The sequence below is a fragment of the Ochrobactrum teleogrylli genome, from assembly GCF_006376685.1.
Lineage (GTDB): Bacteria > Pseudomonadota > Alphaproteobacteria > Rhizobiales > Rhizobiaceae > Brucella > Brucella teleogrylli.
In genome coordinates this window covers 858890-909449 of record NZ_VEWL01000001.1, presented here as the reverse complement: position 1 = coordinate 909449, position 50560 = coordinate 858890, and the positions used below count along the sequence as shown (strand labels likewise).

The following is a 50560-nucleotide window of genomic DNA, read 5'->3' as shown; positions in this document are numbered from 1 at the left end:
CCAGAACGCCGAGCAGTTCGCCCGCACGCGCCGGGTCGAACAGGTCCGGCTGGTAGGAGCCAAAAACCGGCGGCAGCAAGATTGAGCGCAGCAGTCGTTTTTTTTGGGCCGTTGGCGATTTCGAGGGCCTCCTTGAGAATTTCCCCTTCCATCGTCTTCTTGCCCAGCAGGCGCTGTAATTCCTTCACCTGAGCCTGAAGCGCCCGGTATTCCGAGGCAGGGACAACCTCCTCTTCGGCTGCGGTGGCAACCAAGGCACTCTGCGATGCAAGTTTGCGCCACGCGAACAGCTGGTTAGGCGCAATGCCATGACGACGGGCGACCAGACTGACCGTCGCGTCCACCTCGTAGGTTTCGTGGACAATCGCAAGCTTCTCCGCTGTACTCCAACGTCGACGCCGCTCAGGGCCGGAAAGAATTTCCATCTTAATGCTATTACCAGTCATAATGTGAACAGTAGTCCTATCACTTATTTAAGTGGCAGAAACTGTCCGGGCAATTAGGGGGCTATTCCACTGAACGAGCGAGCGAACAAACTGGCCGTAACCCGCAAGCGTGGCGTTTCCGTCGCCGGCGTCACCCTTCAGTGCCGTTGTCATGGCATCCAGGACCGACTGGAACATTGCCGGGTTCACAACGATCGGGCCGCCCGGGTTACGCAGGCCGGCCTTACCGCTCTTCTTCCGCCTCAGTGAAATTGGCGTAGCTGCTTCCAACTCGAGCGCCAGGCGCGCCCGCTCCTTCTCCAAATCGTCGAGCATCTGGTCAAATGCGGCAGTCATCTGCTCGGCGATCAGCTTCTGTTTGGACGAAATTGCATTCAGTTTGGCCTCGATCGCCTCTGAGGCCTTGGAACTCGCAGCCGCGGCCTTTTGGACCTGGCGATTGATCTCCTCCTGGAAGGAGGTCGTGCGCTCCGGCGTCAAAAGGTTGGTCGGAATGGCGTCCAGCACCCGCGCTTCCAGTTCCTGGCGGCTGATGGTCTTGGCATTGGTGCAGACGCCCCCCCAAGATCATCGATTGGCAGTTTCCTTTGCCGGTTCGTGCAGCCGTAGCGGTCCTTGGCCATGATGGCATAGGGACCGCAGCAATGGTCGCATTCGAGCAGGCCGCTCAGCAGGTATTGCGGCCGGTGCGCGCGGTTGAGCCGGTTGGTGGTCGTGTGGCCGAAGCTTGCCTCAACTGCAAGCTGGCGGTTCTTGACCTTCGCCCAAAGCTCGTCGGAAACGATCCTCAGGTCCGGCACCTCGCTGACCACCCATTCGCTCTTGTCATTCATCCGCGGTTCGCGGTTCACCGCGCACATCAAGCGCGCCGCCGACGACGTGAAACGAGCTCTGGAGAACGAACCACAGACAATGGCGGTCGTGGAGCAGGTCCGCATTGCGAATTTCGGCAATTTGTTTGACGAACTTGGAGATTCGGATGCCGAGTCTTTCCTCTACGCGCTGAGCACGGTTGAGGCATTTTCCGAAGTTTTTAACGTAACTTTTTACGCAATGGCGTGACCGATGTCCCAGTTCGCCCGTCATATCGGCATCGACTATTCCGGCGCAGAAACCCCGACGTCCAGCCTCAAAGGGCTGCGTGTCTACATTGCATCCGGTTCAGAGCCACCGGTTGAGGTGTTCCCGCGTCCTTCGAACAAGAAATACTGGACGAGACGCGGACTTGCCGAGTGGCTGGTTGCGACACTCTCGGAAGACATTCCCACCATCGTCGGGATCGATCACGCCTTCTCATTCCCGCTGTGCTACTTCGAAACGCATGGCCTTCTGCCGGATTGGCCGAGATTTATTGAGGACTTCCAGCGCCATTGGCCAACCTCGGCAAGGCCATCAGCAGAAACACATCCGAGTATGGTGACCATCTGTCGATCACCGTCGTCGGCACTCTTCAACCGCTTGCGGACTTTCTCCATCGCAGCGGGCAAAACCCATTCGCGGAACGGAGCGCCATTGCGCAAAGCACCCGATTTGCGCGTGAGGACAGGAACATAGTGCCAAGGATCATAGACGGTCTCGCCCCGGCCAAAGCAGCGCCGGTGTTCAGCGACCGTCACTCCATCCTGTTTGATGACGACCCGATCAGCATAGGCATGAACTTCGACGGGGCGGCCAACGGCAGTCGATAGGACCGAGTATTTGTTATTGTCGAAGCGGACAGTGCAGGTCTTCGACTGAAGCCGGGACACTGTGGAAACCGTCGAATGGTCCAACGTAATGCACGAGGCTGTCGCGTTCGGCTTCGAACATCTGCCAGATCGTCTGTTCAGGATGGTGATGCGCCTTGGCATAGGCAACGCATTTGTCGAGCAGCCAGACATTCAACTCTTCTAGGCTTTTTACCCGCAGGCGCGGCGTGAAGAAGCGCTCGCGCACGAGGCCAACCTGATTTTCGACCTGCCCCTTCTCCCAGCCGGATGCTGGCGTACAGGCTACGGGCTGGACAAGATAGTGGCTGCACATTTGCAAGAACCGCCGGTTATAAACACGCTCCTTGCCGACAAATACGGCCTCGACCGCCGTCTTCGTTCGACGGGCAATCGATTCACTGGATCGATTGCTCATCCGTCTCACTGTCGTAGATGCCGCGCGTGCAGGTGCCACGGAAGAATTCGAAGGCCTTGTCATGTGCATCGAAGACCATCTCTTGGCTCTCACGCATATAGGCTCGCGCGAACATCATCCGGCTGTGGCAGAGCCGGACATGGGCAACCTTCACCGTCGTCGTGACGCCCTGGATCAATACGATCTCGTGGCTCCAGTCGAACTGATAGGCCTCGCCAGGTGCATAATAGAGGGGCACGTAGGCTTCGGCTGTCACGGCCCCTCGAGCCTTCGACCATCCCTTTGAATAGCGCCGGATCGCATCGTAGCTGCCGTCATAACCTAACGTCCGAAGCTCTTCGTAAATCCGGATCAGCGTCAGCCGCTCACGAGAGGACTTGCCTTCATTTAAAGCCAAGAAGCGCTCGATCTCACCCTTCCAAGCTCCGGTCTTCGGCAGTGGTTGGCGTTCTCGTTCGTAGGAAAAATCCGTCTCATCGGATCGCAGTATCTTGCGGACCGTGTTGCGGGACACATGCAGCTCCCGGACGATCCTCTTCACCGACCAGTCCTGCACATGGAAGGCTCGACGAACACGCGCAATCGTATCCACTCGCTTCAACTCCCTCTCCATCCGTCACCAAAAGACGGATGGTCAGACGAAACTGCTCGGGGGTCAAAGTTGGACGCCGATTACCCCGGCAGAGGGGTCAATATTCCACGCCGAAACACAAAAGGAATTAATCCTGTGAATCAATTCCCCGACGAACAGGGCTAAGCCGGACAACAAAACCAAATCACACCAATAGCCCCGCAAAAACAATGCGGGGCTTTCCGCGTTCTAAGGGCGAGTGGAAAGGAAGGGGAGGGCAGATTGCGACCAGGGAAGCGCGTTCTAAAAGTCGTGCAGCCTAACAGATCGTCGATACCTCAGCCATCAGCCAGTCGCGGAAGAGCTGTAATGCATGGTTTGAGGCAATGGTCTCATGGCTACAAATGAACTTGTAAGATTCCTTGGGCTGGAAGTATTTCTCCGATACGACGCCGAGACTGCCGCGCTGCACGTCGCTTTCGAGAAGCGGTCGATGAGAAAAGCCAATGCCTTGTCCTGAGCGTGCTGCCGCTAGGAGTGTGTGCTGATCATCGAAAAACAGGTTTGAATTCGCGGCGATATCGCCGATGCCGTGGTGCGATATCCATCGCTTCCAATCGCTCATGTCGCGGTAGTGCAGGCGCGGAATGTCGGGGTTTGTGAGAAGGTCTTCCGGGTTTGCCACGCCTTCGAGAAGAGAAGGGCTACAGACGGGAACGAGCTTTTCGGTCAACAGGTCAATGCTGTAGGCTCCGGCAGGGGCGTTCAGACAATACTTGATCTGCGCGTCTTCTCTGTCATGCGCAATGGAATCGATATCGAGATTGTTCAGATGCAGCTGTATGCCCGGGTTCTGTTTGAGGAATCCCGCAATGCGGCTGGCAATGACTTCCATCGAAAAGAAAGGCCCGGCGCGGACGCGGAGAATTTGCGCCCTGTTGTCCTGACCGATAAGGGCTGTCACAGCACCGATTTCGTCAAGGGCACGCCCACAAACTTCGGCCAGCAATGCGCCCTCTGCGGTAACGGTCACGCCACGAGGCCCGCGAATAAGCAATTGGCAGCCCAAGGCCTGTTCGAGAAGCTTGATCTGATGGCTGACCGCGCCCTGGCTAACCGCAAGCTCTTCCGCCGCAGCGGTAAAGCTCTGGCAGTGCGCCACGGCTTCAAAAGCCCGCAACGCTTTCAAGCTTGGAAGTCTTCTTCGCCCGGTTCGTGAATTCATAGATCCATTAAATTTTCTAATAGCGATGAATAGTTCTTTTGCATTGATCGGCTGCGGGCACAAGCATAATCGTCAATCAATAAAAGCTGCCCAAGGGAGCATTCCCACCGGCTGATGATCTCAGGTGACGCTGATTTTCTGGGATCAGACATTGCCGGGCAAGGGCGAATAACAGGAGATCGGAACATGCATAAGCACGCCAAAATGGGAATTATTGCAGCGGTTGTCGCCGTGTTCGGTGCTTTCCCATCCTATGCCGAGGAAATCCGCATGGGAGCCGAGGGCGCTTATGCGCCGTTCAATTACCTCGATCCCAATGGGAAGCTGCAGGGCTTCGATATCGACGTCGGCGATGCGATCTGCGAGAAACTGAAAGCGGATTGCGTGTGGAGCGCCAATGAATGGAGCGGGATCATTCCTGCTCTTCAGGCGAAGAAATTTGATGTGATGGCGTCGTCGATGGCTATCACGGAATCGCGCATGCAGCAGGTCAATTTTTCCAATCCCTACTACTACAATACCATGCGGTTTGTTGCGTTGAAGGAACTTGGCCTGAAGGACGTGACGCCGGAAAGCGCCAAGGGGAAGGTCATAGGCACCCAGACCGGCTCTATCGCGGTCGATGTTTTGCAGCGCTTTTTCCCTGATAATGAGGTGAAGCTCTATCCGACGCTGGAAGAAGCTTTCCTCGACATTGAAAACGGTCGCGTGGACCTCGTGCTTGAATCCAAGTTCGCGCTCAGCAACTGGATTTCTAAGGGAGCGAGCTGCTGCGAGTTTGTCGGTAACGAGTTCCTGCTCGATGGCACATTGGGCGCTGGCATGGCCTTCCGCAAGGATGATGAGGAGCTGCGCGCGCGCGTCAACAAGGCGCTGGAGGAGATCATCCAGGACGGCACCTACGACAAGATCCGCGCCAAGTATTTCGACTTCGACATTCGGGAAAAGCCGAAATTCGCCAGCGAAATCTTCGCAAAATAGTTCGTTCCGAAAGGGCCCTGATCTGAAGCACCACATCAGATCGGGTGCCCGCCTTGTGCCATGCGCAAGGTTGCCGCGGTTGGATCGCGCATCAGCCGTTACATTCTCGACCAATCCAGACTGGTCTTCGCCGACATAGAGCATTTCCAGCAAAAGTGCGTAGCGGTTTTGCGTAGGATAATGCGTAAAAACAAATAGATAGAGCGGTTCCACGATTCCGTTTTCACCGGAACCGCTCTAAGAAAGGTCGATCCCGTGTCCTATCGCGTTGCGATCATCGAACTCATCAATGAAAGTAATACCTTCACGAAAAATCGCACGAGTATTGGCGATTTCCGTGCGTCCCACTATTTCAAGGGTGATGAGATTCCGGCCAATTTCCGCGGCACCGGCTCGGAGGTCGGCGGCGCGATAAAGGTCGCGGATGAAAAGGGATGGACACCTGTTTATATTACTGCCGCCCATGCGGAGCCGAATGGCGCGGTGCTGGAAAGCGCACGTCTGGAAATCACAGGCGAATGCCTGCGGCGGTTGAAGGAATGCGGACCGTTCAACGGTATCTTCGTCGCTCTGCATGGTGCCATGGTGACGGAAACGGATCAGGATGGCGACAGCCAGTTCCTGCGCGAAATCCGCTCGGTGGTTGGGTATGATGTACCGATTGCCATCACGCTCGATCTTCATGCGAATATTTTCGACGAACTGGCCGATCTGGCGCAGATCGCGGTTTCATTCCGAACCTATCCGCATGTCGATATGAATGAGGTTGGGGTTGAGGCTTGTTCGCTGCTGGATCGGGCGATGAAGGGCGAGATCGAACCTGCTCTCGCCATCGCCCGCCCGCCAATGCTGCTCGGTTGCGATGACGGTCGCACGACGGATAATGGCCCGATGTGCCGTCTGCTCGAAAGCGCGGACCGCGAAATGCAGCAACCGGGCATCCTCAATGTAGCGATCAATGCCGGTTTCACCGATGCCGATGTTTGGGCGGCGGGACCAAGTGTTATTGTCACCTTCGATGCGAAAAGTGTTGAACGGCAGGCCGCTTTCGATGTTGCAGGCAAGATGTGTGATGAAATCTGGTCCTATAAGGATCAGTGGACGCAGCCGATGCCTCTTGATGCGTGCATCGCGCGATTGAAAGAGGCGCGCGGCGCCAAGGGCACGATTGTTGTTGCGGACTTCTCGGATAATCCCGGCTCGGGCGCTTATAGTGATTGCACCGCGCTGATTGCGGCGATGCTGGACGCCGGTGTGACCGATGCCGCCGCTGGCGCGCTGCTGGACCCCGAAGCGGTGGCCGAGATTGCAGCCAAGGCAGTGGGCGAGACCCTCACGGTGACGATTGGCGGCAAGTCTGATCCAACGGTCGGCGGTGGCCCGCTGACGGTGACGGGCCGTGTCATGGCGATCAGCGATGGCAGCTTCGTTTTCGAAGGGCCGATGTTTACGGGTCTGCCCGGAACGACCGGAAAATCCGTGTGCCTGCGCGTGGAGGGGATCGACATCATGATCGTTTCCGAACGGATGCAGATGCTCGATCAGAACATCTTCCGGGTTGTCGGTATCGAGCCGAAGGAAAAGGCAATTGTTGCGGTCAAGTCGATGCAGCATTTCAAGGGGGCTTTCGGCCCGATTGCGGCGCAGATCATCGTGACCGATGCTGGTGGGTTGAGTTCGCCGGATCTTTCGAGACGCACTTATTCGCGCCTGCGGCGTCCGGTTTTCCCACTGGATACACTCTCCTGAGTACATCAGTGAAAGTCCCAACTGAATCTGTTGGACTTTTGCCAGCGAACAGGGAATTTAGAGCATGTCCAGCAAAAGTGCGTAGCGCCTACGCTGGGAAATCAGTCCACTGGACTGATTTCTAATCCCGCTTCGATGCGTAGGATAATGCGTAAAACAAATAGATAGAGCGGATCCACGATTCCGTTTTAATCGGAACCGCTCTAGAACCGTTTCGATCTGACGTAATCAATCATATCCACGGATGGAGTATCCGATGCAGACAGCGCCAATTTTCGCCGGATTAAAAATCGAGGCGGCTGAAATACGGGTTATCCGGTTGCCGCTGCTCGTGCCTTTCGTGATCTCCACCGGCACGATGACTGAAAAGGTGATACCGATCCTCACCCTGAAGGCGGAAGGTCTTGAAGGCTATGCCGAAGGCGTGATGGACCCCTTGCCGGATTATCTCGAAGAAACCATCTCCGGCTCGCTCTCATTCCTGCGCGATGTGCTGCTGCCGCAGATTGTTGGAAAGCGTTTCAACGGTCCGGCTGATCTTGCCGCCATTCTCGATCCGTGGCGCGGGCACAGGATGAGCAAGGCCATGGTCGAAATGGCCGTGTGGGACTTGTGGGCGAAAGCGCTGAACCTGCCATTGAGCGTTGCGCTTGGTGGCGTTCGCGATGCCATCGATGTTGGTGTCAGCCTTGGCATCGCCGATATTCCAACGACGATTGACCGCGTCGCGGCTTCGCTCGACGCCGGTTACAAGCGCGTGAAGCTCAAGATCAAGCGCGGCCATGATCTGGCGATGCTGCAAGCCGTGCGCGACCGCTTCCCGGACGCCAAGCTGACCGTTGACGCCAATACGGATTATCGCCTGTCGGACCTGCCGCTTTTGAAAGCCATGGACGCATTCGCGCTCGATTACATCGAGCAGCCGCTGGCGTTTGACGACATTACCGACCATGTGCATGTGCAGGAAAAACTGCTGACGGCCATTTGTCTCGATGAAAGCATTCGCTCTTCGGTCGATGCGCGCAAGGCGCTCGTCGCCCGTGCCTGCCGCGTCATCAATATCAAGGTCGGGCGCGTCGGTGGCCACAGCGCATCGCGGGCCATTCATGATGTCTGCGCGGCTTTCGATGTGCCTGTATGGTGCGGCGGCATGCTGGAGGCAGGCATTGGACGTGCGCACAATATCCATCTTTCGACGCTGGCGAATTTCACCAAGCCGGGGGATACCTCGTCCGCCAGTCGCTATTTCCCGCGCGACATTGTCAATGAGCCGCTGGAAGCCGAAAACGGCCGCATGGCTGTGCCGAAAAACGGCCCGGGTATTGGTGTGACGCTCGACCGCGCCTTCCTCGATACGGTGACGAACCATCGCGAGGAATTCGCAGCATGAGCGAAATCGTCATCCGCGAACTCGCATCGCTGGCCGAGATGAAGGATTCGGAAACTGTGCAGCGGCTTGTCTGGGGCGACGACGATCCTGTCGATGCCTCCGATCTGTTGCTTGCTATCCAGCATGAAGGGGGGCTTGTCGCCGGTGCCTTCGATGGTGAGAAGATGCTGGGTTTCATCTTTGGTTTCCCGACTGCGACACCGGGCATCCAGCATTCGCATCGTCTGGCGGTTTTGCCGGAAGCGCGGGGCCTGAAGCTTGGTGCGCGCATGAAGTGGTTCCAGCGTGACTGGTGCCTTGCGCGCGGCGTGACCCATGTGCGCTGGACCTATGATCCCATCCGCGCGGTCAATGCCGGGTTGAATATTGCAAGCCTTGGCGCCACGTCCTCCACCTATCATATCGACTATTATGGTCCCATGGTCGGCATCAATGCGGGCCTTCCGTCGGATCGCATCGTAGCCGACTGGCACTTGGACGATCCGCGTGTCGAAGCACGCTCCAAAGGGCAGGCACCTGAATTTCCGGCCGATATTCGTCGCGTCGAATTTCCCGGCGATATCGACCAGCTGCTTGCGACAGATCCAGCGGCGGCCATGCAGGCGCGCCTGTCGCTTCGCGAGACGCTGCGCGCAGCCTTTGCCGAAGGGCAGCGCATTGTCGGCTTCGATCCCAAAATACCTGCCTATCTGCTGCGCTGAAGCCAACCCGCGCGCCCTTTTAAAAGCCCGCATCCGAGCATCGGTTGCGGGCTGACTTTTTTCCGCGCGGCGCTACTTATTACATGGAGCGGACATACCCCACGCTTGCAACGGTTTTTGAAAGGCAGAGCAAGCGCTCGCGTGTATGGTGAGTCCTCGACAGGATGCAGGCGGCGAAAGGAAAAGCGAATTGGCTCAGCATCGCGTAGTGATTGTCGGCGGCGGTTTTGCGGGTTTGCAGCTGGCGAAAGATCTGCAAAGTCCGGATACATCGATCACGATCATCGATCGCAGAAACCATCATCTTTTCCAGCCCTTGCTCTATCAGGTCGCGACGACTGTTCTTGCAACATCGGAAATCGCCTGGCCGATCCGCTCCGTCTTTCGCAATCGCGAAGAGGTTTCCACCCTGCTGGCTGAAGTGACGGGCGTGGACACGCAGGCGCGCAAGGTGCATCTCCGCGATGGGCACGCCGTCGATTATGACACGCTTGTGCTTGCGACCGGTGCGCGGCACGCTTATTTCGGACGCGACGAATGGGAGCCTTATGCACCGGGCCTGAAGGCGCTGGAAGATGCGACGACCATTCGCCGCCGTCTCCTGCTGGCTTTCGAACAGGCCGAGCTGGAGGCCGATCCCGAAGTTCGCAAAGCGCTGTTGACATTCAGCATCATCGGCGCGGGGCCGACCGGCGTGGAACTTGCGGGGATCATTGCGGAACTGGCCCACCGCACCTTGGTCAAGGAATTCCGCAATATCGATACATCCACAGCCCGCATCATACTCATTGAAGCCGGGCCGCGCATTCTGCCGGTTTTCCCGCCGTCGCTTTCGGAATATGCGGAGAAGTCGCTGACGAAAATGGGCGTGGAGGTCAGAACCGGAACGCCCGTCACCGCCTGCGATGCCAGGGGCATTTCCATCGGTGACGAACAGGTCGCGAGCCGCACCGTCATCTGGGCGGCGGGCGTGCAGGCTTCGAAAGCGGCTGAATGGGTGGGCGCCGAACAGGATCGCGCCGGGCGCGCCGTGGTCGAGCCGGACCTGACAGTGAAGGGCCATCCCGAAATTTTCATCGTCGGGGATACGGCTCTGGTCAAAACCGCTGATGGAAAGCCAGTGCCGGGCATTGCGCCGGCCGCCAAGCAGCAGGGCAAATATGTGGCGAAGGTGATCAAGGCGCGGTTTGCCAATCATGCCGCGCCCGGTCCCTTCCGTTACAAGCATCTTGGCAACCTTGCCACCATCGGTCCAAGTGCAGCCGTCATCGATTTCGGGTCGCTGCGGCTCAAAGGCTGGATTGCATGGTGGATATGGGGCCTCGCACATATCTATTTTCTCATTGGCACGCGCAGCCGTCTGGCGGTGGCGCTCAGCTGGCTTTGGGTGTTCATTTCCGGGCAGCATTCGGCGCGTCTGATTACGCAGAAAGAAACGCTGAAAAATGAAGTGTAGGCGTGTCGCCCACGGCTTGTTTACGCCAACGCGATAGTGAATTTCGTTTCGCTGGACACATGGTAGTGTGCGCCATTCTTAGAGCGCGGTTCGATCTGATTGAATCAGATCGAACCGCGCTCTAATTTTTCTGTTATAACGCGCATCTTCTCCGAAAACCGTTTCACACTTTTCGGGATGCGCTCTTAACGAGGAGATATGAGAATGCGCTTGATGATGGGAATGCTGCTGGCGGGTGTCAGTATTTTGGGTGGGGCGAACCTGGCGCAAGCCGAGGAAAGCGTGGAAGTTCTCCATTACTGGACCTCGGGCGGTGAGGCGGCAGCGCTTAATCTCTTGAAGGAAAATCTTCAGAAACAGGGTATCGGCTGGGTCGATATGCCGGTCGCCGGCGGTGCGGGCGAGGCTGCCATGACGACCTTGCGCGCCCGTGTGACGGCGGGCAATGCGCCTGCCGCCGTGCAGATGCAGGGTTTCGACATTCTGGATTGGGCGGAGCAGGGCGTGCTCGGCAATCTGGATGAAGTCGCCGACAAGGAAGGCTGGGACAAGGTCATCCCGCCTGCAATCCAGCGCTTCTCGAAATATGACGGCCACTGGATCGCCGCGCCGGTCAATGTGCATTCCACCAACTGGGCGTGGTACAACAAGGCCGCGCTCGACAAGGCAGGCGGAAAAGTGCCGCAGAACTGGGACGAGCTTGTCGCGCTGCTCGACAAGTTCAAGGAGCAGGGGATCACGCCGATTGCCCATGGCGGCCAGCCCTGGCAGGAAGCGCTCATTTTTACGAGCGTCGTGATGTCGTTCGGGCCGGATTTCTACAAGAAGGCGCTGATCGATCTCGATCCGGAAGCGCTGAAGAGCGATACCATGAAGCAGGTCTTCGAGCGGATGTCGAAGCTGCGCACCTATGTGGACGACAACTTCTCCGGACGTGACTGGAATCTTGCCTCATCAATGGTCATCGACGACAAGGCGGGCGTGCAGTTCATGGGCGACTGGGCCAAGGGCGAGTTCACCAAGGCCGGAAAAAAGCCGGGCGCGGATTTCGTTTGCGGTCGTTTTCCGGGAACGGAAGGTTCCGTGGCTTTCAATGCCGATCAGTTCGCTGTCTTCGAAGTGGGTGAGGACAAGCGCAAGGCGCAACTTGCACTCGCAGCCGCTGTGGAAGACGTCAATTTCCAGTCGGCCTTCAATGTGGTGAAGGGCTCGGCACCGGCGCGCACGGATGTGCCGACCACGGCATTTGACGAATGCGGACAAAAGGCGATCAAGGATCTGGCCGCCGCCGACAAGAGCGGATCGCTGCTTGGTTCCTTCTCGCAGTCGCACGCACAGCCAACCGCGATCAAGAATGCGATGTTCGATGTCATCACCCGCCAGTTCAATGGCCAGCTGACGGCTGATCAGGCGGTTGAAGAGCTCAGCTCCGCCATCGACATGGCGAAATAAATAAAAAAGCCTCCCCCGAAACCTTCGGGGGAGGCTTTTTCGTTAGAGCGGTTCCAGTTAAATTGGAATCGCTGGAGCCGCTCTATCCATTTGTTTTCACGCATTGTCCTACGCAAAACCGCTTCGCACTTTTGCTGGAAATGCTCTAGATCGGCTTTTATGCCAGATCGAAACGGTCGGCGTTCATCACCTTTGTCCAGGCGGCAACGAAGTCCTTCACGAACTTCTCCTTGCTGTCGTCCTGAGCATAGACTTCGGCATAGGCGCGAAGGATCGAATTCGAACCGAAAACGAGATCGACACGCGTTGCGGTGAACTTCGGCGTGCCGGTCTTGCGGTCGCGGATTTCATACAGGCCTTCGCCGGTCGGAACCCACGTGTAGCGCATGTCGGTGAGCGTGGCGAAGAAATCCGTCGTCAACGCGCCGACCTTGTCGGTGAAGACGCCATGCGCCGTGCCGCCATGGTTGGTGCCGATGGCGCGCATGCCGCCGACAAGGACCGTCATTTCAGGGGCGGTGAGGCCCATGAGCTGGGCACGGTCGAGGAGCAGTTCCTCGGCGCTGACCACATAGTCCTGCTTCTGCCAGTTGCGGAAACCGTCTGCCAGCGGCTCGAGCGGAGCGAAGCTTTCGGCATCGGTCTGCTCGGCGGTTGCATCGCCACGTCCCGGTGCGAAAGGCACTTCAATGTCGAAACCGGCGGCCTTGGCTGCCTGTTCCACACCGTAATTGCCAGCCAGCACGATGACATCGGCCAGACTTGCGCCAGACGCCGCTGCAATCGGTTCCAGAACCGAGAGAACACGGGCCAGACGTTCCGGCTCGTTGCCTGCCCAATCCTTCTGCGGAGCCAGACGGATACGCGCGCCGTTTGCGCCGCCACGGAAATCCGAACCGCGATAGGTGCGGGCGCTGTCCCAGGCGGTGGAAACCAGATCGGACACGGAAAGGCCGGAAACGGCGATCTTGGCCTTGAGGTCCTTCACGTCGTAATCCGTGCGACCAGCCGGAACCGGGTCCTGCCAGATCAGGTCTTCCGTCGGCGCGTCAGGCCCGATGTAACGGGTCTTCGGGCCCATGTCGCGATGGGTCAGCTTGAACCATGCGCGGGCAAAGGCATCCGAGAACGCGTCGAAGTCGTTCATGAAACGCTCGGAAATCGCGCGATAGATCGGGTCTACTTTGAGCGCCATATCCGCATCGGTCATCATCGGGTTCAGGCGGATTGACGGGTCTTCCACGTCAACCGGCTTGTCCTGCTCGGCAATCGAAATGGGCTCCCATTGCGATGCGCCAGCCGGGCTCTTGACCAGATGCCATTCATGCTTGAACAGCATTTCGAAGAAACCGTTGTCCCACTTGGTCGGTTCCGTGGTCCATGCGCCTTCGAGGCCCGAAACCACGGTATCACGACCGATGCCGCGACCCTTGGTATTCATCCAGCCCAGCCCCTGATATTCAGGGCCGGCATCTTCCGGATCGGGACTGAGGTTAGCCGGATCGCCATTGCCATGGGTCTTGCCGATCGTATGGCCGCCAGCTGTCAGCGCCACGGTTTCCTCGTCGTCCATACCCATGCGGGCAAAGGTTTCGCGCATCTGCGCTGCCGTTGCCAACGGATCGGACTTACCGTTCACGCCTTCCGGGTTGACATAAATCAGGCCCATCTGGACCGCCGCCAGCGGGTTGTCCAGCGTGCTCGGCTTGGTCACGTCACCGTAACGGCCATCGCTTGGCGCCAGCCATTCCTTTTCATTGCCCCAATAGGTGTCTTTTTCGGGCGCCCAGATATCTTCACGGCCAAAGGCGAAACCAAAGGTCTTAAGACCGGCGACATCATAGGCAATCGTACCGGCAAGCGCGATCAGGTCGGCCCAGGAGAGCCGGTTGCCGTACTTCTTCTTGATCGGCCACAGCAGGCGGCGACCCTTATCGGTGTTGACGTTATCCGGCCAGGAATTGAGCGGCGCAAAACGCTGGTTACCGGTGCTGGCGCCACCGCGACCATCGGAGGTGCGGTAGGAACCGGCGGCGTGCCAGGTCACGCGAGCCATCATGCCGACATAGCTGCCCCAGTCGGCAGGCCACCACTCCTGACTATCGGTCATGAGCGCGCGCAGATCGGCCTTGAGGGCTTCCACGTCGAGCTTTTTCAGCTCTTCTTTATAGTTGAAGTCCTTGCCCAGCGGATTGGTCTTGCTGTCGTGCTGGTGCAGAATGTCGAGGTTCAGCGCATTGGGCCACCATTCCATGACAGAACTGCCAAGCGCGGTATTGCCGCCATGCATGACCGGACATTTTCCGGCCGATTTCGTCTTAACGTCCATGATTGCTCTCCGATGGCTTTCCCAAAGATGGCTTTCGCTAAATTGAACGAGCGGCTGACAGTGGCATGCCAAAGCGTCCGCTTTATGAAGGCGGACACTCCGGGCCACAGTCAGTTTTGGTACGGTAATCAATGCTTCCGATAAATTCCAATTGTATATTCTAAAGGCTGCGATATGCTCAGCTTATGATTGGCCTCTCCATGAAACACCTTCGCTATTTCGACTCGCTGGCGCGATTGAGCCATTTCGGGCGCGCGGCAGCGGCCTGCTCCATCTCTCAACCCGCCTTATCCTTGCAGATCAAGGAACTGGAAGACCTTATCGGCGCGCCTCTGGTGGAGCGTGGTGGCAGACAAATCCGCCTGACCGGGCTCGGTGAGGAATTCGCGGAGAGGGTGCGCGGCATTCTGCGTTCGGTCGACGAACTGGAAGAGCTGGCGCGGGCAGCGCATGGCCCGTTCACGGGGCGCCTGCGTCTCGGCGTGATCCCGACAGTTGCGCCCTATCTTCTGCCGGAAGTGATCAAGACGCTCACCCAGCGTTATCCGGGGCTGGAACCACGTCCGCGTGAGGCTATCACCCAGAAACTGATCGAAGACCTTTTGGAAGCCAGGCTGGACGCGGCGATTGTCGCCTTGCCGATTTCCGAGCCTGCCTTGCAGGAAGTGCCTCTCTTCGAAGAGGAATTCGTGCTGATGCGCCCGCTGGAAGATGCGGGCAAGCCGGTTCCAAGCGCCGAAAAACTGCATGAAATGCGGCTTCTCCTGCTGGAAGAAGGGCATTGTTTTCGCGATCAGGCGCTATCCTTCTGCAATATTGCGAATGCGCCACCGCGTGAATTGATGGAAGGCAGTTCACTGTCCACGCTTGTGCAGATGGTGGGCGCTGGCATCGGCATTACGCTTGTGCCGGAGATGGCGGTCTATACGGAAACACTCGCCGCGAATGTCTGCATGTTCCGCCTTGCAGAACCGCGCCCGTCGCGAACCATCGGTCTGGTCTGGCGCAAAAGTAACCCGCTGTCGTCGCAACTCTCGCAGATCGCCGAGATCGTTCGGGAAGTGGGGTTGCGCAATCAGGACCGGATGCAGGCTTTGTTGAGCCAATGAACCACCCGTCTGCGTCGGATCGGGCCTATTCTCCCACAATTTCGCCGACAACTTTGCCCGCTACAGACGTGCAGCGAAGATAGACCCGGTTCACGGCAACGCCGGGCAGGGGCTTTTCAAGAGCGTCGCGGGCGTGAAAGCCGTTTGCGTTATTCATTATAAGCAACCTGCGGCTTTCCTGCGGGATGGAATAGCGAAATTTGTTTTCTGATATGGCATTCACCATGTCAGTGACGACGTCATGGGATTGGGTATGCTCCTCGCCCACCTTCCCGTCGAACTGGCCGCTCATATAAGTTGTAATCGAGCCGTTCTGGTCATGGCTGAAAATGGTTGCCTGGACGCGATGTTCTATGACCATCACGTCATTTTGCCCGTCTTCATAGACAGTCGGATTGAGCTTGAAGTAATACGCATCCGACAGGCCTATTCTGTCCACAAGCGCTGCCAGACCATCGAGTTTGCAGGTCGGGACCCAATGAAAATAGCCGCGTTCCTCGAAATTAATGGCAATGTTATAGACTGATATGTAGTCGGGAACGGCCACCTCTGTGCCGGTAAGTGCACTGTCGGAATGAAACTCCAATCGGTTCGTTGGCGTTAGATCCTGTAATCCGGCGCGTTCAAGTCTTTCGAGACTGTCTGCAGAAGTGGTGAAGACGGAAAACGGCGTCTGGTTTCTCCCGTCGGTTAGCGTCGGCATAAGTGCCTGGGTCAGCGAAACGGCCAGCAGTGCGCCCGCAATGGCATCCAATGTCGCATCGTCAAGGATCGACGGTATATCGACCGCGACGATCCCGATTTCCGGGCAATCCAACTGATACTGCAAATCTTTGAGCAAGTTTGCGAAGACATGAGCGGCCTGATCCGCCAAGTCCGCTGCGAGTTCCTTGTCACGCAAATCCGCGAGCGAAATCATGATGCCGCTCTTGGTGAGATAGTGCTCGCAAAAGTCGCTCGCAGCCTGGTGAGGCAGCGAAAAGATAACCGGAGTTTCAAAGTGTTTCGTCATCAAAGTTATCGTTCCAGCGAGAAAATTAGGGGGTGAGTTACCCCCTAATCTCCATCCAGCAATTATTAACGGGCTTTCTTAGCAGAGATTCTTATTTAGTCTTATTTCCGAAGCATTGATCAATTTTACTGTAATTGTTGGATAGTTCCGAAGAAATTCCCTTCAATACATCTTCAAATGCAATTGCTTTCTTGCTTGCGGTGTTTTTTGGATTATGCATTGAACTCTCCCAATTTTTAAAATGTGCCTTTTTTATGAAGGCAGCTTATTATTGAAGTAATTTATTATTTCGCGAAATGGCAAAGGAGTGCTGGCTTATTTTATATCAGCGAACGCTTGTGTGGCCTTGCTTCTTGCGGGCCAGATTCTTTGATTCGCTTTGGTTAGTATTTTTGAATCCATCACAGTCGCGAATGATAAAATCAAAACGGGATAGAGCGGGAGATATTCCTTCGAATAAATATTCAAAAGCGACCTTGCTATTGCTCGAAATTTCTTTTGAAATTCTCATTGGTTTTCTCCAATTTCACCAAATTTTGCTTGGTTTAAGGTATATTAGTATCAATCTATTCTAATCTTTTGTGAAGCGGCAAAGGAGCGCTGGCAATTTTATATCAGAGATTGCTTTTTATAGTGTTGATTCTTGCGGGCGAGTTTTTGGTTCGGCGAAAGGATTCTGCCATACTGCGCCAGTCCCGCCGACAAAGCCTACCATGGCCTTCTTCCCAATCCCATTTTACACCACACGCCTGCTCGCGAAATTTTGACGTTTACGGAAACGTCAAACTACGCTAGTTTCGAGTCCGAACTGGTCGGCTGCGACCCGATATAGGGTTAAGGCTGGCCAGAATGCTGCAAAAATGGCAGGTTTTCGAGTGAGAACGGTCCTTTTTGTTGCAGCATGCAGGTTGTCACGGCGTTTTGCCAGTTAAGCAGACAGCATGCATGAAACGCGGTTTGGAGCCGGTATCCGTCTGTCGCGGGCTGGCTCAGGTGATGAATTTGGAGGATTTTGATGCCGAGCTATCGCGCGCCCGTTGAAGATACGAATTTCGTGCTCAACGACGTTCTGAACTATGAGCGTTACAACAATCTGCCGGGCTTTGCCGACGCGTCGCCCGACGTGGTCGAGGCAATCCTGTCGGAAGGTGCAAAGCTCGCTGAAGGCACCCTGTTCCCTGTCAATCACAGCGGCGACCGCGAAGGCTGCAAGCGCGCTTCCGATGGCAGCGTCACCGCGCCGAAGGGCTTCAAGGAAGCCTTCGATCTTTACCGCGAAGGCGGCTGGCTCGGTCTCGCCGTGCCGGAGCAATATGGCGGCCAGGGTCTGCCTTATCTGCTGCACACCGCCGTCGGCGAATATATGTCCTCGGCCAATATGGCGCTCACCATGTATCCGGGTCTGACGCAGGGCGCGATTGCTGCGATCCTCGCCCATGGCACCGATGAGCAGAAGGACACCTATCTGCCGAAGATGGTGGAAGGCACCTGGACCGGCACCATGAACCTGACCGAACCGCATTGCGGCACGGATTTGGGTCTCCTGCGCACCAGCGCGGCGCCGCAGGGCGACGGCTCCTACAAGATTTCCGGCCAGAAGATTTTCATCTCGGCTGGCGAACATGACATGTCGGAAAACATCATCCATCTGGTGCTGGCCCGTATCGACGGCGCGCCGGAAGGTGTGAAGGGCATTTCGCTGTTCATCGTGCCGAAGTTCATTCTCGATGAAAACGGCAATCCGGGCGCGCGCAATGGCGTTTCCTGTGGGTCCATCGAAGAGAAGATGGGCATTCACGGCAACGCCACCTGCGTCATGAACTACGACGATGCGACCGGCTTTCTGATCGGCGAGGCGCATAAGGGCCTGCGCGCCATGTTCACCATGATGAACGAAGCGCGTCTCGGCGTGGCGCTGCAGGGGCTTTCGATTGCCGAAACCGCCTATCAGAATGCTGCAATCTATGCCCGCGAGCGTATTCAGGGCCGCGCCCTTTCCGGAGCGAAAGAGCCGGAAAAGAAGGCCGACCCGATTATCGTGCATCCGGATATCCGTCGCAACCTGATGACGATCCGCGCTTTCAACGAAGCAGGCCGCGCGCTCATCCTATGGACGGCGCTGAATTCCGATATTGCGCATCGTTCCGGCGACGAGGCCGAGCGTCAGGCCGCCGATGATCTGGTCGGCTTGTTGACGCCGGTGCTGAAAGGCGTTCTGACCGACAAGGGTTTTGAACATGCCGTCATGGCGCAGCAGGTGTTCGGCGGTCACGGCTATATCGAAGAACACGGCATGAGCCAGTATGTGCGCGATGCGCGCATTGCCATGATCTATGAAGGTGCCAACGGTATTCAGGCTCTTGATCTGGTCGGTCGCAAGCTGGCGCTGAATGGCGGTCGTGCGGTCACGACCTTCTTCAAGGAAGCGGGCGAGTTCTGCGAAGCCAATCGCGACAACGAGAAGCTGTCCTTCTTCACCAAGCATCTGAAGAAGGGGCTCAACGACCTTCAGGCCGCCACCATGTGGCTGATGCAAAATGCCATGGCGAAGCCAGACAATGCCGGTGCTGCGTCCAATGACTATATGCATCTGTTCGGTTTGGTTGCGCTGGGGCTGATGTGGGGTCGCATGGCCAAGGTCGCGGAAGAAAAACTGGCGGCAGGCGAAGGCAACAAGGCTTATCTTGAGGCGAAACTCGTCACTGCCCGGTACTATTTCGAGCGTATCATGCCGGAAAGTGCCGCCCATCTGGCGCGCATCCAGTCGGGTGCGGATAGCATGATGGCGCTGCCTGCGGATGCGTTCTGATTTTCTGCCGATATTTTAAAGGTTAGGCCGGGTTCTTCGGACCCGGCGGGAAGGAGAAAAAATGGCTGAGGCTTATATTTACGATCACGTGCGGACGCCGCGCGGGCGCGGCAAGAAGGACGGGTCCTTGCATGAAGTGCCTGCCGTACGTCTGGGCGCAAAAGTTCTGGAATCCCTGCGCGACCGCAACAACATCGATACCGCCAAGGTCGATGACATTATTTTTGGCTGTGTCGATCCGGTTGGCGAAGCCGGTGCCGTCATTCCGCGCTCTGCCGCTTTCGAAGCCGGTTACGACTTTAAGGCTCCGGGTATCCAGATTTCGCGCTTCTGCGCTTCCGGTCTCGATGCCATCAATCTGGCGGCTGCCAAGGTTGCTTTCGGCGCCGACGATCTGGTGATAGCGGGCGGCGTTGAAAGCATGTCGCGCGTGGGTATGGGCATGTCGGGCGGCGCGTGGTACATGGATCCATCGGTTGGCTTCCCGGGCTATTTCATGCCGCAGGGCGTTTCCGCCGATCTGATCGCCACTAAATACGGTTTCAGCCGCGACGACGTCGATGCCTATGCTGTCGAAAGCCAGAAGCGCGCCGGCAAGTCGTGGGAAAAGGGTTATTTCAAGAATTCGGTCATTTCGATCAAGGATCAGAACGGCCTGACCATTCTCGACCATGACGAGCATATGCGCCCGACGACCGACATGCAGGCGCTGGGCCAGTTGAACCCGTCCTTCGTGATGCCGGGCGAAATGGGCGGCTTCAATGCTGTCGGCATTCAGGCGCATCCGGAAATCGAAACGGTCAATCACGTTCATCATGCCGGTAATTCGTCGGGTATCGTCGATGGCGCAGCGGGCGTTCTGGTTGGCTCCAAGAAGGCTGGCAAGGCGTTCGACATCAAGCCGCGCGCCCGCATCCGCGCTTTCGCCAATATCGGCTCCGACCCGGCGCTGATGCTGACCGGCCCGGTCGATGTGACGGAAAAGCTGCTCAAGCAGGCAAAGCTGAAGATTTCGGATATCGACCTGTTCGAACTCAACGAAGCCTTCGCCGCTGTGGTGCTGCGCTATATGCAGGCTTTCGACATTCCGCACGACAAGATCAACGTCAATGGCGGCGCGATTGCCATGGGCCATCCGCTCGGCGCAACCGGCGCGATGATCCTCGGTACGGTGCTGGATGAGCTGGAACGCCGCGATCTCAACACCGCGCTGGTGACCTTGTGCATCGGTGCTGGCATGGGCACGGCGACGATCATCGAGCGCGTATAAGGGCGAGGGAGGTTTTTACGAATGGCTTACACGAATTTCAAAGTTGAGACCGACGCCGACGGCATTGCCCTCGTCACCTGGGACATGCCTGAAAAGTCGATGAATGTTTTCACCGTCGAGGCGATGCAGGAACTGAACGCCATCATCGACGCGGTGGTTGCCGATGACAAGATCAAGGGCGTGGTCATCACGTCCGGCAAGGAAAGCTTCTCCGGTGGCGCCGACCTGACCATGCTGGAAGGCATGTTCAAGGCGTTCCAGAAGCAGAAGGCCAAGGACCCGCAGGGTGCGGTCCAGTCCCTGTTCGACAATGTCGGCAAGATGAGCGGCCTGTTCCGCAAGCTTGAAACCTGCGGCAAGCCATGGGTTTCGGCCATCAACGGCACCTGCATGGGCGGCGCGTTTGAAATGTCGCTCGCCTGCCATGCGCGGGTTGTGTCGGATGCTCCGGGCGTGAAGCTTGCGCTGCCTGAAGTGAAGGTCGGCCTGTTCCCGGGCGCTGGTGGAACGCAGCGCGTTCCGCGCCTAGCCAACCAGCAGGACGCGCTTCAGATGATGACGACCGGCTCCAGCCTGACGGCGCAGCGCGCCAAGGCGATGGGCCTCGTTACTGAAGTCGCCCCGGCGAAGAAGCTGGTCGAAACCGCCAAGAAGCTCATCAAGGGCGGCCTCAAGCCGGTTCAGCCTTGGGATGAAAAGGGCTTCAAGCTGCCGGGCGGCGCGATCTATTCGGCTGCCGGTGCCAACCTATGGCCTGCCGCAACCGCCATCCTGCGCCGTGAGACATCGGGCAATTATCCGGCGGCGCTGGCCATTTTGAAGTCGGTTTATGAGGGCCTTCTGGTGCCGTTCGATACCGGCCTTAAGATTGAGCAGCGCTATTTCACCGAAATCCTCCAGACAACCGAAGCGGGCATGATGATCCGTTCGCTGTTCGTGTCGTTGCAGGAACTGAACAAGGGCGCACGCCGCCCTGCGGATGAAAAGCCGACCAAGCTCAAGAAAATCGGCGTCATTGGCGCTGGTTTCATGGGGGCGGGCATTGCTTATGTGACCGCCAAGGCGGGCATTCCGGTGGTGCTGATCGACCGCGATCAGGAAGCCGCCGACAAGGGTAAGGCGCATACCGCCGATCTCGTCACCAAGGAAATGCAGAAGGGCCGCGCTACTGAGGCCGACAAGGAAAAGCTTCTGTCGCTCATCACCGCGACGCCGGACTATGCCGAACTCGACGGTGCCGATCTGGTGATCGAAGCCGTGTTCGAAGACCGCGAAGTCAAGCGTGTCGCGACCGAGAAGGCCGAGGAAGTGCTGAAGTCTTCGGCGATCTTCGCGTCCAACACTTCGACCCTGCCGATCAGCGGTCTTGCCAAGGTGTCGAAGCGTCCGAAGAACTTCATCGGCATTCACTTCTTCTCGCCGGTCGACAAGATGATGCTGGTCGAAGTGATCCTCGGAAAGAAGACCTCGGACAAGGCTCTGGCCGTCGCGCTCGATTATGTCCGCGCGATCAAGAAGACGCCGATTGTCGTCAACGACACGCGCGGCTTCTACGTCAATCGCTGCGTGCTGCGCTATATGTCGGAAGCCTACAACATGCTGGTTGAAGGCGTCCCGGCGGCCATGATCGAAAATGCCGCCCGCATGGCGGGTATGCCGGTCGGCCCGCTGGCGCTCAACGACGAAACCGCCATCGACCTGTCGCAGAAGATCCTGAAAGCCACGCTTGCCGATCTGGGCGACAAGGCCGTTGATCCGCGCCATGTCGAGCTGGTGGACAGGCTCGTCAACGAGTTCGATCGCAAGGGCCGCAAGAATGGCAAGGGTTTCTACGAATACCCGGCCAAGCCTGCCAAGAAGCATCTTTGGGCTGGTCTCAAGGATCTCTATCCGCAGCAGAACCCCGACAAGATCGACGTGAACGAGCTGAAGCAACGCTTCCTCGTCACCATCGCTCTCGAAGCTGCCCGCGTGATGGAAGAAGGCATTGTCACCGATCCGCGCGAAGCCGATGTCGGCTCGATCCTCGCCTTCGGTTTCGCGCCTTATACGGGCGGTACGCTGTCCTATATCGATGGCATGGGTGCGAAGAATTTCGTCAAGCTTGCCAAGGACTTGCAGAAGAAATACGGCCAGCAGTTCAAGGCGCCGAAGCTTCTGCTCGACATGGCCGAGAATGGCGAAAGCTTCTATCAGCGTTTCAATCCCTACAAGAGCGAAACCAAAAAAGCGGCTTGATCCGTAATCTCTGAAAATCTGGAAGGCGCGGTGTGAAAACATCGCGCCTTTTAATTTTCCGGCGTCCCTTTCGATCTCGTTAGGAAATTTTCCCTGTTATTTCATGCGTCTTGCGTAAAACACCAATTTTCGGTAGGTTCTGACAAAAGTTGGTAAGGGTATTAGGTTTAAAATCCTACGCGGCGCATTCTCACGGCCCGAGTTCGCCATGGGACGATGCCTGCCTGAAATTGGCGGATAACACATGTTTTCTCACGACAGCGTCTGGGCGGCGATAGATGCACTGGCAGAACGCCATTCCCTGAGTGCGTCGGGCCTTGCCCGCCGCGCTGGTCTTGATCCCACGACCTTCAACAAGTCGAAGCGTTACGCCGCCGACGGGCGCGCACGCTGGCCCTCGACGGAATCGCTGGCCAAGGTGATGGAAGCCACCGGGGCAAGCTTTGAAGAACTCACACGCCTGATCGGCGGCGTCAATACGAACCAGGGTTTCGGCGAATATACGCAGGATGCGCAACCGATCCCGCTTCTCGGCATGGCGGAGGCAGGCACGGGCGGCTATTTCGACGATGCAGGTTTCCCGGCGGGGCAGGGCTGGGACATTGTGGAATTTCCAGTGGGTGCCAGTGAAGGTGTGTATGCGCTGGAAGTTTCGGGCGACAGCATGTTGCCCCTTTACCGTGACGGCGATACGTTGATTGTCGCGCCCAATGCGCCGGTGCGTCGCGGCGACCGCGTGGTGGTGCGAACCAAGGACGGAGAAGTCATGGCCAAGATCCTCTATCGCCAGACACCACGGACAATCGAATTGCATTCGCTTAATCCAGAGCATTCAAACCGCAGCTTTGAGACCAAGGATGTGGAATGGATCGCCAGAATTCTATGGGCCAGCCAGTAATGGCGCAGTCGCATACGAGAAGCCATTCGCGCATGGTCTATGGCAGTCTCGCCGGTTTGACGGGCGCGCTGTTGGCCGCTGCTTTCATCGCTCCGTTTTATGGCGCTCTGGATGGGCCCGTGCCGGTGATCGCTGCGGATAGCGGCACGACCGCGCCGACCGGCAGTCCGGGCAACGGCATCGTCGTCGAACAATTCGATTATGACGAGCCGGGTACCAAAACGGATGGTCAGCAGAACGCGCAATCCGCTCCTGAGACCACGCCGCAGCCGGGCAATTCCAGCGATGAGGCAAACGGGCTTCAGCGTGAAGCGCCGCGACCGCCGCTCAGCGATCTCGGTCTTGCGGCTACACCAAAGCCGCCGGAGCCGGTCGCTCCGGCTGAGCCGGTTGCGCCAACCCCTGCCGTGCCTGTCGGGGAGGGCGAGGACATGCAGCTGTTGCAGCGGCCCGTCGCGGTTGCCGCCGGGCGGCTCGAAAGTCAGGGACGCATGATCGATTTGCAGGGCATCGAGGTTTTGCCGGTCGAGCAGACCTGCCAGACCGCATCTGGCCAGAACTGGCCATGCGGTATGCAGGCGCGGACGGCTTTCCGCCAGTGGCTGCGCTCGCGCGCCATCATGTGCCGTCTGCCGCAGAACGATAGCGGTGCCGCCATTGCGACCGGGTGCAAGCTTGGCAATGACGATGCCGCCGAATGGCTGGTGACGAATGGCTGGGCCAGGGCGACGGCAGACGGTCCCTATGTCGATGCGGGACGCAAGGCGGAAGAAGCGCGCCTTGGCATTTTCGGAGACAAGCCGGATGCGTCCTTGCAAAGTCTGGAGCCTGATCCGGGCAACAGTCTCAGCAATCCATCGCCGCTGGCACCTGAGCCAGAGCCGCAACCCTCTGCGCCTTCTCCGCAGCAGGGTGAGTTCCCGCCAGCACCCGCTGCTCCAGCACCGGCTAATTAAGCTTGCGCTGTTGCCTTCGGGTTTCCCCGTGTCGCTGATTTCAGCGGAACGGTGATCACCACGAGGCATGCGATCACCAGTACGACGCCGAGCCAGCCCATGGCTGGGAGACGTTCCCCGACGATGACTACGGCCAGCAGCGCGGCGACGACAGGCTCGACCAGTGTGATCGTCGTTGCCATGCTGACAGGAACCCGCGCAAGGCCGATGCCGAAGCAGACATAGCCGAGAAACATCGGCGCTGCCGCCATATAGACGCCAACGGCGGCATTGTTCCATGAGGCGAGGAAGGGCGCGCCGGTCATCAGCAGCACCGGCATCAGCAACAGGCCGCCAATGCCGAATGTCGCGCCCATCGCGACCGATGAATGGATGCCGCGCAGGATCAGGCCGCGCGCAGTCCATGAGTAAAGCGCGTAGGTCAGCCCGCCGATCAGGCCGAGGCCAATGCCGATAATCACTGAACTGTCGGTCTGCACACCACTATGCGCCGATCCCTCGGCTATGGATATGAGGATCATGCCGAGCAGTCCGATCAGGGCGCCCCACAGCCATTGTCGGGACAATCGGGAACCATCGAATACATATTCGATCAGGGCGGAAAGCAGCGGCGCGGACCCGAGTGTGACGACGGTCCCGATGGTGACCCCAGCCATACGCATCGAGGCGTAGAAGGCGAGCGGATAGATGGCGACGGCCAGTCCGCCCAGAACGAGGTTGCGCCAGTGCTGGCCCAGTTGCGGCAATGCACGGATGATACCGCGTCCGGCGAGAAGCGCCTGCATCAGCCCGCCGACGCCCATGGCCGCAGCGCCGATTGCCGCAGAACCCACCTCCGGGGCAAATGTTGCGGCTGTGCCAGTCGTCCCCCAGACGGCAGAGGAAAACAAAATGGCGGCGACGCCAATCGCATAATTGCGCGATGATGTGTTCACAATGCCCCCAACATGTCCGATGCCATAGCCCGCGCCTCCTGAATGCAGGCGCTGTTCCCCTCAAGTCCGGCGCGCGACATTGCCCCTTCCAGCAGAAAAGACAGTTGCCGCGCCAATGCAGCCGCTCTCTCAGGCGCGTCGGGCAGCAGTTCCGCCAGATGGCCCGCCAGCAGCGCTTCGACCTCGCGCTTGTGGTGTTTCACTGCCTGGCGCCCAATATCGCCGACCATCAATTCGGCAGCAGCATTCAGCAGCCCGCAGCCGCGAAAGCCGTGCTCATAGGCAAATTCAGCGTGGTCCTGATAGGCGTCGAAAACCGCGAGAACCTTTTCCAGCGGTGTGACTGCTTTTTGCAGCCGCGCATCATAGAGGCCCAGCCATTCGGCATGGCGCACTTCCAGATACTGGTTCACCAGATCGGCTTTGGACGCAAAATTATTATAGAGGCTCTTCTTGGCGACGCCCGCTTTTTCAACGATGGCGTCAATGCCGGTGCCGCCGATGCCGTGATCGTAAAACAGCACGGCAGCAGCATTCAAAAGCTTTTCGCGCGCGCTTTCCGTGGAAGCCGGAAATGGTGTTTGAACGGACTTCATCGCAGCAATCCTTGTGATAGGTATACCGTTCTACCTACTACGCGAGGCAGAGTCAATCGGAGCAAATGTGCCAGCGTTTCGGGCGCAAAAAAGCCCCGCGCCGGGTGGCTGCGGGGCTTGTCGTTTTGTTCGGCTATTGAGCGGCTCAGACCAGTTCGCCAGCCAGCGCCTTTTTGATCAGGGCGCGGGTTTCCTCGATGCCGTAAAGCGCGACGAAGGAGCCGAAGCGTGGGCCACGCTCCTGTCCGATCAGCACTTCATAGAGCATCTGGAAGAAGGAAACCGACACGCCGGGGCCGCCTTCCGGGCTCTTCTTGGTGTGATCCTGATAGCGTTCGATGGCGCGGGCGACGTCCAGAATGGCGTTCTGGATATCGTTGCCATCGGTCCCGGCAGGCAGGGTCGCAAGCTTGGCGTCCAGCGCTTCCAGTGCGCCGCGTTCCACGTCGTCCGGCGCACGGAACTGCTTGGTCGGCTTGACGAAATCGTTGAAGTAACGGATCGCGTAACCAACCAGCGCATCCAGTTCCGGATTGTTTTCCGGCGTGACGCCCGGCGCGTGGCGCGAGATGAAGCCCCACAGAACCGACGGGCTTTCCGCATTTGATGCGCTGACCAGATTGAGCATCAGCGCGAAGGTCACCGGCAGGTCAACCTTTGGCGGGTTGCCATAATGAATATGCCAGACCGGATTGTTCAGCCGGTCCTTCCACTCTTGACGGTTATAGGCCGACAGATAGGTGAAATATTCGTCCACCGCCTTCGGGATGACATCGAAGTAAAGGCGCTTTGCGGTCTTCGGCTTCTGGAAATTGTAAAGCGCAAGGCTTTCGGTCGGCGCATAGGCCAGCCATTCGTCAATCGAGATGCCGTTGCCCTTGGACTTGGAAATCTTCTGGCCAAGTTGGTCGAGGAACAACTCGTAAACGAAATGTTCCGGCGCGCGTCCGCCGAGAATTTCGCAAATGCGGTCGTATACGCCCGCATTGGTCTGGTGATCCTTGCCGAACATTTCGAAATCGACGCCGAGTGCCGCCCAGCGCATACCAAAATCCGGCTTCCACTGCAGCTTTACCTTGCCGCCGGTGACGGAAAGCGTGGTTTCGACGCCGTCTTCATCGTCGAATGTGATCGTGCCAGCCTTGGCGTCCACGCTCTTCATCGGCACGTAAAGCACGCGGCCCGACTTGGGCGAGATCGGCAGGAACGGGCTATAGGTCGCCTGACGCTCTTCGCCGAGCGTCGGCAGCATGACTTTCATAATGTCGTCATAGCGTTCGACGGCCTTGAGCAGCACCGCATCAAACTTGCCGGACTTGTAGTAATCTGTCGCGCTGGCGAATTCGTAGTCGAAGCCGAAAGTGTCGAGGAAGCGGCAGAGCATAGCATTGTTATGCTCGGCAAAGCTCTTATATTCGCCACCGAACGGGTTCGGCACCGACGAAAGCGGCATTTGCAGATAAGGCTCAAGTGCTGCCTTGTCCGGCACATTGTCCGGAATCTTGCGCATGCCGTCGAGATCGTCGGAGAAGCAGATCAGGCGCGTCTTCACCTTGTCTTCGGTCAGAATACGGAAGGCATGGCGCACCATCGAGGTGCGCGCCACTTCACCGAATGTGCCGATATGCGGCAGACCCGACGGGCCATAGCCGGTTTCGAAAATCACTGTGTCCGGCAGGCCGGTCTTGGCATAGCGCTTGAGGATTTTCTTCGCTTCTTCAAAGGGCCATGCTTTCGCGTCCGCAGCCGCCGCGGTCAGTTCCGGCGTCAGCGTAATTTCGGGCAGACGATGCGAAGTCATGGTTTTGTCCTGATATCCTGTGAAGGGCGTTATTCTTGAAAAACGGTGCACGTATCCGTGCTTATGCTCTATGGCGCGACAACCCCGTGCCGTCAACGGCTGGTGCGGAATTTCCTTGCCTAACCGCGGGAGGCTTCCTAACTTTCCGGCAAATTGTAACCGGAAAAGCTGATTCCGATCATGGTATCGCTGAGGAGTACCCGATGAAGAAAATCTCGCCGCAGGATGCACTCGTCTACATCATGATCACGACGTCGGCTGCCGACACGACGATGACCGACGCGGAACTGGAGTCCATCGGCAATGTGGTGACACGCCTTCCGGTATTCCGTGGCTTCGATACGGCGGAACTGCCGCGTCTTGCCAATGAATGCTACGCTCTGCTGGCCTATGAGGACGGTCTGGAAAAGATCCTCGACCTTGCGCATGAAGCGCTGCCTGAAAAGCTTTATGACACGGCCTATGCGCTGGCGGTCGAAGTGGCCGCCGCCGATCTCCATGTCGAGCAGGAAGAGCTGGAATTCCTGCAGATGTTGCGCGACCGCTGGACACTGGACGAGCTGACGGTTGCCGCCATCGAGCGCAGCGCACGGGTGCGTTTCCGCAAGCTCTGAATAGTTTCCGTCACGCAAAAAAAACGCCGGTCCGAAACAATCGGACCGGCGCTTTCTTTTTGCGGGATAGGCTTACCAGGCAGGCTGAACCGAACCCTTGAAGGTTTCTTCGATGAAGGTCTTCACTTCCGGGCTGTGATAGGAGGTGATCAGTTCCTTGACCCAGTCGGCGTCCTTGTCGGCGGTGCGCACGGCAATGACGTTGAAGTAGGGCGCCTTTTCGCCTTCGCGGATCAGCGGGTCCTTGGCCGGGTTAAGACCGGCCTCCATGGCATAATTCGTGTTGATGACAGCCGCCTCGACATCTTCCAGCGAGCGCGGCAGCTGTGCGGCATCAAGCTCGACGAATTTCAGGTTCTTGGGGTTTTCGGTCACGTCGATGACGCTGGCGCGTAAGCCCTTGGCCGGATCGATCTTGATGAGACTGTTATCGGCCAGCACCAGAAGCGCACGCGCGCCATTGGTCGGGTCGTTGGGGATCGCCACCGTCGCGCCATCGGCAAGTTCGGAGATGTTCTTCAGCTTCTTCGAATACATGCCCATCGGGAAGTTGACGGACTGTGCCACGCTGACAATATCGAATTTGCGGTCGGCAACCTGATTGTCGAGATAGGGCTGGTGCTGGAATGAATTGGCTTCCAGCGCGCCATCGGCCAGCGCCATATTTGGAATGACGTAATCGGAAAATTCCTGAATATCGATTTCCAGACCCTTGGCGGCAGCGACTTCCTTCACCTTTTCCATGATCTGGGCATGCGGGCCGGGCGTGACGCCGACGCGTATGGTTTTTGCCATCGCCGATCCGGCTGTGCAGACGGCGAGAATAAGGGCGGCGGTTAGCAGCTTACGCATCGGAACTCCTGAGATAATTGGTATGCGACCTGGGGAGGATGATTTCATCAGGTCCGGTTCATAAAGCATTTCCAGCAAAAGTGAAAAGCGGCGGCCGACCTGTCATGCACAAAAAAGCGGGCGGGGAAAACCCGCCCGCCTGTCCGGTTTCACGCTATCAGCACACGACCGGAAGCCGTCGCGCCTTGCGTCGTTCCAAAGCCGCGCGCATCACATGGGCGGCTTCTGAGAAAGTTGCGTTTTCTTTCCAGCGTTCCGCATGAACCAGTGTCGACGGAACGATATCCTTCAATGCTTCCAGCGTGTGGCGCGGCACCATGTCGGTGCAGTTCCACAGGCGACGGAAGACAACGCTGATACGTGTAATCTTGCCATTGACCTGAACAACCGGCTCTGCCGTTTCCAGTGTCCAATCTTCATAAGCATCGACCGCATCTTGAAATGCGTGATGTAGATAGATCGGTGCGTGACCGTCATGAAGCGGGGGCAGCAAACTAGACATTTCTGTTTCCTCTCTTCCAATGTGGTTCAGCTTCAAAACTTGCAGCCGGATTTATCTATCGGGCCTGCAAGTGGGCGAAACAGGAGCGGGGGTAAACTCCTGTGGTCATGTGCTGGCCATATTCGGTTCTCTCTTCACGAAATACGACAACACATAATTAACCATGATCTATGCAAAGGCGCCCCTTTGGCAAGGGGAGAATTTCTTAAGATGGCAATTTTGTAAAAAATTAATTCAGCAGTATTCTGCAAAATACTGAACAATCAGTGAGCATATTATTGGATTATACTACGTTTATCTGTTGGTCAAAATTTCCCAAAAAGGAAATGATTTTCAATATTTATTGTCGTGGTGACAGGTTTTGACCCTGTCATTCGGCCGTGGCTGCGATAGAAATAAGCCGATGGGAATAAAAATGCAGGGCAGGTGGGGTTATGTCTCGGTTCATTGCGTCGCGAAGAGGTTTTCTGGTCGGCTCGACCTTTCTGGCCGCATCGGTGGCGTGGCCGAAATGGGCGCGGGCGCAGGACAGTGCAGAAAAGGGCGGACGACTTGTCGTGGCGGCGGATTCCGAACCGCGTAATCTCAACCCGGCTATCGTCGCCTCCAATGGCGTGTTTTTCGTTGCAAGCAAGATCGTCGAGCCCTTGGCCGAAGCCTCTTTCGACGGCGAAAACGGCTTGAGCCCGCGTCTGGCCACGGCCTGGGAAGGCTCGGCTGACGGGCTGACTGTGACGTTCCGCCTGCGTGAAGGCGTCACGTGGCATGACGGCACGCCGTTTACGGCGGCGGACGTGGCCTTCTCCGCACTGGAAGTCTGGAAGCCGCTGCAAAATCTTGGCCGCGTCGTGTTCAAGGCGCTGGATAAGGTGGAAACACCGGACGATCATACCGCCGTCTTTCATTTCTCGGAGCCGACGCCGTTTCAGCTCGTGCGCAACGCTCTGCCAGCGCTGACCGCGGTTCTGCCGAAACATGTTTTCGCGGGCACCGATATTGCGGCCAATCCGGCCAATGAAAAGCTCATTGGCACCGGACCGTTCAAATATGCCGAGCACAAGACCGGCGAATATTATCGACTGGTCCGGAACGACGCCTATTGGGGCGAGGGTGAACCTCATCTCGATGAGATCATCTATCGTGTTCTGCCGGACCGGGCTGCCGCAGCCGGAGCGCTTGAAGCGGAAGAGATTGATCTGGCGGCTTTCTCCGCCGTGCCGCTGGCCGACCTCGACCGCATTTCGAAAGTGCCGGGGCTGACGGTTATCTCCAAGGGCTATGAGGCGCTGACTTATCAGCTTGTCGTGGAAATCAATCATCGTCGCAAGGAACTGGCGGACCTGAAGGTTCGTCAGGCGATTGCCCATGCGATCGACCGCGATTTCGTGGTCAAGACCATCTTCCTTGGCTACGCCAAAAACTCGACCGGCCCCGTGCCGCGCTATGACAGCCAGTTCTATACGGGTGATGTGCCGTCCTATCCGTTCGATGTGGCCAAGGCGAATGCGCTTCTGGACGAGGCGGGTTACAAGCGGGGCGCGGGCGGAACGCGCTTTGCGCTGAAGCTTCTGCCCGCGCCCTATTTCAACGAGACCAGACAGTTCGGCGATTATCTCCGGCAGGCTCTGGCTGCGATTGGTATCGATGCGCGCATCGTCAACAATGACGCGGCGGCGCATCAAAAGGCGGTCTATACCGACCACGATTTTGACCTTGCCATTGCGCCGACCGTCTATCGCGGCGATCCGGCCATCTCCACCACCATTTTGGTGGAAAGCGGCATTCCGGCGGGTGTGCCGTTCTCCAATCAGGGCGGCTATACCAATGCCGAACTGGACGCCCTGATCGCCGCCGCGGCACGCGAGATCGATGAGACGAAACGCACGGCGCTTTATCACGAGTTCCAGCAAAAAGTGGAAGCGGACCTGCCGCTGATCAATGTTGCCGAATGGGGTTTCATCACGGTTGCTAGTGAGCGGGTGAAGAATGTTTCCAACAATCCACGCTGGGCGGTTTCCAACTGGGCCGATACCTGGGTTGAGCCGCGATAGACAGTGACGAAGCTTCGCGTTGATTGTATCGTCGCGACGTGGCGCAGATTCTAACCCTTCTCCGGAAACGTCTGATCGGCAGCATCCTTGTGCTGCTGATTGTCGTTGTCGGCTGTTTTCTGATGCTGGAACTGGCGCCGGGCGATGCGGTGGACGCCTATGCCGTCAGCTTCGGCGGTGATGCGGCACAGATTGCGGAAATGCGTGCCCGCTGGGGGCTGGACCAGTCGGTCTGGCACCGGCTTGCCGCCTATATTGCCTCTCTCTTGCAGGGCAATCTTGGCTGGTCGGTCAGTTTCAACCGCCCTATCCTTGGCGTCATTCTGGAACGGCTGCCCAATACGCTGCTGCTCATGGGTGCGGCGACGGCGCTGTCCTTTGCCATCGGTACACTGCTTGGGCTTGTCGCCGGATCAAGGCCGGGTAGTTTGCGCGACCGGTTTCTGTCGGTTACCTCTCTGGTGCTCTACGCCATTCCGGGTTTCTGGCTGGCGCTGGTGCTGGTCATCCTGTTTTCGATCCGGCTGCGCTGGTTACCGTCGAGTGGCATCGAAACCATTGCATCCGGCAAGCAAGGACTGGCGCGGGCAGGCGACATAGCGCGCCATCTGGTGCTGCCGGTCATGTCGCTGGCGCTGATTTATCTGGCGCTTTATCTGCGGGTCATGCGCGCCGCGATGGCCGACATATGGCGGATGGATTTTGTGCGCGCCTTGCGGGCGCGTGGCATTTCACAACCGCGCATCGTGTTGCGCCATGTGGCGCGCAATGCGCTGTTGCCGCTCGTCACCCTGCTCGGATTGCAAGCGGCCAGCATGTTGGGCGGCAGCGTGGTGATCGAAAGCGTCTTTGCGGTTCCCGGTCTCGGACGACTGGCGCAGGAGGCCGTTGCAAGCCGCGATACGCCCTTGCTTCTGGGCGTCATTCTCACAAGCGCGATCATGGTGATCATGGTCAATTTGCTTGTCGATCTTCTCTATGTCTGGCTCGATCCGCGTATTGCCCAAAGGCCGACAGGAAAGGCCAGCGCATGACGGTTTTTCTGCGCAGTCTCAAGACGGGCGAGGGTCTGGCAGGTTCGCTCATCCTGACGATCCTCGTCGCAGCAGCACTTTTCGCGCCGCTGCTCTTTCCTGGTGATCCGCTGCGGATTGTCGCGTCTCCCTTGCTGGCACCGTTCGAAAACAGCGCCTTTCCGCTTGGCACGGACCGGCTTGGGCGCGATGTGCTGGCGGAACTTTTCCATGGCGGGCGCACCTCACTGATTGTCGGGCTTGCGGCGGCTGTGGCCTCCATCCTCGTCGGCAGCACGGTCGGCGTGCTGGCGGGTTTTGCAGGCGGGATCGTCGATGAAGTCCTGATGCGGGTTACAGAGGCGTTCCAGACTGTGCCGGGCTTTTTGCTGGCGCTGGCGCTGGTTAGTCTTGCCGGGCCGTCATTGCCGGTTCTGGTCGCCGCAATCGTACTCTCAAGCTGGACGCAGGCTGCACGGCTGACGCGCGGGCAGGTGCTGTCCATCCGCGAGCGCGACTATGTGGCCTCGGCGCGGGTCATAGGCATGCATCCGCTGGAGATCGCCTTTCGCCAGATATTGCCCAACGCCCTGCCGCCGGTTCTGGCGCTGGTGCCGGTGATCGTCGCTTCGGCCATATTGATCGAGGCCGCACTGTCCTTTCTCGGCCTTGGCGATCCGAACCGTGTCACATGGGGCGGCATGATTGCGGAAGGCCGCACGGTTCTGCGCTCCGCGCCGTGGCTTTCCATTGTGCCGGGACTGGCACTGGCGTTGACCGTCGTTGGCGTCTATCTGGCGGGCGAGGGCGTGACTGCCGCCGCGGCACGGCGCGAGGTGCAATCATGAGCCTGCTCGTGAAACTGGCTAACCTCTCGGTCACCTATGGGCGCGAAACGGCGCTGGGCAACGTTCAGCTCGATATAGAGGCGGGCAAAACGCTTGCCATTATCGGCGAAAGCGGCTCCGGAAAAAGCACGCTGGCGCTGGCGCTTGCAGGCCTTCTGCCTGCCAATGCGCGAGTATCAGGGCGGAGCGACTGGGCCGATGGGCCGATGAAGCCGGGACGCGATATCGGCTTTGTCTTTCAGGACCCGGCATCAAGCTTCGATCCGCTGATGAGCATCGGCGCGCAATTGGTCGAAACCATTCGCGCGCATGAAAAGCTGGATTACCACACCGCGAGGATGCGGGCGCTCGCACTGCTTGAGCGCGTGCATATCCCCGATGCGGAGGATAGTTTTCACCGCTACCCGCATCAGTTCTCTGGCGGGCAAAAACAGCGTATCGCGATAGCGCTCGCCATCGCCGCCAATCCGCGTGTGCTGATCGCCGACGAGCCGACAAGCGCGCTCGATACGATTGTCCAACGGGAAATCGTGGCGCTGCTGCGCAAGCTGGTGCGTGAAGACGGCATGACGCTGATCTTCATCACGCATGATATCGCACTCGCTTCCGGGCTGGCGGATCGCATCGCGGTCTTCCGCCGGGGCGCGCTGGTGGAAAGCGGCGATGTGCGCGCAATCATCGGCACACCGCAGACGGAGTATACGCGCGCACTGATTGCCGCCGTGCCTGCACTGGAGTTGGCGTCCCATGACTGAGGCTTTGTTGCAGGCGGACGGGCTGGTGGTGCACTATGGCGCTGCATTGGCGCTCGATCATGTCGGCCTTGCGGTCAACAGGGGCGAGACACTGGCGCTGGTCGGCCCGTCGGGCAGCGGCAAGTCTACGCTCGCGCGTGCCTTGCTGCGCTTGCAGCCGCTGAAGAGCGGGACAATCCGCTTTGAGGGTGAGGATTGGCTGGCATGGCAAGGTGCGGCGCTGCGCAGGCGTCGCGCAAGGATGCAGATGGTGTTTCAGGACCCGCTATCGGCTTTCAACCCTCGCGCCAGCGTGGGCGATCTTCTGCACGAACCGCTGCGCATTCATGGCATCGACCGCGATATCGCAGACCTGTTGCAAACGGTCGGGCTTGATCCAGCGTTTGCTCGGCGCGGTGTGCATGAAATTTCCGGCGGCCAGCGGCAGCGGGTGGCAATTGCCCGTGCGCTTGCGACATCCCCGTCGCTGATCGTGCTGGATGAAGCGGTTTCCGCGCTCGACGTGACCGTGCGCGGCGCAATTCTCGACTTGTTGCGGGAGATACAAAAGGCCGAGCAGACGGCTTATCTCTTCATCACCCATGATCTCGCGGTTGCTGCACAAGTGGCGGATCGCATTGCGGTGATGGAGCGCGGGCGGATTGTTGAAAACCGCCCGACGCGGGAGCTGATCCTGACACCGCAAGCGCCTGTCACCAGAGCGCTGATCGATGCGGTGCCGAGACTTGGTGATTAGGCCTTGCCGAGTTCCACCGAACGCTTGCGCGCTGCTTCAACGGCCTCGGCAACCAGCGTTTTGAGACGGTCACCGCCCATCAGCACGTCAAGCGCTGCCGCCGTGGTGCCGTTCGGGCTCGTCACCTGCTCGCGCAGTTGCGACGGGGTGTCGGTGCTGGCGTCGGCAAGCGCGCCCGCACCCATCACGGTCTGCATGGCAAGAAGTGCCGCCGTTTCGCGTGGCAGACCTGCCGTAACACCAGCATCGGTCAAGGCTTCGATGAAGTGGAACACATAGGCCGGGCCTGAACCCGAAACCGCCGTGACGGCATCCATCAGCGTTTCGTCATCGACGCTGGCGACCTTGCCCGACGTTGCGAGCAGGCGTGCGACGAACGCCTCGTTGTCGGCGGTCACATTGGCGTTCTTGAAGGTCACCATCATGCCCTTGCCGATGGCGGCAGGCGTGTTGGGCATGCAGCGGAGGATGGCGGCGTCGTTGCCCAGATGATTTTCAAACAGCGCAACCGGAATGCCAGCTGCAACGCTGACAAAGGTGGCGGCAGGCGCAAAGCGCTTATAGGCAGGCAGGACGGCGTTCATCACCTGCGGCTTGACGGCAACCAGGATCATGCGCGGCTTAAGGTCAGCAGGCAGCGCATCCGCGCTGGCATAGGCGTGAACGCCAGCGCCAGCTGCACGTTCGCGCAGCGCATCCGTCGGCTCGACGACGTGAACATCGCCAGCTTTCAGAATGCCATTGTCGAGCCAGCCTTTGAGCATGGCAAAGCCCATATTGCCGCAACCGACGAGAATTACCGTATCCTGCATATTGATTGTTCCGCCTGTCTGAATGTGTCGGCGCCGTTGCGCCAGGATTGATCAAAGCCGGTATAGCCTTCCGCCTTTGCAATCTGCAAGGCGGCGCGGCCAAATTTGATCGTTGCGCGCGGACAAAACATAAAACTGCGGAAATTATAGCTTTATTGCCCGTAAATTATTGATGCCTCATAAATTATCGACCAGTATGTCCCGACGAAATTGCATGAAAGAGCGGATAATTTGCTTATCCGCGCTGCTGTTGGAATGAGGGGCCAATGGATCCGTCTTTGACTACAGGTATTCCGCCAGCGGAGGCATTCGGTCACGTTCGCATCATCATCGGTATCATTCTGGGCCTGTGCGTATCGCGCCTGCTCACCGGCTTTGCGCGCTTCATCCAGCATCCCGGCAAACAGATAATCTATCCGGTACATCTGGCCTGGGTCGCCTTCGTGCTGTTGTCGGTGGCGCATTTCTGGTGGTTCGAGTTCGGCCTCAGAACCATTCCGCTATGGACGTTCGAAAAATATCTTTTCGTGATCTTTTATGCCGGGCTTTATTTCCTGCAATGCACGCTGCTCTTTCCCGACAGCATGGAGGAATATACCGGCTATCGCGATTATTTCATGTCACGGCGCAAATGGTTCTTCGGCATTCTGGCGTCGATCCATGTGGTGGATGTGCTCGACACATTGCTGAAAGGCGTGAATCACTATCAACTCTACGGGATCGAATATCCGATCCAGACGGTCTGCTTCATCCTGTTCAGCATCATCGCCATGTATACGGATAGCCGCCGCTATCATGGGATATTCGTCACATTCGCCTTGCTCTATCAGATCATCTTCACGCTGCGGCATTTCGCGACGCTGAACTGATCACTTCTGCCGCTCCGCATTGCGCGCGGTTTGCGCATCCACCACGGCGCGAAACTGGCGCAGGAGCGGGTGGCGCTCGGTCTGCTTGAGGCCGTAGCCAAGATTGAACGCATAATCGAAATCGGGCGGGTTCAGCCCGATATTGTGTTGCAGCATGGTCTCGATCTTGTCGAACCCCTTGGCGAAGATCGCCTCCGGGGAGGCACCGCGATTATAGTCGGTCCAAAGGTCGAGAATTTCCGCCCGCAGATCATCGGGTAAAGGCGCGCATAGCTCGATGAGATCAGCCTTTTCCCGTTCGGCGCGGCCATCATCGGCGCTTTGGTGAATGGCCGGAACATCGCCGGAAATCGCTTCGCCCAGATCATGTACGAGGCACATTTTCAGAAGGCGCAGCCGGTCGCAATCGCCAAGTTCCTTGTCGAAAAGCGTGACCAGCAGACTGAGCCGCCAGCTGTGTTCGGCAGTGCTTTCCGGGCGGCCCTCGGCAGTATGGCCGGAACGCAATGTGCTTTTCAGGCGTTCGGCTGCCTGAATGAACTCAATGATGCCCTCAAGGCGTTTCATATCGACCGGATGTTCCATTTTGGTTTGCATCGAGGGTTCCTCCAGTTGCGCATCGATATGAATCATTATGGAAAACTACAATTTTAACGGTTTGTTTGCCATGATGGATGCCATAATTCTCATGGTCTGTGATATGGGCATGATCATGGGTGGATGGTCCGGGCAAAGGGGCCAGTCAATGGGCTTGGATAGGCATCGGGAAAAAGCGATGGTTGAGCAAAAGAACAAGGGACAAGCTGCTGCCGCGCGCCCCTTATTGGCTTATGCTCCCGAGTTTCTGGCCAGGACACCGGATGTAGGGCCGACCAAGACCACTGCCGAACTGGCCGAGGAATTGCTGGCCGAGCGCGAGCATCGAAGGCGGCGTGAGGAACTTTTGCGCCGCAAGCAGGAAATGCTGGACGGCGAACCGGCTGCCCCTTCGGCGGTCCATGATCCTGCCGCCGATATGCGCCAGCGCATGAGCGCGATCAGGGCCGAATTGCAGTCCCGGCTTGAACCGGAGGAAGCGCCAAAGCTGCCGATGCCAATAGCGCCCGCCGCTGTCGCTCCGACCGCTGATACACCGCCCGCCAAACCGCGCAGGCGTTGGCGCTTGCGCTGGGGTCGCATCGTGGGTTTTACCGTGCTGGGCGGTTTGCTTGGGCTTGGTTATGCCATGCTGGAGCCACAACATTATCGCGTATCGACATCCATGCAGGTGTTTCCTTCCGAACGTCGCAGCGAGATTGCATCCGAAGCGGTGCTGAACCGCGCCGCGCAACTGGCGCATATCCAGTCGCCACGAGATTTCGGGCCGCCGCCGCTTCTCGATCAACTGCGGCAAACCCTTGCCCGGTTCACCACAGCCGAAGGCGAGGCTGCGCCCGCAGCACAGGCCGCGCAAACGGGTGCGGCCATTCTGCGCCCGCATCTGGAATTTTCGCAGGCGCTCGATAGCGGCATCGTCACGGTCGAGGTGAAGGCCGCGAAGCCGGAAACAGCAGTGGCGGTTGCCAATGCGGTGACACAGGCCTTCCGTGACCAGCTGACGGGCAGCACGGGCGCGCCGGATGCCGGTCTGCCCGAGCGATTGCAGGCTCTGGAAGCTGATGCGACTGCGGTTAAGGCGGCGGTTGAAGCGTTCCGCGCCAGCCGGAATTTCGGCGACGGCGACCAGGCGGCGCTTGAAAAGGCCTTTGCCGAGGCCAAGGCCGAAACGGCGCGGATTGGCGCCGAGGCTGGCCGCTTGAGCAGCATGACGGCGGAAAGCCTGTTGCGGGATGGCCTGCCGGAAGATATGCGTTCCGGCGCGCTGGGCCGGCTGGTCGAACAATATCGCGCAGCCGGGCAAAGCGAAGCGGCCAAAAGCCTTGCCACTGAAATCGATACGGAAATCGCCAATCAGCGCAGTCTGATTCAGGCAGATTTGCGCAAAGCCGTTGAAAACGAGCAGAAGGCGGCATCGGCCATGACCGGGCTGAATGCGCCTCCAGCTAGCGATGAAGACCGCAATCGTCTGCAAGCGATGCAGCGCGATCTGGCGGCGCGGCAGGCGCTTTATGAAGATGCGCAAATGCGCGCGGCGCAAGGCGACATGAGCACCCTGTCGGCGACGGGTGCCGCGGTGCGCCTTGTTCCGCCCGCCAAGGATTCATACGGCTGGCGCGGCGTGTCCTTGCAGACTTCGGTTCTGGCCGGACTGCTCGGCGGCCTCTGGCTTGGTCTGTTTTCGTGCCTGTTCGGAAACAAGCACGCGCCCGTTGCAGAAAAGCGGGGGCGGGAGGAGCCGGAAGTCGACGACGTGCTTGAGACCTATGGCGAAACGCGGCTTGCCGCCGTCATTCGAGAAGCGAACGAGCGCTGGGAAGTCGAAAACAATCGCGCCCATACAGCCGCAGAAGCGGATGAATTGCAGCGCACCATCGACGACGTGCGCGCAAACCGTGGCGTCCGGTTCTGAAACTTCTGAAATCCTGCCCTGATTTTCGCCTTTGTCGCGTATTCGGTAATTGTCATCGGGCGTCATGACGCTTATTGGCATGTATGCCCGACGGATGTGATGTATCTCCCAGACATTCCGCTCCGTTATTTCGCAAAGCCGATATTTCGAAAAGAAAGAAGCGCTCGCTATGGCCCAGTTGATCGATGGCAAGAAGCTCGCCGAGGATGTGGTTTCCACGGTGAAGACCGAAACCGAAAAGCTCGTTGCAGCGACCGGCGTGGTTCCCGGTATTGCCGTGGTGATCGTGGGTGAAGACCCGGCGAGCCAGGTCTATGTCGCCTCCAAGGGCCGCAAGGCCAAGGAATGCGGCTTCCATTCCATCCAGCACGATCTGCCGGACACCGCCTCTGAGCAGGAGCTTCTCGACCTGATCGAAAGCCTCAATAACGATCCGGCGATTCACGGCATTCTGGTGCAGCTGCCGCTGCCGAAACACATTGATTCAGGCCGCGTCATCCAGACCATTTCGCCTGACAAGGACGTGGATGGCTTCCACTTCATCAATGTCGGCAAGCTCGGCACTGGCGAGGTCGATACGGCGTTCGTGCCCTGCACACCAGCCGGGGCGATGATCATGATCGAGCGCGTTCACGGACGCGATCTTTCCGGCCTCAATGCCGTGGTGATCGGTCGCTCCAATATTGTCGGCAAGCCGATGTTCAATCTGCTGCTCGCCGCCAATGCAACGGTCACGGTTGCTCATAGCCGCACCAAGGACCTGCCGGCGATTGCACGCACGGCGGATATTCTGGTTGCAGCCGTTGGCCGTCCGCAGATGGTCAAGGGCGATTGGGTCAAGCCCGGCGCGACGGTGATCGATGTCGGTATCAACCGCATCCCGGCACCGGAAAGAGGCGAGGGCAAAACCCGTCTTGTCGGCGATGTCGATTTTACGGATGCAGAAAAAGTTGCAGGCGCAATCACGCCGGTTCCGGGCGGCGTCGGCCCAATGACCATCGCCATGCTGATGGCCAACACGCTGACGGCGGCCTGCCGCAGTGCTGGCGTAAAAAAGCCCGTTTTTTGACATAATTGAGAGGCGTTTTCGCGCCTCGTTCCCGCAATTTGATGCGATTTGAAAGGCAAAGCGGTGCAAAACCCGCTTTGCCTTAATTGCTTCAGAACACCGAAGCGCCTTCATCGGCCCGCCCGGCAATCTGCCGGAAGGCGCGGAACAATTCACGCCCCATGCCATGTTCGTTGGCGGAAAGGTCGGGGCGTTCTTCCAGCCGGGCGTCGAATGTCGCGTGATTGATCAAAACTTCCAGCGTACCATTGACGGCATCCAGGCGGACAACATCGCCGTTGCGGATTTTGCCGATAGCGCCGCCATCGAGTGCTTCCGGCGTGACGTGGATTGCGGACGGCACCTTGCCCGATGCACCCGACAAGCGACCATCGGTGACAAGCGCCACGCGCTGGCCGCGATCCTGCAAGATGCCGAGAACGGTCATCAGCTTGTGCAGTTCCGGCATGCCATTGGCCTTCGGTCCCTGATAGCGAACCACCGCAATGAAATCGCCGGTCAGGTCGCCCGCCTTGAAGGCAGCCTGCAATTCGGCCTGATCGTTGAAGACCTTGGCGGGCGCTTCGATCACATGGCGTTCCGGCTTCACGGCGGAAACCTTGATGATGGCATTGCCGATATTGCCGGTCAGAACCTTGATACCGCCGCTCGGCTGGAAAGGCGCATGGATTTTCGCCAGTACCTTGTCGTCGCCGCTCTTTTCGGGGACGGGTTCGCGCAGAACCGTGCCATCGGCACCGAGCTTCGGCTCAATGGCGTAAGGACGCAAACCCTCGCCCCAAACGGTGCGCACATCTTCATGAAGGATGCCGCCGTCCAGAAGCTCGCGGATGAGGAAGCCCATGCCGCCTGCGGCATGGAAATGGTTCACATCGGCAAGACCGTTCGGATAGACGCGGGCGAGCAGCGGCACCACGTCCGAAATCTCGGAAATATCGTGCCAGGTCAGCTTGATGCCCGCCGCCGCCGCCATCGCGATCAGATGGATCGTATGGTTGGTCGAACCGCCGGTGGCATTGAGGCCAATGATGCCATTGACGAAAGAACGTTCGTCCAGCATTTCGCCGACAGGCGTATATTCATTGCCGCAGGCGGTGATGGCGAGCGCGCGCCTGGCGGCTTCACGTGTCAGCGCGTCGCGCAGCGGCGTGCCCGGATTGATGAAGGATGCGCCCGGCAGATGCAGGCCCATGATTTCCATCAGCATCTGGTTGGAATTAGCCGTGCCGTAGAAGGTGCAGGTGCCGGGACCGTGATAGGACTTCGATTCCGATTCCAGCAGTTCCGCGCGCCCGACCTTGCCTTCGGCATAAAGCTGGCGGGTCTTGGCCTTCTCGTCATTCGGCAGGCCGCTGGTCATTGGACCGGCAGGAACGAAGACCGCAGGCAGGTGCCCGAAAGTCAGCGCGCCAATGATGAGGCCCGGCACGATCTTGTCGCAGACGCCAAGATAAACGGCGGCATCGAACATGTCGTGCGACAGGCCGACAGCTGCTGCCATGGCAATGACTTCACGCGAGAAAAGCGACAGTTCCATCCCCGCGAAACCTTGGGTGACACCATCGCACATGGCAGGTACGCCGCCCGCCACCTGCGCCACGCCGCCCGCATCGCGGGCCGCCTGCTTGATCAGCTGCGGGAAGGTTTCGAACGGCTGATGCGCCGAGAGCATGTCGTTATAGGCGGTGATGATACCCAGATTGAGCACTTCGTCGCCAGTCAACGCCGCCTTGTCATGCGGCCCGCAGGCCGCAAAACCATGAGCCAGATTGGCGCAGGCCAGAACCGTTCGGTTCGGTTTTTTCAACGCCGCCTCGCGCACGCGGCCAATATAGGCCTCGCGGGTCGGTTTGGAGCGTTCGCGAATGCGCGCGGTGATTTCCTGAATGCGTTTGTGAGCGGATTGCATGGGCATGGGTATCACCTGTGCCAATCTGGCCTGAATAGAATTAACTGGTCCAGTAAAGCTGGATGGGGGTGCGGGCATGGTGGAAAACCGCCCGTACCGGCATTTCATGTTCGTCGTCGCCGGACAGCGCCTTTTCCAGCGTCGCCTGCTTGGCCGCGCCTTCGATGTGCAGCACCAGCATGTCGGCCTCTGCAACCAGTGGCAGGGTCAGCGTCAGGCGCTTTTCACCAGCACCTTCGGCATGGATTGGCAGAACGAGCGCCCGCGTTGCCGGGTCGATCGCCTGATCGAGCCGGTCGGCATTGGGGAAGAATGAAGCGGTATGACCGTCATTACCCATGCCAAGCACCACCACGTCAAAGGGACGGCGCAATGCGTCGATGCGGCTGGCCGCGGCCAGCGCCGCCGTTTCGGCCGTCGCCGCCGGATTATAGAGGCCGACGAATTTGGCCACGCCCGCATGATCGCGCAAAAGATGGTCGCGGACCAGCTTTTCGTTGGAACGATCGCTGTCTGTGGCCACGAAACGCTCGTCAACGAGGGTGATCGTGACGAGGTTCCAGTCGATCATCTTGCGCGACAGCACTTCGAACAGCCTCAGCGGCGTGGTGCCGCCGGAGACGGCGAGCGTCGCCTGTCCCCGCTCAGCGATTGCGGCAGCCAGCTTGATTGCAATTGCCTCCGAGAGCGCTTGCGCCAGTTCCGTTCCGCTGGTGAAATCGTGCCGTTCGATGGTCATGCTGTTCCTTTCAGGGTCCTTTATAACGTTTCGTGCCAGGTGCGACCGTCGCGTTCGATCAATGCGATGGACGACGATGGCCCCCACGTTCCTGCGGTGTAACCCTGGACCGGCTGACTGTTCAACTCCCATCCCTGAAGGATCGGATCGACCCAGCGCCATGCGGCCTCGACTTCGTCGCGACGCATGAACAGGGTCTGATTGCCGCGAACCACATCCATGATCAGCCGTTCATAGGCGTCCGGATTGCGCTCGTTGAAGGATTCGGCAAAGCTCATATCGAGCGGAACGTGACGCAGGCGCATGCCGCCCGGGCCCGGATCCTTGATCATCAGCCACTGCTTGACGCCTTCATCGGGCTGCAGGCGGATGACGAGCTGATTGGCAATGACCTTGCCAGCACTTTCACCGAAGATCGAATGCGGAATTGGCTTGAAGGTCACGACGATTTCCGAAACGCGGGTCGCCAGACGCTTGCCTGTGCGCAGATAGAACGGCACGCCCGCCCAACGCCAGTTGGCAATTTCGGCCTTCAACGCCACGAAGGTTTCCGTGTTGCTGGTGTCGCTTTCGAGGTCTTCGAGATATCCGCGTACCGCTCCGCCCGCCGAAGCGCCCGCGCGATACTGGCCACGCACGGTCACATCCTCGACATTGGCATTGGTGATGGGCTTGAGCGAGCGCAGCACCTTGACCTTTTCGTCATGCACCGCGTCCGCTTCAATCGACGAAGGCGGTTCCATGGCCACAAGGCAGAGCAGCTGGAGAATATGGTTCTGCACCATGTCGCGCAGTGCGCCGGCCGTGTTGTAATAACCGGCGCGACCTTCAAGGCCGACGGCTTCGGCAACGGTGATCTGCACATGGTCGATATGGGCTGAGTTCCAAAGCGGTTCATAAAGCGCATTGGCAAAGCGCAGCGCCATCAGGTTCTGCACCGTTTCCTTGCCCAGATAGTGGTCGATACGGAAAATCTGGTCTTCACGGAACACGCTGCCCAGCGTGTCGTTGAGCGCCATTGCCGAATCCAGATCGCGGCCAATCGGCTTTTCAACGATGATGCGGGTGTCGCGGGTGATGAGGCCATGGCTCTTCAGGCGCGTGGCGATATCGCCGAACAGGGTCGGGCTGACCGCCAGATAAAAGGCGCGAATCTTTTCCGGCTTTTTGCCGATCAGGGTCTTGAGGGCATCCCAGCCCTCTTCGGACTTGGCGTCGACAGCGACATAGCTGAGACGGGTCAGAAATTCTTCGATCTGCTTTTCATCGATTTCGGCAGGCTTGACGTGCTCATGAATGGCATCGCGCGCAAACTTCCGATATTCCTCATCGGTCATGGGGCTGCGCGAAGCGCCGATAATGCGCGTCGGGTCGGAGAGCTGGCCTGCACGCTGCCGCTGATACAATGCCGGGATCAGTTTGCGTTCGGCTAGGTCGCCCGAGCCGCCAAAAACGATGCAGTCGAAAGGCTCTACCGGAATAGTCTGGCTGGTCATCTGTCGCTCTCTTCTTTCGTTCGCGCAAATCAGTCTGATGCTTCGATTCTAAAATTCATATGGCTTGGGATGCAGCCTACGTGACGAATTCCAGAAGCGAAAGGACACCACAGACTTAATAAACTCTCGTCGGGTTTTCAGGTTCTATATCACTGAACGCGGAGGTCATTCAGATGACCGAAACCTCGAATCCACCAAACGATCACAGCTTACTATGACAGGGGTGCCATATGCGCGGACCCTGTTTATAATTTAATCGATTTAAATTCAATGGCTGTGTTGCCCGATATCGATAAAAGATAAGCGGGGTGGCGATCTCAATAACGTGATGGGTGCAGGAGGAGGGGCTGCTTGAATGCCAAAGACGCGATAATCGACAGATAGCAGCGCCATCTTCAAAGGCTGGAGAGCGCGATCTGGTAGAGCTTTGGCTATGGCAATGTATTGCCTGTTACGTATTACAAATTTCGGATGGGTAAATACGAATCGGAGATTTCTCTCTTCTTCATATTCCAAGTAATATCTGTAAATTTAATAATCTAACATTTCTATTTTCGTTTGAAACATCGTTCAAAGCATTCTAAATATATTTTCATTTCACATTTGTATTGTATTTCTTTATCCTGTACTGTAGAGCACCTACTCTCTGCAACGTCCGTGCATGTTGAAACGAGCTCACGCTGAGTGGGGCATAACAGGAGCGACGGTCTGTCAGCAAAGGCAGGCGTCGCTAGAAACGTTATAAATAATAAAATACGTTTCATTTTAAATATCCCTATGATTGGCAATGTAATAATATCATAAAGTTGGCTTTCAGATACTGCGGAATATCGGGGGCTACTTAGTGTTAAATAGATTTATTAAATTGATGTTTTAGATAAACAGATTTCAATTTGAAACCGCTTCTGGCTGTGGTGATGCTGTAGACATTATCCCCTTGGCCCGGGCATAGATTTGAACAACAATCGTGTTTCAAGTGATTTGCACACAAAGTCTGAAACGGCTTTGTCAAAGGAGAATGACATGAAGACGCTGCAGGATAAGGTCGCAATCATCACCGGTGCCGGATCGGGTTTCGGTTCAGGCATGGCGCACCGATTTGCAGCCGAAGGCGCGAAAGTCGTGCTGGCTGACGTGAATGTGAAGCGCGTGGAAGACGAGCTGGCGCATATCGGCAAGAATGCGCTGTCCGTTCAGGCGGATGTGTCGCGCAAGGACGATGTGGAGCGCGTGGCGCGTGCGGCCTTCGAGGCCTTCGGGCGCATCGACATCATGGTCAACAATGCCGGTTTCACGCATCGCAACATGCCATTGACCGAGGTGGATGAGCACAATTTCGATCTCATCCATGCCGTCAACATGAAGGCGCTTTATTATTCGACGCAGATCGTCGTGCCGATCATGGAGCATCAGGGCGGCGGCGTCATCATCAACACTGCTTCGGCGACCGCGCTGCGCCCGCGCAAGGGGCTGGTCTGGTATAGCGCGTCCAAGGGCTGGATCATCAGCGCCACCAAGGCGATGGCGCTGGAACTGGCCAACAAGAATATTCGCGTCAATTGCATCTGCCCGGCGGAAAGCGACAGTGAAGCGCTGAAGCTGTTTCTGGAAGACGATACGCCGCAAGCGCGTGAAGCCTTGAAAGCAACCATCCCGCTCGATCGCTTTTCGACGCCGGAAGATGTTGCCGAAGCTGCCCTTTGGCTCGCATCCGACTCCGCCGCGATGGTCACGGGGACGGCGCTGAGTGTCGACGGCGGCTATTCTATTTAGCTGCCGTTTCCATCGTCAGTTCTGTGAAGCGCGGCGCAGCACGATCCAGTTATAAAACGCGCCGAAAGCCATCATCAGGCAGGTGCCGAGAAAAACGGCGCGCATCCCGAAATGGCCGCCGACAAAGCCGCCCGCCACCGGGCCTGCGACCTGTCCGACATATTGCGCCGAGACCGAATAGCCGAGTATGCCGCCAGCAACCCGGTCCGGCACATTGTGCCGGATGACGCTGGTGATGCAGGGCAGGAGGCCGCCCAGCGCCAGGCCCATCAGAAAGCGCAAGCCGATCAGTTGCCAGGCTTGTGTGACGAATGCCTGCGGGATCAGCAACAATGCGGAAATCGCCAGCGCACCGATGATGACATATCTGTGCCCGATGCGGTCGGCCAGTCGTCCGAGGCGCGATGAGGACAGGATGCTGCCCAAGGCTGCCGCCGCCATCACGACGCCGGAAATCAGCGTAACCTTGGTCTGGTCGTCCATCAGTTGTATGACATAGACAGTGATGATCGGTTCGATCGACATATTGGCGAACAGCAGCAGCATGCCCGTCACCAGCATGGCCAGGACAGGCTTTTTGTCGGGGATCGCTGCCCAGATGGATTCCGCCTTCTGTTCCTTGGTCGGTTTCGGCGGCTTGCGCTCTTCGCGGATCAGGAAAGTTGTGGCGAGGAAAGTCAGGAAGATCACACCGCCCGCCAGCCAGAAAGTGGCGCGAATGCCGATCAACGGCGGCAAAGCGCCGCCGAGCAGCGGCCCGGCCAGATTGCCCGCCATGATGCCCGCCGAAAGCGCGCCCAGCGCCCAGCCGGTCTTGTCTTTCGGGGTCTGCGTCGCGACGAGGATCATTGAGCCGGAGGAATAACCGCCCGCAATGCCGACGAACAGGCGTAGCGCGACCAGCTGCCAGACGCTCGTTACCATGCCGATCAGCGACATGGCGATGGCCATGCCGAGACTGGCGCGGATCAGCATCAGCTTGCGACCATAGCGGTCGCCAAGCTTGCCCCAGAGCGGCGCGACGAAGGCGGCGGCGAGAAAGGTTGCGCCATAGGCGATGCCGGACCATTGCACGATGGCCGCATGGTCGGACACGCCAAGCTGCTCCACATAAAGCGGCAGGAACGGAAGCAGAAGCGACATGGCCACAAGCGTGGTGAACGAACCGATGAGGCAAATGAGGAGGTTCTGTTTCCAGTAGCGCTCGTGGTTTTCCTCAGCCTGTTTCGGGCCAGCCAAAGGGCCAGTGGTGCCGTCTAAAGCGGCGGCGTCCCTGGCGGCAGCTTGGGTCGTACTCATGTCCTGTCCTGCGAATGAATGCGGATGCTTGAATGGGATTGTATTGTATTCCATTTTGGGATACCAAAACGGAATACATGCATGCGCCTGTTGCTTCGTCTTGTCAACTCCAGTCAGGAACAAGCATTCACGGTGTGGTGAACGAGAGCATTTCCAGCAAAAGTGCGTAGCGATTTTGCGTGGGATTATGCGTAAAACAATTGGTTAGAGCGGTTCCACGATTCCGTTTTAACTGGAACCGCTCCAGGAGACCGGTCGGCAATGTCACAGATGAGGCAAGTGGAAGAGCAACTCCGCGACATGATCCTGGGGCTTGAGCTTGGGCCGGGCGAACGCCTGACCGAGCGCTGGGTGGAGACGCAGTTCGCCGCCTCGCGCACGCCGATCCGCGCCGCGCTGTTGCGGTTGGAAGCCGAAGGGCTGGTCTGTCGGGAAGGGCGCGGCTGGACGGTTTCGCCGATCAATCTTGCTGAAATCGAGCAGATTGGCGTCTATCGCGAGGCGCTGGAAGTGGCGGCCATTCGTTTGACTGCGGCGCTTGATGGCCGCAGCGGCGTCGAGCCGATTGGCGCGATGCTGGACAGTTGCGACGCCGAAACCTCGCGGGAGGAATGGCATCGGGTCGGCATGGATTTCCACATCGAACTGGCGCGACTGTCGGGTAATGAGTTTTTGAGCCGTGGCGTGCGTGATGCGATGCAGCGCCTGTCACGAGCGCGCTGGCTGGAAGTGCGCGACGAAGCGGCCCTTGCCCGCGCATGGCGTGAGCATCACGCGATCCTTGATGCGGTGCGCGAAGGCGACGCCGACGAGGCGGCGAAGCTGTTGAGCGCGCATCTGGGCGGCAGCCGCGACCGTCTCGTCAGCAGTTTGCACGAGGATCGTCGCGGCCTGAAGGCGCGGGGATTTGCCGTTATCAGCGCTTGAGTTAGCGCCAATCCGGCAGTCTGTGTCCGCCGCGCGGGAGGCGGGAGGTGCGCCCTTCCATGAGGCCAAGGTCGCGCAGCAGATAGTCGGGCGAGTGTTCGCTGACGACATAGGGCGCTGGCTTGCGCTGAAACAGGCGGGTGAAAAGACGATACCAGCCTGTGGCGGCTTTACCGGCAGGGCCAGACGCAGCGCAAGCCCCTGCATGGTCTGGTGCATTGATCTCGATATTTTGCATGGTTCCGGCTTTGCTTTTGTGAACTGTGGGAGACAGTTCAGTTAAATTCTGCCTATAGATATGGCCGGAAAAGCTGTTGTTTTCCAATTGAACGTCGATTACCCTGCATAAGGAGGGCTTATGTATCATGGTGTCGTCGCTACCCCCTTTATCCGCTATTCGCGTCTTTGAATCCGCGTCCCGCCACGCAAGCTTTACCAAGGCTGCGGAAGAGCTTGGCATGACGCAGGCCGCCGTCAGCTATCAGATCAAGATGCTGGAGGAGCGGGTCGGCGCGCCCTTGTTTCTGCGCATGCCGCGACAAGTGAAACTGACCGAGCTTGGTGAGCGACTGGCGCCGTCCATTACAGAGGCTTTTGAAACGATGCGCACGGCTTTCGCCACGTTGCGGGAGGATGCGGAAGGCGTGCTCACGATCAGCTCGGTCGCCACTTTCGCCGCCAACTGGCTGGTTCAGCGCCTTGGTTCGTTCCAGATGGAGCACCCGCTTCTGGCGGTGCGGCTCGATACCAATGACCAGCTGATCGATTTCACCCAGAGCGAGGTCGATCTCGCCATCCGTACCGGCACCGGCCACTGGCCGGGGCTGGTCAGTCATGAGCTGATCAAGGCGCAGTTCACGCCCATGCTGAGCCCGAAACTTGCGGCAAGCATTGGCGGGGTGCGCGAGCCAGCCGACCTGTTGCGCCTGCCCGCCATCGATGCCAGCGATCCTTGGTGGCGGCTGTGGTTCGAAGCCGCTGGTGTTCCTGATCCGCAACTGCGGGGCAACACGCAGAACCGGCTGGGCGCGCAGCATCTGGAAGGGCGGGCGGCCACGGCGGGCCTCGGTATGGGTATCCTCACCCCTGCCTTTCACACGGCGGAAGTTGCGGCGGGTCTGTTGATCCAGCCTTTCGACCTCCTCTGCGATGATGGCCGTTCCTATTGGTTGGTCTATCCCGAATCCCGCCGTAACGTGCCGAAAATCCGGGCTTTTCGGGCATGGATCATGGGAGAAATTGGAAAATAACGCCTATCGGCAAAGATTTTTTTGCCCAAATGTCACATTCAGCGATGCTCGCTCGTCATGTCTTTCGAACCATCAAATCAAACCCGAAAGGAACGAGACCATGACTGCCACGCTGAACCCATTCAATGCTGCTCCTGCCCTGATGAAATCCTGGATGACCACCTCGCAAGCCGTCGCTGCCAGTCTGGAAGGGAGCCTGATCGAATTGGTCAAAATCCGCTCGTCGCAGATCAATGCCTGTGCAAACTGCATCAACATGCACACGATTGAAGCCCGCGCGCTGGGCGAAACCGAACAGCGCATTTATTTGCTCTCGGCCTGGCAGGAAGCGCCATGCTATTCTGAGCGGGAACGGGCGGCTCTTGGCTGGGTGGATGCGCTGACGCGTCTCTCGCAGGGGCATGATCTTGTCGAAGCGCGCAAGGCCCTGCAGGCGCAGTTTACGGAGGAGGAACAGGTGAATCTCACGCTGATGATCAATATTATCAA

The 50560-nt window shown here is 58.2% G+C and carries 45 protein-coding genes and 1 pseudogene (1 of these 46 only partly in view); 25 read left to right on the top strand and 21 right to left on the bottom strand.

Going from position 1 to position 50560, the window contains the following annotated elements:
* The 6 genes and pseudogenes from FIC94_RS04045 to FIC94_RS04015 all read right to left on the bottom strand — a co-directional run.
* On the bottom strand, positions 1-446 hold a 446-nt coding region (locus FIC94_RS04045), incomplete at its 3' end, for a transposase (RefSeq protein WP_235891944.1).
* A 27-nt stretch (positions 447-473) separates the two neighbouring features.
* Positions 474-953, bottom strand: a complete 480-nt coding sequence (locus tag FIC94_RS04040) for a hypothetical protein (protein WP_140023994.1) — start codon at positions 951-953, stop codon at positions 474-476.
* Entirely contained in the window at positions 923-1279 is a 357-nt protein-coding gene (locus FIC94_RS04035) for a hypothetical protein (RefSeq protein ID WP_140023993.1), read from the bottom strand. The genes FIC94_RS04040 and FIC94_RS04035 overlap by 31 nt, the downstream gene beginning before the upstream one ends.
* Positions 1272-1532 (bottom strand): hypothetical protein, encoded by a 261-nt coding sequence (locus FIC94_RS22550; RefSeq protein WP_210237282.1) that lies wholly within the window; start codon positions 1530-1532, stop codon positions 1272-1274. Before FIC94_RS22550 ends, FIC94_RS04035 begins: the two co-directional genes overlap by 8 nt.
* Before the next feature lie 290 nt (positions 1533-1822).
* Positions 1823-3171: pseudogene (gene istA, locus FIC94_RS04020) on the bottom strand (IS21 family transposase); the annotation flags it as partial.
* 289 nt (positions 3172-3460) lie between these two features.
* Complete coding sequence (locus tag FIC94_RS04015) at positions 3461-4429, bottom strand: LysR family transcriptional regulator (RefSeq protein WP_235891943.1); 969 nt, start codon at positions 4427-4429, stop codon at positions 3461-3463.
* Positions 4430-4552: 123 nt separating this feature from the next.
* On the opposite strand from FIC94_RS04015, the gene FIC94_RS04010 reads away from it, so the two are divergent.
* From FIC94_RS04010 to FIC94_RS03985, 6 genes are all read left to right on the top strand, one after another.
* Positions 4553-5347, top strand: coding sequence for an ABC transporter substrate-binding protein (locus FIC94_RS04010; RefSeq protein WP_235859018.1), 795 nt, complete (start codon positions 4553-4555; stop codon positions 5345-5347).
* Positions 5348-5602: 255 nt separating this feature from the next.
* Positions 5603-7096 carry a M81 family metallopeptidase gene (locus FIC94_RS04005; protein WP_140023991.1) on the top strand — a complete coding sequence of 498 codons (1494 nt, stop codon included), beginning with the start codon at positions 5603-5605 and terminating at the stop codon, positions 7094-7096.
* A gap of 256 nt (positions 7097-7352) precedes the next feature.
* Positions 7353-8486, top strand: coding sequence for an o-succinylbenzoate synthase (gene menC, locus FIC94_RS04000; RefSeq protein WP_140023990.1), 1134 nt, complete (start codon positions 7353-7355; stop codon positions 8484-8486).
* Positions 8483-9187 (top strand): GNAT family N-acetyltransferase, encoded by a 705-nt coding sequence (locus tag FIC94_RS03995; RefSeq protein ID WP_109366995.1) that lies wholly within the window; start codon positions 8483-8485, stop codon positions 9185-9187. The genes menC and FIC94_RS03995 overlap by 4 nt, the downstream gene beginning before the upstream one ends.
* A 190-nt stretch (positions 9188-9377) precedes the next feature.
* On the top strand, positions 9378-10643 hold the full coding sequence (locus FIC94_RS03990) for an NAD(P)/FAD-dependent oxidoreductase (protein WP_180917892.1): 1266 nt from the start codon (positions 9378-9380) through the stop codon (positions 10641-10643).
* A 204-nt stretch (positions 10644-10847) separates the two neighbouring features.
* On the top strand, positions 10848-12095 hold the full coding sequence (locus FIC94_RS03985) for an ABC transporter substrate-binding protein (RefSeq protein WP_140023988.1): 1248 nt from the start codon (positions 10848-10850) through the stop codon (positions 12093-12095).
* Positions 12096-12252: 157 nt separating this feature from the next.
* Here the strand turns inward: FIC94_RS03985 and katG are convergent, their stop codons facing one another.
* Positions 12253-14424: a catalase/peroxidase HPI gene (gene katG, locus FIC94_RS03980; protein ID WP_109366998.1), complete on the bottom strand. Its 2172-nt coding sequence runs from the start codon at positions 14422-14424 to the stop codon at positions 12253-12255.
* A gap of 185 nt (positions 14425-14609) precedes the next feature.
* On the opposite strand from katG, the gene FIC94_RS03975 reads away from it, so the two are divergent.
* The gene (locus FIC94_RS03975; protein WP_109366999.1) at positions 14610-15533 is read left to right on the top strand and encodes a hydrogen peroxide-inducible genes activator; all 924 of its coding nucleotides are present in this window, start codon (positions 14610-14612) and stop codon (positions 15531-15533) included.
* 25 nt (positions 15534-15558) lie between these two features.
* Here FIC94_RS03975 and FIC94_RS03970 read toward each other — a convergent pair whose 3' ends face one another.
* Together FIC94_RS03970 and FIC94_RS03965 are read right to left on the bottom strand one after the other, a co-directional pair.
* Positions 15559-16545 (bottom strand): hypothetical protein, encoded by a 987-nt coding sequence (locus FIC94_RS03970; RefSeq protein ID WP_140023987.1) that lies wholly within the window; start codon positions 16543-16545, stop codon positions 15559-15561.
* Positions 16546-16870: 325 nt separating this feature from the next.
* The gene (locus tag FIC94_RS03965; RefSeq protein ID WP_140023986.1) at positions 16871-17056 is read right to left on the bottom strand and encodes a hypothetical protein; all 186 of its coding nucleotides are present in this window, start codon (positions 17054-17056) and stop codon (positions 16871-16873) included.
* A 504-nt stretch (positions 17057-17560) separates the two neighbouring features.
* On the opposite strand from FIC94_RS03965, the gene FIC94_RS03960 reads away from it, so the two are divergent.
* From FIC94_RS03960 to FIC94_RS03940, 5 genes are all read left to right on the top strand, one after another.
* A complete protein-coding gene (locus FIC94_RS03960) occupies positions 17561-19354 on the top strand; it encodes an acyl-CoA dehydrogenase C-terminal domain-containing protein (protein ID WP_140023985.1) in 1794 nt (597 codons plus the stop codon).
* Between the two features lie 61 nt (positions 19355-19415).
* Positions 19416-20624 carry an acetyl-CoA C-acetyltransferase gene (locus FIC94_RS03955; protein WP_140023984.1) on the top strand — a complete coding sequence of 403 codons (1209 nt, stop codon included), beginning with the start codon at positions 19416-19418 and terminating at the stop codon, positions 20622-20624.
* Positions 20625-20645: 21 nt separating this feature from the next.
* A complete protein-coding gene (locus FIC94_RS03950) occupies positions 20646-22862 on the top strand; it encodes an FAD-dependent oxidoreductase (RefSeq protein WP_140023983.1) in 2217 nt (738 codons plus the stop codon).
* 244 nt (positions 22863-23106) lie between these two features.
* Positions 23107-23760: a S24 family peptidase gene (locus tag FIC94_RS03945; RefSeq protein ID WP_140023982.1), complete on the top strand. Its 654-nt coding sequence runs from the start codon at positions 23107-23109 to the stop codon at positions 23758-23760.
* Entirely contained in the window at positions 23760-24716 is a 957-nt protein-coding gene (locus tag FIC94_RS03940; protein ID WP_140024041.1) for a thermonuclease family protein, read from the top strand. Before FIC94_RS03945 ends, FIC94_RS03940 begins: the two co-directional genes overlap by 1 nt.
* Here FIC94_RS03940 and FIC94_RS03935 read toward each other — a convergent pair.
* The 3 genes from FIC94_RS03935 to FIC94_RS03925 form a co-directional block, all read right to left on the bottom strand.
* Positions 24713-25651, bottom strand: coding sequence for a DMT family transporter (locus tag FIC94_RS03935; protein ID WP_210237281.1), 939 nt, complete (start codon positions 25649-25651; stop codon positions 24713-24715). The two genes, FIC94_RS03940 and FIC94_RS03935, sit on opposite strands and share 4 nt — an antisense overlap.
* On the bottom strand, positions 25648-26247 hold the full coding sequence (locus FIC94_RS03930; protein ID WP_121539081.1) for a TetR/AcrR family transcriptional regulator: 600 nt from the start codon (positions 26245-26247) through the stop codon (positions 25648-25650). The genes FIC94_RS03935 and FIC94_RS03930 overlap by 4 nt, the downstream gene beginning before the upstream one ends.
* A gap of 145 nt (positions 26248-26392) precedes the next feature.
* A complete protein-coding gene (locus FIC94_RS03925) occupies positions 26393-28048 on the bottom strand; it encodes a lysine--tRNA ligase (protein ID WP_140023981.1) in 1656 nt (551 codons plus the stop codon).
* A 203-nt stretch (positions 28049-28251) separates the two neighbouring features.
* Here FIC94_RS03925 and FIC94_RS03920 point away from each other — a divergent pair, with 203 nt between their 5' ends.
* Positions 28252-28662 carry a tellurite resistance TerB family protein gene (locus FIC94_RS03920; RefSeq protein ID WP_109367008.1) on the top strand — a complete coding sequence of 137 codons (411 nt, stop codon included), beginning with the start codon at positions 28252-28254 and terminating at the stop codon, positions 28660-28662.
* 72 nt (positions 28663-28734) lie between these two features.
* Here FIC94_RS03920 and FIC94_RS03915 read toward each other — a convergent pair whose 3' ends face one another.
* On the bottom strand, positions 28735-29514 hold the full coding sequence (locus tag FIC94_RS03915; protein WP_140023980.1) for a MetQ/NlpA family ABC transporter substrate-binding protein: 780 nt from the start codon (positions 29512-29514) through the stop codon (positions 28735-28737).
* 157 nt (positions 29515-29671) lie between these two features.
* Positions 29672-30016 (bottom strand): BRA0787 family protein, encoded by a 345-nt coding sequence (locus FIC94_RS03910; RefSeq protein WP_109367010.1) that lies wholly within the window; start codon positions 30014-30016, stop codon positions 29672-29674.
* Between the two features lie 434 nt (positions 30017-30450).
* On the opposite strand from FIC94_RS03910, the gene FIC94_RS03905 reads away from it, so the two are divergent.
* The 5 genes from FIC94_RS03905 to FIC94_RS03885 are packed head-to-tail and all read left to right on the top strand — an operon-like array spanning position 30451 to position 35419.
* Positions 30451-32067, top strand: coding sequence for an ABC transporter substrate-binding protein (locus FIC94_RS03905; protein ID WP_140023979.1), 1617 nt, complete (start codon positions 30451-30453; stop codon positions 32065-32067).
* Positions 32068-32090: 23 nt separating this feature from the next.
* Positions 32091-33101: an ABC transporter permease gene (locus FIC94_RS03900; RefSeq protein ID WP_140023978.1), complete on the top strand. Its 1011-nt coding sequence runs from the start codon at positions 32091-32093 to the stop codon at positions 33099-33101.
* Positions 33098-33928 carry an ABC transporter permease gene (locus tag FIC94_RS03895; RefSeq protein ID WP_140023977.1) on the top strand — a complete coding sequence of 277 codons (831 nt, stop codon included), beginning with the start codon at positions 33098-33100 and terminating at the stop codon, positions 33926-33928. Before FIC94_RS03900 ends, FIC94_RS03895 begins: the two co-directional genes overlap by 4 nt.
* Positions 33925-34683, top strand: coding sequence for an ATP-binding cassette domain-containing protein (locus FIC94_RS03890; RefSeq protein ID WP_140023976.1), 759 nt, complete (start codon positions 33925-33927; stop codon positions 34681-34683). Before FIC94_RS03895 ends, FIC94_RS03890 begins: the two co-directional genes overlap by 4 nt.
* Complete coding sequence (locus FIC94_RS03885) at positions 34676-35419, top strand: ABC transporter ATP-binding protein (RefSeq protein WP_140023975.1); 744 nt, start codon at positions 34676-34678, stop codon at positions 35417-35419. The genes FIC94_RS03890 and FIC94_RS03885 overlap by 8 nt, the downstream gene beginning before the upstream one ends.
* Here FIC94_RS03885 and proC read toward each other — a convergent pair.
* Entirely contained in the window at positions 35416-36231 is an 816-nt protein-coding gene (gene proC / locus FIC94_RS03880; protein WP_109367016.1) for a pyrroline-5-carboxylate reductase, read from the bottom strand. The genes FIC94_RS03885 and proC overlap by 4 nt on opposite strands.
* Positions 36232-36497: 266 nt before the next feature.
* Between proC and FIC94_RS03875 the strand changes: the two genes are divergently transcribed.
* Positions 36498-37100 (top strand): hypothetical protein, encoded by a 603-nt coding sequence (locus FIC94_RS03875; protein ID WP_140023974.1) that lies wholly within the window; start codon positions 36498-36500, stop codon positions 37098-37100.
* Here FIC94_RS03875 and FIC94_RS03870 read toward each other — a convergent pair whose 3' ends face one another.
* A complete protein-coding gene (locus FIC94_RS03870) occupies positions 37101-37697 on the bottom strand; it encodes an HD domain-containing protein (protein WP_140023973.1) in 597 nt (198 codons plus the stop codon).
* Positions 37698-37875: 178 nt separating this feature from the next.
* Here FIC94_RS03870 and FIC94_RS03865 point away from each other — a divergent pair, with 178 nt between their 5' ends.
* A complete protein-coding gene (locus FIC94_RS03865; RefSeq protein ID WP_140023972.1) occupies positions 37876-39609 on the top strand; it encodes a GumC domain-containing protein in 1734 nt (577 codons plus the stop codon).
* Between the two features lie 169 nt (positions 39610-39778).
* Positions 39779-40678 (top strand): bifunctional methylenetetrahydrofolate dehydrogenase/methenyltetrahydrofolate cyclohydrolase FolD, encoded by a 900-nt coding sequence (gene folD, locus FIC94_RS03860; protein ID WP_140023971.1) that lies wholly within the window; start codon positions 39779-39781, stop codon positions 40676-40678.
* Positions 40679-40769: 91 nt separating this feature from the next.
* Here the strand turns inward: folD and edd are convergent, their stop codons facing one another.
* Genes edd through zwf form a run of 3 tightly spaced genes read right to left on the bottom strand, consistent with a single transcriptional unit; the run spans position 40770 to position 44822 of the window.
* Positions 40770-42593 carry a phosphogluconate dehydratase gene (edd, locus tag FIC94_RS03855; protein ID WP_140023970.1) on the bottom strand — a complete coding sequence of 608 codons (1824 nt, stop codon included), beginning with the start codon at positions 42591-42593 and terminating at the stop codon, positions 40770-40772.
* Between the two features lie 34 nt (positions 42594-42627).
* Complete coding sequence (gene pgl, locus FIC94_RS03850; protein ID WP_109367021.1) at positions 42628-43326, bottom strand: 6-phosphogluconolactonase; 699 nt, start codon at positions 43324-43326, stop codon at positions 42628-42630.
* 20 nt (positions 43327-43346) lie between these two features.
* Positions 43347-44822 carry a glucose-6-phosphate dehydrogenase gene (zwf, locus tag FIC94_RS03845; RefSeq protein ID WP_109367022.1) on the bottom strand — a complete coding sequence of 492 codons (1476 nt, stop codon included), beginning with the start codon at positions 44820-44822 and terminating at the stop codon, positions 43347-43349.
* Between the two features lie 1023 nt (positions 44823-45845).
* Here zwf and FIC94_RS03840 point away from each other — a divergent pair.
* Positions 45846-46595, top strand: a complete 750-nt coding sequence (locus FIC94_RS03840; RefSeq protein WP_140023969.1) for an SDR family oxidoreductase — start codon at positions 45846-45848, stop codon at positions 46593-46595.
* A 15-nt stretch (positions 46596-46610) separates the two neighbouring features.
* Here FIC94_RS03840 and FIC94_RS03835 read toward each other — a convergent pair whose 3' ends face one another.
* The gene (locus FIC94_RS03835; RefSeq protein ID WP_140023968.1) at positions 46611-47894 is read right to left on the bottom strand and encodes a multidrug efflux MFS transporter; all 1284 of its coding nucleotides are present in this window, start codon (positions 47892-47894) and stop codon (positions 46611-46613) included.
* A 261-nt stretch (positions 47895-48155) separates the two neighbouring features.
* Between FIC94_RS03835 and FIC94_RS03830 the strand changes: the two genes are divergently transcribed.
* Positions 48156-48821: a GntR family transcriptional regulator gene (locus FIC94_RS03830; RefSeq protein WP_140023967.1), complete on the top strand. Its 666-nt coding sequence runs from the start codon at positions 48156-48158 to the stop codon at positions 48819-48821.
* 1 nt (position 48822) lies between these two features.
* Here FIC94_RS03830 and FIC94_RS03825 read toward each other — a convergent pair whose 3' ends face one another.
* Positions 48823-49059 carry a hypothetical protein gene (locus FIC94_RS03825; protein ID WP_140023966.1) on the bottom strand — a complete coding sequence of 79 codons (237 nt, stop codon included), beginning with the start codon at positions 49057-49059 and terminating at the stop codon, positions 48823-48825.
* A gap of 127 nt (positions 49060-49186) precedes the next feature.
* Between FIC94_RS03825 and FIC94_RS03820 the strand changes: the two genes are divergently transcribed.
* Together FIC94_RS03820 and FIC94_RS03815 are read left to right on the top strand one after the other, a co-directional pair.
* A complete protein-coding gene (locus FIC94_RS03820; RefSeq protein WP_140023965.1) occupies positions 49187-50071 on the top strand; it encodes a LysR substrate-binding domain-containing protein in 885 nt (294 codons plus the stop codon).
* A gap of 100 nt (positions 50072-50171) precedes the next feature.
* A protein-coding gene (locus tag FIC94_RS03815) for a carboxymuconolactone decarboxylase family protein (protein ID WP_109367028.1) crosses the window boundary here: on the top strand, positions 50172-50560 show its 5' portion. It continues 94 nt past the right edge of the window; only the first 389 of its 483 coding nucleotides appear in the window; its start codon is at positions 50172-50174; its stop codon lies off the right edge, out of view.

Bases quoted from the DNA above. Each gene is read 5' to 3' on its own strand.
- FIC94_RS04035 (WP_140023993.1), bottom strand. From the start codon at position 1,279: ATGAATGACAAGAGCGAATGGGTGGTCAGCGAGGTGCCGGACCTGAGG.
- FIC94_RS22550 (WP_210237282.1), bottom strand. From the start codon at position 1,532: ATGACGGGCGAACTGGGACATCGGTCACGCCATTGCGTAAAAAGTTAC.
- FIC94_RS04010 (WP_235859018.1), top strand. From the start codon at position 4,553: ATGCATAAGCACGCCAAAATGGGAATTATTGCAGCGGTTGTCGCCGTG.
- menC (WP_140023990.1), top strand. From the start codon at position 7,353: ATGCAGACAGCGCCAATTTTCGCCGGATTAAAAATCGAGGCGGCTGAA.
- FIC94_RS03995 (WP_109366995.1), top strand. From the start codon at position 8,483: ATGAGCGAAATCGTCATCCGCGAACTCGCATCGCTGGCCGAGATGAAG.
- FIC94_RS03985 (WP_140023988.1), top strand. From the start codon at position 10,848: ATGCGCTTGATGATGGGAATGCTGCTGGCGGGTGTCAGTATTTTGGGT.
- katG (WP_109366998.1), bottom strand. From the start codon at position 14,424: ATGGACGTTAAGACGAAATCGGCCGGAAAATGTCCGGTCATGCATGGC.
- FIC94_RS03975 (WP_109366999.1), top strand. From the start codon at position 14,610: ATGATTGGCCTCTCCATGAAACACCTTCGCTATTTCGACTCGCTGGCG.
- FIC94_RS03970 (WP_140023987.1), bottom strand. From the start codon at position 16,545: ATGACGAAACACTTTGAAACTCCGGTTATCTTTTCGCTGCCTCACCAG.
- FIC94_RS03965 (WP_140023986.1), bottom strand. From the start codon at position 17,056: ATGAGAATTTCAAAAGAAATTTCGAGCAATAGCAAGGTCGCTTTTGAA.
- FIC94_RS03960 (WP_140023985.1), top strand. From the start codon at position 17,561: ATGCCGAGCTATCGCGCGCCCGTTGAAGATACGAATTTCGTGCTCAAC.
- FIC94_RS03955 (WP_140023984.1), top strand. From the start codon at position 19,416: ATGGCTGAGGCTTATATTTACGATCACGTGCGGACGCCGCGCGGGCGC.
- FIC94_RS03950 (WP_140023983.1), top strand. From the start codon at position 20,646: ATGGCTTACACGAATTTCAAAGTTGAGACCGACGCCGACGGCATTGCC.
- FIC94_RS03945 (WP_140023982.1), top strand. From the start codon at position 23,107: ATGTTTTCTCACGACAGCGTCTGGGCGGCGATAGATGCACTGGCAGAA.
- FIC94_RS03940 (WP_140024041.1), top strand. From the start codon at position 23,760: ATGGCGCAGTCGCATACGAGAAGCCATTCGCGCATGGTCTATGGCAGT.
- FIC94_RS03930 (WP_121539081.1), bottom strand. From the start codon at position 26,247: ATGAAGTCCGTTCAAACACCATTTCCGGCTTCCACGGAAAGCGCGCGC.
- FIC94_RS03925 (WP_140023981.1), bottom strand. From the start codon at position 28,048: ATGACTTCGCATCGTCTGCCCGAAATTACGCTGACGCCGGAACTGACC.
- FIC94_RS03920 (WP_109367008.1), top strand. From the start codon at position 28,252: ATGAAGAAAATCTCGCCGCAGGATGCACTCGTCTACATCATGATCACG.
- FIC94_RS03915 (WP_140023980.1), bottom strand. From the start codon at position 29,514: ATGCGTAAGCTGCTAACCGCCGCCCTTATTCTCGCCGTCTGCACAGCC.
- FIC94_RS03910 (WP_109367010.1), bottom strand. From the start codon at position 30,016: ATGTCTAGTTTGCTGCCCCCGCTTCATGACGGTCACGCACCGATCTAT.
- FIC94_RS03905 (WP_140023979.1), top strand. From the start codon at position 30,451: ATGTCTCGGTTCATTGCGTCGCGAAGAGGTTTTCTGGTCGGCTCGACC.
- FIC94_RS03895 (WP_140023977.1), top strand. From the start codon at position 33,098: ATGACGGTTTTTCTGCGCAGTCTCAAGACGGGCGAGGGTCTGGCAGGT.
- FIC94_RS03890 (WP_140023976.1), top strand. From the start codon at position 33,925: ATGAGCCTGCTCGTGAAACTGGCTAACCTCTCGGTCACCTATGGGCGC.
- FIC94_RS03885 (WP_140023975.1), top strand. From the start codon at position 34,676: ATGACTGAGGCTTTGTTGCAGGCGGACGGGCTGGTGGTGCACTATGGC.
- proC (WP_109367016.1), bottom strand. From the start codon at position 36,231: ATGCAGGATACGGTAATTCTCGTCGGTTGCGGCAATATGGGCTTTGCC.
- FIC94_RS03875 (WP_140023974.1), top strand. From the start codon at position 36,498: ATGGATCCGTCTTTGACTACAGGTATTCCGCCAGCGGAGGCATTCGGT.
- FIC94_RS03870 (WP_140023973.1), bottom strand. From the start codon at position 37,697: ATGCAAACCAAAATGGAACATCCGGTCGATATGAAACGCCTTGAGGGC.
- FIC94_RS03865 (WP_140023972.1), top strand. From the start codon at position 37,876: ATGGTTGAGCAAAAGAACAAGGGACAAGCTGCTGCCGCGCGCCCCTTA.
- folD (WP_140023971.1), top strand. From the start codon at position 39,779: ATGGCCCAGTTGATCGATGGCAAGAAGCTCGCCGAGGATGTGGTTTCC.
- edd (WP_140023970.1), bottom strand. From the start codon at position 42,593: ATGCCCATGCAATCCGCTCACAAACGCATTCAGGAAATCACCGCGCGC.
- pgl (WP_109367021.1), bottom strand. From the start codon at position 43,326: ATGACCATCGAACGGCACGATTTCACCAGCGGAACGGAACTGGCGCAA.
- zwf (WP_109367022.1), bottom strand. From the start codon at position 44,822: ATGACCAGCCAGACTATTCCGGTAGAGCCTTTCGACTGCATCGTTTTT.
- FIC94_RS03840 (WP_140023969.1), top strand. From the start codon at position 45,846: ATGAAGACGCTGCAGGATAAGGTCGCAATCATCACCGGTGCCGGATCG.
- FIC94_RS03835 (WP_140023968.1), bottom strand. From the start codon at position 47,894: ATGAGTACGACCCAAGCTGCCGCCAGGGACGCCGCCGCTTTAGACGGC.
- FIC94_RS03830 (WP_140023967.1), top strand. From the start codon at position 48,156: ATGTCACAGATGAGGCAAGTGGAAGAGCAACTCCGCGACATGATCCTG.
- FIC94_RS03825 (WP_140023966.1), bottom strand. From the start codon at position 49,059: ATGCAAAATATCGAGATCAATGCACCAGACCATGCAGGGGCTTGCGCT.
- FIC94_RS03820 (WP_140023965.1), top strand. From the start codon at position 49,187: ATGGTGTCGTCGCTACCCCCTTTATCCGCTATTCGCGTCTTTGAATCC.